The sequence below is a fragment of the Kitasatospora sp. NPDC001095 genome (assembly GCF_053598615.1).
Genome location: NZ_JBSFKQ010000046.1, coordinates 1 through 55,556 on the forward strand (window position 1 = coordinate 1; position 55,556 = coordinate 55,556).

The 55,556-nt window shown below is 73.4% G+C and carries 53 protein-coding genes and 2 tRNA genes (1 of these 55 running past the window's edge); 34 read left to right on the forward strand and 21 right to left on the reverse strand.

Annotated elements, in window-relative coordinates:
- Window positions 1–277 precede the first annotated feature (277 nt).
- Window positions 278–547, forward strand: coding sequence for a hypothetical protein (locus ACWDBB_RS28345; protein ID WP_449792292.1), 270 nt, complete (start codon window positions 278–280; stop codon window positions 545–547).
- Window positions 548–827: 280 nt separating this feature from the next.
- A complete protein-coding gene (locus ACWDBB_RS28350; RefSeq protein ID WP_449792293.1) occupies window positions 828–1,007 on the forward strand; it encodes a hypothetical protein in 180 nt (59 codons plus the stop codon).
- 177 nt (window positions 1,008–1,184) lie between these two features.
- Here ACWDBB_RS28350 and ACWDBB_RS28355 read toward each other — a convergent pair.
- The 3 genes from ACWDBB_RS28355 to ACWDBB_RS28365 all read right to left on the reverse strand — a co-directional run bounded on the left by ACWDBB_RS28355 (window position 1,185) and on the right by ACWDBB_RS28365 (window position 3,449).
- Window positions 1,185–1,268 (reverse strand) — tRNA-Leu (locus tag ACWDBB_RS28355).
- 108 nt (window positions 1,269–1,376) lie between these two features.
- Window positions 1,377–2,375 carry an alpha/beta hydrolase gene (locus ACWDBB_RS28360; protein WP_449792294.1) on the reverse strand — a complete coding sequence of 333 codons (999 nt, stop codon included), beginning with the start codon at window positions 2,373–2,375 and terminating at the stop codon, window positions 1,377–1,379.
- Window positions 2,376–2,381: 6 nt separating this feature from the next.
- Entirely contained in the window at window positions 2,382–3,449 is a 1,068-nt protein-coding gene (locus ACWDBB_RS28365) for an alcohol dehydrogenase catalytic domain-containing protein (protein WP_449792295.1), read from the reverse strand.
- Between the two features lie 97 nt (window positions 3,450–3,546).
- Between ACWDBB_RS28365 and ACWDBB_RS28370 the strand changes: the two genes are divergently transcribed.
- Window positions 3,547–4,176, forward strand: a complete 630-nt coding sequence (locus tag ACWDBB_RS28370; RefSeq protein WP_449792296.1) for a CGNR zinc finger domain-containing protein — start codon at window positions 3,547–3,549, stop codon at window positions 4,174–4,176.
- Between the two features lie 113 nt (window positions 4,177–4,289).
- Window positions 4,290–4,652: a peptidoglycan-binding domain-containing protein gene (locus tag ACWDBB_RS28375; RefSeq protein WP_449792297.1), complete on the forward strand. Its 363-nt coding sequence runs from the start codon at window positions 4,290–4,292 to the stop codon at window positions 4,650–4,652.
- 69 nt (window positions 4,653–4,721) lie between these two features.
- Here ACWDBB_RS28375 and ACWDBB_RS28380 read toward each other — a convergent pair whose 3' ends face one another.
- Complete coding sequence (locus ACWDBB_RS28380; RefSeq protein ID WP_449792298.1) at window positions 4,722–4,859, reverse strand: DUF397 domain-containing protein; 138 nt, start codon at window positions 4,857–4,859, stop codon at window positions 4,722–4,724.
- The gene (locus ACWDBB_RS28385; RefSeq protein ID WP_449792299.1) at window positions 4,822–5,721 is read right to left on the reverse strand and encodes a helix-turn-helix domain-containing protein; all 900 of its coding nucleotides are present in this window, start codon (window positions 5,719–5,721) and stop codon (window positions 4,822–4,824) included. Before ACWDBB_RS28385 ends, ACWDBB_RS28380 begins: the two co-directional genes overlap by 38 nt.
- A gap of 202 nt (window positions 5,722–5,923) precedes the next feature.
- Between ACWDBB_RS28385 and ACWDBB_RS28390 the strand changes: the two genes are divergently transcribed.
- The 3 genes from ACWDBB_RS28390 to ACWDBB_RS28400 all read left to right on the forward strand — a co-directional run bounded on the left by ACWDBB_RS28390 (window position 5,924) and on the right by ACWDBB_RS28400 (window position 7,626).
- On the forward strand, window positions 5,924–6,358 hold the full coding sequence (locus tag ACWDBB_RS28390; protein ID WP_449792300.1) for an ATP-binding protein: 435 nt from the start codon (window positions 5,924–5,926) through the stop codon (window positions 6,356–6,358).
- A 14-nt stretch (window positions 6,359–6,372) separates the two neighbouring features.
- The gene (locus ACWDBB_RS28395; RefSeq protein ID WP_449792301.1) at window positions 6,373–6,927 is read left to right on the forward strand and encodes a hypothetical protein; all 555 of its coding nucleotides are present in this window, start codon (window positions 6,373–6,375) and stop codon (window positions 6,925–6,927) included.
- Window positions 6,928–7,119: 192 nt separating this feature from the next.
- Window positions 7,120–7,626, forward strand: a complete 507-nt coding sequence (locus ACWDBB_RS28400; protein ID WP_449792302.1) for a hypothetical protein — start codon at window positions 7,120–7,122, stop codon at window positions 7,624–7,626.
- 215 nt (window positions 7,627–7,841) lie between these two features.
- Here ACWDBB_RS28400 and ACWDBB_RS28405 read toward each other — a convergent pair whose 3' ends face one another.
- The gene (locus ACWDBB_RS28405; RefSeq protein ID WP_449792343.1) at window positions 7,842–8,708 is read right to left on the reverse strand and encodes a ribosome-inactivating family protein; all 867 of its coding nucleotides are present in this window, start codon (window positions 8,706–8,708) and stop codon (window positions 7,842–7,844) included.
- 647 nt (window positions 8,709–9,355) lie between these two features.
- Here ACWDBB_RS28405 and ACWDBB_RS28410 point away from each other — a divergent pair.
- Window positions 9,356–10,546: a pentapeptide repeat-containing protein gene (locus ACWDBB_RS28410; RefSeq protein WP_449792303.1), complete on the forward strand. Its 1,191-nt coding sequence runs from the start codon at window positions 9,356–9,358 to the stop codon at window positions 10,544–10,546.
- Between the two features lie 27 nt (window positions 10,547–10,573).
- Here the strand turns inward: ACWDBB_RS28410 and ACWDBB_RS28415 are convergent, their stop codons facing one another.
- On the reverse strand, window positions 10,574–11,050 hold the full coding sequence (locus tag ACWDBB_RS28415; protein WP_449792344.1) for an alkylmercury lyase family protein: 477 nt from the start codon (window positions 11,048–11,050) through the stop codon (window positions 10,574–10,576).
- 25 nt (window positions 11,051–11,075) lie between these two features.
- Complete coding sequence (locus tag ACWDBB_RS28420) at window positions 11,076–11,768, reverse strand: alpha/beta fold hydrolase (RefSeq protein ID WP_449792304.1); 693 nt, start codon at window positions 11,766–11,768, stop codon at window positions 11,076–11,078.
- A 134-nt stretch (window positions 11,769–11,902) separates the two neighbouring features.
- On the opposite strand from ACWDBB_RS28420, the gene ACWDBB_RS28425 reads away from it, so the two are divergent.
- The 3 genes from ACWDBB_RS28425 (at window position 11,903) to ACWDBB_RS28435 (ending at window position 14,906) form a co-directional block, all read left to right on the forward strand.
- On the forward strand, window positions 11,903–12,418 hold the full coding sequence (locus ACWDBB_RS28425; RefSeq protein ID WP_449792305.1) for a hypothetical protein: 516 nt from the start codon (window positions 11,903–11,905) through the stop codon (window positions 12,416–12,418).
- A 174-nt stretch (window positions 12,419–12,592) separates the two neighbouring features.
- A complete protein-coding gene (locus tag ACWDBB_RS28430; RefSeq protein WP_449792306.1) occupies window positions 12,593–14,170 on the forward strand; it encodes an AMP-binding protein in 1,578 nt (525 codons plus the stop codon).
- A 220-nt stretch (window positions 14,171–14,390) separates the two neighbouring features.
- The gene (locus ACWDBB_RS28435) at window positions 14,391–14,906 is read left to right on the forward strand and encodes a GNAT family N-acetyltransferase (RefSeq protein WP_449792307.1); all 516 of its coding nucleotides are present in this window, start codon (window positions 14,391–14,393) and stop codon (window positions 14,904–14,906) included.
- An 11-nt stretch (window positions 14,907–14,917) separates the two neighbouring features.
- On the opposite strand, the gene ACWDBB_RS28440 is transcribed toward ACWDBB_RS28435, so the two are convergent.
- Window positions 14,918–15,880 (reverse strand): GlxA family transcriptional regulator, encoded by a 963-nt coding sequence (locus tag ACWDBB_RS28440; protein ID WP_449792308.1) that lies wholly within the window; start codon window positions 15,878–15,880, stop codon window positions 14,918–14,920.
- Between the two features lie 99 nt (window positions 15,881–15,979).
- Here ACWDBB_RS28440 and ACWDBB_RS28445 point away from each other — a divergent pair, with 99 nt between their 5' ends.
- Entirely contained in the window at window positions 15,980–16,576 is a 597-nt protein-coding gene (locus ACWDBB_RS28445; RefSeq protein ID WP_449792309.1) for a cysteine hydrolase family protein, read from the forward strand.
- Between the two features lie 212 nt (window positions 16,577–16,788).
- The gene (locus ACWDBB_RS28450) at window positions 16,789–16,926 is read left to right on the forward strand and encodes a hypothetical protein (RefSeq protein WP_449792310.1); all 138 of its coding nucleotides are present in this window, start codon (window positions 16,789–16,791) and stop codon (window positions 16,924–16,926) included.
- A 79-nt stretch (window positions 16,927–17,005) separates the two neighbouring features.
- Here the strand turns inward: ACWDBB_RS28450 and ACWDBB_RS28455 are convergent, their stop codons facing one another.
- Window positions 17,006–17,581, reverse strand: a complete 576-nt coding sequence (locus ACWDBB_RS28455; RefSeq protein WP_449792311.1) for a nucleosidase — start codon at window positions 17,579–17,581, stop codon at window positions 17,006–17,008.
- 537 nt (window positions 17,582–18,118) lie between these two features.
- Here ACWDBB_RS28455 and ACWDBB_RS28460 point away from each other — a divergent pair.
- The 10 genes from ACWDBB_RS28460 (at window position 18,119) to ACWDBB_RS28505 (ending at window position 31,740) form a co-directional block, all read left to right on the forward strand.
- Window positions 18,119–19,459, forward strand: coding sequence for a hypothetical protein (locus tag ACWDBB_RS28460; RefSeq protein ID WP_449792312.1), 1,341 nt, complete (start codon window positions 18,119–18,121; stop codon window positions 19,457–19,459).
- A 22-nt stretch (window positions 19,460–19,481) separates the two neighbouring features.
- Window positions 19,482–20,432, forward strand: a complete 951-nt coding sequence (locus ACWDBB_RS28465; RefSeq protein WP_449792313.1) for a glutamate ABC transporter substrate-binding protein — start codon at window positions 19,482–19,484, stop codon at window positions 20,430–20,432.
- Between the two features lie 257 nt (window positions 20,433–20,689).
- The gene (locus tag ACWDBB_RS28470; protein WP_449792314.1) at window positions 20,690–22,087 is read left to right on the forward strand and encodes a hypothetical protein; all 1,398 of its coding nucleotides are present in this window, start codon (window positions 20,690–20,692) and stop codon (window positions 22,085–22,087) included.
- A gap of 5 nt (window positions 22,088–22,092) precedes the next feature.
- The gene (locus ACWDBB_RS28475) at window positions 22,093–24,747 is read left to right on the forward strand and encodes a tetratricopeptide repeat protein (RefSeq protein ID WP_449792315.1); all 2,655 of its coding nucleotides are present in this window, start codon (window positions 22,093–22,095) and stop codon (window positions 24,745–24,747) included.
- Between the two features lie 3 nt (window positions 24,748–24,750).
- Entirely contained in the window at window positions 24,751–26,082 is a 1,332-nt protein-coding gene (locus ACWDBB_RS28480; protein ID WP_449792316.1) for a protein phosphatase 2C domain-containing protein, read from the forward strand.
- Between the two features lie 108 nt (window positions 26,083–26,190).
- The gene (locus tag ACWDBB_RS28485; RefSeq protein ID WP_449792317.1) at window positions 26,191–27,546 is read left to right on the forward strand and encodes a vWA domain-containing protein; all 1,356 of its coding nucleotides are present in this window, start codon (window positions 26,191–26,193) and stop codon (window positions 27,544–27,546) included.
- 328 nt (window positions 27,547–27,874) lie between these two features.
- Complete coding sequence (locus ACWDBB_RS28490) at window positions 27,875–28,939, forward strand: FHA domain-containing protein (RefSeq protein ID WP_449792318.1); 1,065 nt, start codon at window positions 27,875–27,877, stop codon at window positions 28,937–28,939.
- 193 nt (window positions 28,940–29,132) lie between these two features.
- Complete coding sequence (locus tag ACWDBB_RS28495) at window positions 29,133–30,050, forward strand: ABC transporter ATP-binding protein (protein WP_449792319.1); 918 nt, start codon at window positions 29,133–29,135, stop codon at window positions 30,048–30,050.
- Window positions 30,047–31,183 (forward strand): ABC transporter permease, encoded by a 1,137-nt coding sequence (locus tag ACWDBB_RS28500; protein ID WP_449792320.1) that lies wholly within the window; start codon window positions 30,047–30,049, stop codon window positions 31,181–31,183. The genes ACWDBB_RS28495 and ACWDBB_RS28500 overlap by 4 nt, the downstream gene beginning before the upstream one ends.
- Before the next feature lie 152 nt (window positions 31,184–31,335).
- Complete coding sequence (locus tag ACWDBB_RS28505) at window positions 31,336–31,740, forward strand: globin (protein WP_392878766.1); 405 nt, start codon at window positions 31,336–31,338, stop codon at window positions 31,738–31,740.
- A gap of 70 nt (window positions 31,741–31,810) precedes the next feature.
- Here the strand turns inward: ACWDBB_RS28505 and ACWDBB_RS28510 are convergent, their stop codons facing one another.
- The 5 genes from ACWDBB_RS28510 to ACWDBB_RS28530 form a co-directional block, all read right to left on the reverse strand.
- On the reverse strand, window positions 31,811–32,503 hold the full coding sequence (locus ACWDBB_RS28510; RefSeq protein WP_449792321.1) for a hypothetical protein: 693 nt from the start codon (window positions 32,501–32,503) through the stop codon (window positions 31,811–31,813).
- Between the two features lie 29 nt (window positions 32,504–32,532).
- Window positions 32,533–32,976: an acyl-CoA thioesterase gene (locus tag ACWDBB_RS28515; protein WP_392878771.1), complete on the reverse strand. Its 444-nt coding sequence runs from the start codon at window positions 32,974–32,976 to the stop codon at window positions 32,533–32,535.
- 154 nt (window positions 32,977–33,130) lie between these two features.
- Window positions 33,131–34,795 (reverse strand): energy-dependent translational throttle protein EttA, encoded by a 1,665-nt coding sequence (ettA, locus tag ACWDBB_RS28520; protein ID WP_449792322.1) that lies wholly within the window; start codon window positions 34,793–34,795, stop codon window positions 33,131–33,133.
- A 347-nt stretch (window positions 34,796–35,142) separates the two neighbouring features.
- Window positions 35,143–36,576 (reverse strand): Cys-Gln thioester bond-forming surface protein, encoded by a 1,434-nt coding sequence (locus tag ACWDBB_RS28525; protein WP_449792323.1) that lies wholly within the window; start codon window positions 36,574–36,576, stop codon window positions 35,143–35,145.
- A 358-nt stretch (window positions 36,577–36,934) separates the two neighbouring features.
- Window positions 36,935–37,549 carry a single-stranded DNA-binding protein gene (locus ACWDBB_RS28530; protein WP_449792324.1) on the reverse strand — a complete coding sequence of 205 codons (615 nt, stop codon included), beginning with the start codon at window positions 37,547–37,549 and terminating at the stop codon, window positions 36,935–36,937.
- A gap of 652 nt (window positions 37,550–38,201) precedes the next feature.
- On the opposite strand from ACWDBB_RS28530, the gene ACWDBB_RS28535 reads away from it, so the two are divergent.
- Window positions 38,202–38,277, forward strand: a tRNA-Arg gene (locus ACWDBB_RS28535).
- A 249-nt stretch (window positions 38,278–38,526) separates the two neighbouring features.
- Here ACWDBB_RS28535 and ACWDBB_RS28540 read toward each other — a convergent pair.
- Window positions 38,527–39,135 (reverse strand): TetR/AcrR family transcriptional regulator, encoded by a 609-nt coding sequence (locus ACWDBB_RS28540; protein WP_449792325.1) that lies wholly within the window; start codon window positions 39,133–39,135, stop codon window positions 38,527–38,529.
- Between the two features lie 74 nt (window positions 39,136–39,209).
- On the opposite strand from ACWDBB_RS28540, the gene ACWDBB_RS28545 reads away from it, so the two are divergent.
- The gene (locus ACWDBB_RS28545; protein WP_449792326.1) at window positions 39,210–39,758 is read left to right on the forward strand and encodes a GNAT family N-acetyltransferase; all 549 of its coding nucleotides are present in this window, start codon (window positions 39,210–39,212) and stop codon (window positions 39,756–39,758) included.
- A gap of 183 nt (window positions 39,759–39,941) precedes the next feature.
- Here ACWDBB_RS28545 and ACWDBB_RS28550 read toward each other — a convergent pair whose 3' ends face one another.
- Complete coding sequence (locus ACWDBB_RS28550) at window positions 39,942–40,799, reverse strand: MFS transporter (protein WP_449792327.1); 858 nt, start codon at window positions 40,797–40,799, stop codon at window positions 39,942–39,944.
- Between the two features lie 68 nt (window positions 40,800–40,867).
- Here ACWDBB_RS28550 and ACWDBB_RS28555 point away from each other — a divergent pair, with 68 nt between their 5' ends.
- Window positions 40,868–41,677 carry an enoyl-CoA hydratase/isomerase family protein gene (locus tag ACWDBB_RS28555; protein WP_449792328.1) on the forward strand — a complete coding sequence of 270 codons (810 nt, stop codon included), beginning with the start codon at window positions 40,868–40,870 and terminating at the stop codon, window positions 41,675–41,677.
- 133 nt (window positions 41,678–41,810) lie between these two features.
- The gene (locus ACWDBB_RS28560) at window positions 41,811–42,419 is read left to right on the forward strand and encodes a hypothetical protein (protein ID WP_449792329.1); all 609 of its coding nucleotides are present in this window, start codon (window positions 41,811–41,813) and stop codon (window positions 42,417–42,419) included.
- Between the two features lies 1 nt (window position 42,420).
- On the opposite strand, the gene ACWDBB_RS28565 is transcribed toward ACWDBB_RS28560, so the two are convergent.
- Window positions 42,421–43,647: an acyl-CoA dehydrogenase family protein gene (locus ACWDBB_RS28565; RefSeq protein ID WP_449792330.1), complete on the reverse strand. Its 1,227-nt coding sequence runs from the start codon at window positions 43,645–43,647 to the stop codon at window positions 42,421–42,423.
- A 134-nt stretch (window positions 43,648–43,781) separates the two neighbouring features.
- On the opposite strand from ACWDBB_RS28565, the gene ACWDBB_RS28570 reads away from it, so the two are divergent.
- Together ACWDBB_RS28570 and ACWDBB_RS28575 are read left to right on the forward strand one after the other, a co-directional pair.
- Complete coding sequence (locus ACWDBB_RS28570) at window positions 43,782–44,405, forward strand: TetR family transcriptional regulator (RefSeq protein WP_449792331.1); 624 nt, start codon at window positions 43,782–43,784, stop codon at window positions 44,403–44,405.
- Window positions 44,406–44,570: 165 nt separating this feature from the next.
- Complete coding sequence (locus ACWDBB_RS28575; RefSeq protein WP_449792332.1) at window positions 44,571–46,010, forward strand: glycoside hydrolase family 5 protein; 1,440 nt, start codon at window positions 44,571–44,573, stop codon at window positions 46,008–46,010.
- Between the two features lie 42 nt (window positions 46,011–46,052).
- Here the strand turns inward: ACWDBB_RS28575 and ACWDBB_RS28580 are convergent, their stop codons facing one another.
- Window positions 46,053–48,077, reverse strand: coding sequence for a M3 family metallopeptidase (locus ACWDBB_RS28580; protein WP_449792333.1), 2,025 nt, complete (start codon window positions 48,075–48,077; stop codon window positions 46,053–46,055).
- 256 nt (window positions 48,078–48,333) lie between these two features.
- Between ACWDBB_RS28580 and ACWDBB_RS28585 the strand changes: the two genes are divergently transcribed.
- Window positions 48,334–50,046 carry a bifunctional 3'-5' exonuclease/DNA polymerase gene (locus ACWDBB_RS28585; protein WP_449792334.1) on the forward strand — a complete coding sequence of 571 codons (1,713 nt, stop codon included), beginning with the start codon at window positions 48,334–48,336 and terminating at the stop codon, window positions 50,044–50,046.
- 57 nt (window positions 50,047–50,103) lie between these two features.
- On the opposite strand, the gene dhaM is transcribed toward ACWDBB_RS28585, so the two are convergent.
- Window positions 50,104–50,496 carry a dihydroxyacetone kinase phosphoryl donor subunit DhaM gene (gene dhaM, locus ACWDBB_RS28590; protein ID WP_449792335.1) on the reverse strand — a complete coding sequence of 131 codons (393 nt, stop codon included), beginning with the start codon at window positions 50,494–50,496 and terminating at the stop codon, window positions 50,104–50,106.
- 166 nt (window positions 50,497–50,662) lie between these two features.
- On the opposite strand from dhaM, the gene dhaK reads away from it, so the two are divergent.
- Both dhaK and dhaL read left to right on the forward strand, forming a co-directional pair.
- Window positions 50,663–51,658, forward strand: a complete 996-nt coding sequence (gene dhaK, locus ACWDBB_RS28595) for a dihydroxyacetone kinase subunit DhaK (protein WP_449792336.1) — start codon at window positions 50,663–50,665, stop codon at window positions 51,656–51,658.
- A 51-nt stretch (window positions 51,659–51,709) separates the two neighbouring features.
- Window positions 51,710–52,330: a dihydroxyacetone kinase subunit DhaL gene (gene dhaL / locus ACWDBB_RS28600; protein WP_449792337.1), complete on the forward strand. Its 621-nt coding sequence runs from the start codon at window positions 51,710–51,712 to the stop codon at window positions 52,328–52,330.
- A gap of 205 nt (window positions 52,331–52,535) precedes the next feature.
- Here dhaL and ACWDBB_RS28605 read toward each other — a convergent pair whose 3' ends face one another.
- The gene (locus ACWDBB_RS28605; RefSeq protein WP_449792338.1) at window positions 52,536–53,708 is read right to left on the reverse strand and encodes a PP2C family protein-serine/threonine phosphatase; all 1,173 of its coding nucleotides are present in this window, start codon (window positions 53,706–53,708) and stop codon (window positions 52,536–52,538) included.
- 180 nt (window positions 53,709–53,888) lie between these two features.
- Here ACWDBB_RS28605 and ACWDBB_RS28610 point away from each other — a divergent pair, with 180 nt between their 5' ends.
- Entirely contained in the window at window positions 53,889–54,107 is a 219-nt protein-coding gene (locus ACWDBB_RS28610; protein ID WP_387757800.1) for a heavy-metal-associated domain-containing protein, read from the forward strand.
- 64 nt (window positions 54,108–54,171) lie between these two features.
- A protein-coding gene (locus ACWDBB_RS28615) for a heavy metal translocating P-type ATPase (protein WP_449792339.1) crosses the window boundary here: on the forward strand, window positions 54,172–55,556 show its 5' portion. 874 nt of this gene lie beyond the right edge of the window; only the first 1,385 of its 2,259 coding nucleotides appear in the window; it begins with the start codon at window positions 54,172–54,174; the stop codon falls past the right edge of the window.

The window sequence follows — 55,556 nt, forward strand, 5'->3', positions numbered from 1 at the left end:
GCTGTCGGTGCTGACCCGCCAGGGCGTCACCGCGCCGTTCCCGATCCAGGCCGCCTCCGTGGTGTCCGGCGAGCGGCGTGCTCCGCCCGAACGACCTTGCCCACAGATCGCCCGATCGGCCGTTTTCGCAGGTCAGCACGGTGTGTCTGACAGGCCGTGAGGTCTGTTCGGATGGCGGCGTCGCTTGCGGGCAGTCGCGGCCCATGGCTGGCTGGTTCCGGCGGGGCCGACCGGTCGCCGCCGCTTCTGAATCTCGAACTCCACGGAGAGAACCATCATGCGTGCTGTCAAGCGTGTCCTTGCCGTCGCCGCCCTCACCACCCCGCTCGTGATCGGCTGCGCCGGCCTCGCCTCGGCCACCGAAGGCCTGGACGCGTCCTTCGGTCAGGGCTTCTTCACCGCCAACCAGAACGGCGCCGGCTTCGGCGCCAACCAGTCCACCGTCAGCCCGGACGGCCTCTCCCACGCCACCGCCTGGACCTACGCCGACAACGAGGGCATCAGCGGCTCGTACACCGGCGCGGGCGCCGTGTGGAACAACGAGTGACGAACCCCGCATCGCCGGAGTCGTGAGGCCCTCACAGCTCCGGAGCGGTTGGACGGCCGGTCGACCAGGAGGTCGGCCGGCCGTTCCCGTGAAGGAACCGCGGGTCGCGGGGGAAAGGCACCACATGGCGCAGGTCGGCAAGGCCGCGGAACCGGCGCGGCGGGCGTGGACGACGCACCGGCCACCAGCCGACACGGCCGTCCTGATGGCCTCATGCTCGCCATCGCCCCGGTGGGCCCGATCACGGCCCCGCGGTCGATCACGGGCAGCCCGCCCGGGCATGGCGGTGAGCGCCCTGGGCATGGCCGTCGCGTTCCTGATGACGATGCTGACGACCGTGGCCGCACTGCTCGCGCTCGCGGCCGCCACCGGTACGGCCGTCCTCGTCGCCCTCCGCCGGACCCGCTGGGCCGGTCGGGCCGCGCGCCCGTCGTCCGGAGAGCCGCTGAAGGTCCGCTGAGGGCGGCTCACTCCTCTCCGGCCGGTCGCGCGGACTGGACGGGGTACGGGAAACCGGCCGCGCCACGGCCCGGTTCGACGGCGACGCGGAGCCTCCGTGAAAGACCCGCGAGGACCCCTCGGCGACCGCGGAAAACAGAACAGCCGGTCGACCCGAAGATCGACCGGCTGCTCACTGTGCGCGAGGGGGGAGTTGAACCCCCACGCCCTTTCGGGCACTGGAACCTGAATCCAGCGCGTCTGCCTATTCCGCCACCCGCGCATCTGGGTGATGAGGAAAACTATAGACCATCCGGAAGGGTGCCTCTGACCACCCCCCGGCGAACGGACGGGGCCGCCCCAGGGTGGGGGCGACCGCCGCCCGGTCGCGCTACGGGGCCGGGGCCCGGAGATGGCGGATGAGGTAGCCGAGCCAGGCCTGTTCGAAGGCCTGCGCGAGCTGCGACTCGGGGGCGAACAGGTCGAAGGCGTGGTAGGCGCCGGGGTACAGGTGGAGTTCGACCGGGACGCCGTGGGCCCGCAGGCGCGTGGCGTAGTCCAGGTCCTCGTCGCGGAAGCAGTCGAGTTCGCCGACCGCGATGAAGGCCGGCGGCAGCCCGCCGAGGTCTTCCGCGCGGGCGGGGGCGGCGTACGGGCAGACGTCGCCGGTTCCGGCTCGCTCGCCCAGGACCGCCCGCCAGGCCAGGAGATTGGCGGAGCGGTCCCAGATGCCGATGTCGGTGATCTCATGGCTCGACGCGGTCCGGTTCCGGTCGTCGAGCATGGGGTACATCAGCGCCTGGAAGAGCGGCGCCCGGCCGCCGCGGTCGCGGACCAGCAGGGCGGTGGCCGCCGCGATCCCTCCGCCGCCACTCTGGCCGGCGATCCCGATCCGGGCGCCGTCCAGGCCCAGGGCCCCCGCCTCACGGACGAGCCACCGGTGGCCGGCGTACCCGTCCTCGGCGGCGCCGGGTGCGGGGGTCTCGGGAGCCAGTCGGTAGTCGACGGCGGCGACGGCGCATCCGACCCGCGCGCACAGCCGCTTGAGCCAGGGGTCGTCCTGGGCGGCGAAGCCGAGCACCTGCCCGCCGCCGTGGAACCAGAGCAGCACCGGCAGCGGCCCGCTCGCGGTCGTGGGCCTCAGCAGACGGATCGGCACGTCGGGGCCACCGTCCGGCCGCGCCGCGCGGTGTTCCTCCACGGTGACCGACGGGTCGTCGGGGGCGTCGGCGGCGCTCGCCTCGGCGAAGGCGCGGAGCGTCTCGCGCGTGGCGGCGATGTCGGTCAGGTCGAACACGCCGTTGGGGGTCATCGGAACGTCAGCGAGGGCCCGGCCGAGTTCCGGGTCGATCCGCAGGCGGGGAACGGACCTCGTCGTGTCCGCTGCCACGGCCGCTCAGGCCCCGAACTCGTCGATGACGACCACGCCGGTAGGCCCGTACGTCTCCAGGGCCTCCAGTACCGAGCCCGCCTCGTGGAGGCCGACGGTACGGGTGACGATCCGGCCGGGGTGGAGGCGTCCGGCTTCGATCATGTTGAGCATCGTGCCGAACCGCTGGCCCTGCATGCCGAAGGCGCCCAGGAACTCCAGTTCCTTGACCATCATCACGTCGACCGGCAGCGCGACGTCCCCCCGCTCCGCGCCGGTGGTGTGCCCGAGTTGGAGGTGGCGGCCGCGCGTGCGCAGCGAGAGCACGGAGTTCCGACAGGCCTCGGCGATCCCGACGGCGTCCACGGACACGTGGGCACCACCGCCGGTGAGGGCCTTCACCGCCTCCGCCGGCTCGTCCGTCGCCGCGTTGACGGTGTGGACGGCCCCCAGGGCGCGCGCGGCCGAGAGCTTCTCGCCGTCGATGTCGACCGCGATGACGTTGGCGCCGGTCGCCGCGGCGATCTCCACCGCGGACAGGCCCATGCCGCCGCCGGCCCCGTACACCGCGACCCACTCCCCGCCGCGGACCCCGGCCTGGTCGACGATGCCGTGGAAGGCGGTCATGTAGCGGCAGGCGAGGGCGGCGACGTCGACGAAGCCGACGGACTCCGGCACCCGGACGAGGTTCACGTCGGCGAAGCGGACCATGACGTACTCCGCGAAGGCACCCCAGTAGGAGACTCCGGGCACGAGCGAGTCCACGTGCTCGCACACGTGCTGGTTGCCACTGCGGCACATCTCGCAGGAGCCCTCACCGGGGTTCATCGGGAAGATGACGCGGTCGCCCTCCCGCCAGCCCCGGACGTCCCGGCCGACCTCCACGACGGTGCCTGCGAACTCGTGGCCGAGGACGAACGGCGGCTCGACCCGCGGCCCTCCCGTCCAGAACTCCCCCGCCCACAGCGCCCAGTCGGTGCGGCAGATGCCGTTGGCCCCGACGCGCACGATCGCGCCGTCCGGCGGGCAATCGGGGTCGGGCACCTCGCGGATGGCGAGGGGCTTGTGGAGCTCTTCGATGACTGCGGCGCGCATGGACGCCACCTCCTCAGGGATTGTCCACCGATTCAAGCGGTGGACTTTGACGCTATGTGCTCGCCGCGCACTGCGTCAACCACCTAAAGTGGTGGACATGAGCGATGGGGACGGCCGACGAGAAGGGCGCCAGCGCGCCAAGACCGACTTCCGGTTCGACGGCGCGCGGCTGTGCTTCGCCTTCGCCGGCACGCTGGCCGACCGCGGCAAGGAGGTGCGGGTCGAACGGCTGGCCCGACCGGAGGACCTGAGCCGCTGGTGCGTGGAGAGCGGCTGCACGACGGCCGCGCCGGCCTGCAGCGAGGCCGACCTGGACGGCGCCAGGCGACTCCGCGAGGCGGTCCAGCGGATCGGCCTCACCCTGGCGGAGGGAACGACGCCCGCACCCGGGGACGTCGACCTCGTCAACCGCGCTGCCGCCGCGCCGACTTCGGCGCCCGTGCTCTCACCCGACGCGGCCACCGTCCGCTGGCACGGGGACGACATCGCGGCCGTACTCTCCATGGTCGCGCGGGACCTGATCGAACTCTGCGGATCCGACCAACGGACGCGTGTCCGCATCTGCGGGAACCCGGCGTGCGGAACACCGTTCGTCGACACCTCCCGTGCGGGGGCACGGCGTTGGTGCTCGATGAAGACCTGCGGCGCCCTGGTGAAGAAGCGGGCCTACCGGGCGAGGAGCCAGGCGACCACTGAGGGCGAAGAGGAGGCTGCGTCTATCCGATAAGCGCACCCGGATGAGGTGTTTTCTGGACAGCCCTCACGGGACCTCTCGGGCCACCCTTGGTACACACACTCTGCGCCGCCGGTACGGCGCACGCCAACGGGAGGGAATCCTCAATGCGCAAGCTCGTCACCGGCCTGGCCGTCGCCGGCCTGCTGTTCGCCGGCTCCGTCGCCACCGCCGGCACCGCCAACGCCGCCCAGCCCGGAGCGACCTGCAGCGGATACTCCACCTCCGAGCCGCTGCTCCGGCCGAACAGCACCGGCGCCGCCGTGCAGGCCCTCCAATGCGAACTGAACCTCTCGATCAACCCCAACCAGGGCTACCAGCTCAACAAGGACGGCGTCTTCGGCCAGGCCACCCTGAGCGCCGTCTACAAGTTCCAGAGCTGCGTCGGCCTCGCGGTGGACGGCGAGGTCGGCCCGCAGACCTGGGCGAAGCTGGACTACTGGAGCAACGCGAGCGGCTGGGCCTGCTGACAGGACTGGTCAACGCATCGGGGCGGGGCACCGGCGGGTGCTCCGCCCCGAGGGCATTGAGGGGCTGGATCAGCCTTCGAGCGGCAGGCTGCCGGTGCGGACGGCCTCGACGAAGGCTTCCCAGGCGGCGGCCGGGAAGACGAGTGCCGGGCCCTGCGGGTCCTTGGAGTCACGCACCGGAACGAGGCCGGGGAATCCGGACGCCACCTCGATGCAGTCCCCGCCGTCGTCCCCGCTGTAGCTGCTCTTCCACCAAGCGGCTGCGGCGAGCTCGTTGCTCATCATCTCTGTAACCCTCCAGCGCATCGGCGATCAGCTGTAGCGAGTCAGCCTCTGACAGGCATTCGGCCCGGAGCTGATCATAGCGACGCTGGTGCTTGGCCACGGTGTCGGAAGCATCACTCAGATGACCTCGGTCAAGGCTCTCCGAGTAGACCCAGCGCTCTCCGTCCGGCAGCTCCAGCAACACCATGGCTGTCTTGACGAAGGTCCGCCGGTTCGAGAACGGCGCCAGCTGAATGATGACGTTCGGGAGCTGCGCCACCCGCAGGAGATGCTCCATCTGACACCTCATCACGCTCGGCCCACCCACGGCCGTGCGGATGGCACTTTCATCGAGAATGACGAGCAACAGCGGCCCGTCGGGCGCGAGAAAACGACGCCGCCGACCGAGTCGGGCGCGGATCCGCTCCTCGATCTCCCCCGCGCTCAGGACCACAGCGCCGTTGGCGAAGAGCGCATGCGCATACTGCCTGCACTGCAACAGGCCGTGAATCATGCTGTCCTGGTACACCCGCAACGCAACCGAGACCGCTTCAAGATCCGCGCGCTCCTGGAACCAGTCCGGGTGATCGATCGCCACGTTCCAGTCGACCCGCCCGTACAGCCGCATCAGCAGGTCACCGGCGTCCAGCAGCTGCCCGATCTCCACGACCTCGTCGAGAGGCGGCTTGCGTCGCCCACCCTCGGTCCGTGAGACCACCGTCCGGTCGAGGTGGAGCAGCTTGCCCAACTCCTCCTGGGTGTAGCCCGCTTGCTCGCGCGCGTAGCGGATCTCCTCGCCGAACATGATCGCGGAGCTCGCCGTCGGTCCTCGCTGCTTTCGCCGTGTCATCACCACTCCCACCTGTGCGTCACGTGCCCAACACGTGGATTTGGACGCAACCGTACCCCCGCAGGCCGATCATTGACACCGGAAAGCGATCATCTGCGTGCGCAGCGTGAACTTCGCGCCCCACTCGCACGCCCCTCCGCCCCCTTCGAGGTGCCCCATGCTCACTGCCCGTCGCCCCCGCATGTTCGTCGCGCGCCTCGACTCGCGGACCGAGTCCACGCCCCTCGCGCGCTACCTGCTCCGGGCGTACCTCTCCGGGCTCCCCTCGGGCGAACGGTACGGCGACACGGCCGAGTTGCTTCTCGGTGAACTGTTCGCCAACGCCGTCCAGCACTCGGATGCCCCCGACGAGAGGCACATCGAAGTCCGCTTCTCGCTCGTTAACTCCCGCCTGAGGATTGAAGTCCACGACGCCGGCACCACCCACCCCGCCCTCCACGCCCCCACCCCCGACGACGAACACGGCCGCGGACTCTTCCTCGTCAACGAGCTTGCCGAACGCTGGGGCAGCGCCTCCCGCCCGGACGGCGTCGGCAAGTTCGTCTGGGTCCTCGTCGCTCCCGTCCCCACCCCCGTCCTCGTCACCGTCTGAAAGCCCGAACCCCCATGAATCTCGCCACCCTCGCCCGCCACACCCTCTCCCGTGGCGCCACCCCGGCCGCCACGTACGCGCTCATCGCCCGGCTCGGCCACCAACCCCTGATCTGTGCCCGCGCGGTCTGCCTGGCTCTCGACATCCCCCACGCCGAAGCCACCCGCCGCCTCGACGACTGCTACGACGCCCTCCTCGCCGACCCCCGCCCCAACTCCGAGGACGACACGGGCGAACTCCTCGAAGCCCTCGGCGTCTTCGACGTCCCCAAGAGTCTCGACACCACCGAACTCGCGGTCGTCGACCTCTTCCTGGCCGCCATCGAGGCCCTGGGAGGGATTCGCCCGGGTCACCAGCACGGCCTCCAGCGCTGGTTCACCACCGGCAACCTCACGGCGGCCTACCTCTCCCTCACCGCCACCCACCCCCTCCCCCGCACCGGCGACCCGGTCCAGTACTGGAGCACCCTCACCAGCGCGGGCGAGCTCCTCACCGCCACCCCCAACCCGGACCCCCGCCTCAAGCTCGCCCTCACCCACTGCCGCACCCAGGCCTCCACCCACCCCTGAACCCCGCCGCCTCCCCCAGCACCCAGCGGACACCGAATGCGCCGGCCCCCACGCGCCCCGCGCAGGAAGTCGACCCCGCCGACTTCCTGCGCACCCCGGCGAGCAGCAGTCGCCGGCTCCGCCGCACGAACGGGCGCTCAGCCAGCACAATGAGGCCGAACCGCACGTACGGACGAGAGGCCCCGGGCATCCATGCTGAACCCGCTCGCTGCGCCGGACGCGGTGGAAGCCGCAGCGGAACCCCTTCTGGACCTGCTCCAGGACTGCGACCACGAGCCGTTCATCGAACTGCTTCATGTGGTCCCCGTAGCGGGGGTGACACCCGGTCATGACCGGATGCAGGGTCTCGCCCAGGCCGTCTACGACGCCGGCGGCTGGGGCAGCGGATACCAGGTGACATCACCCGTACCCCCGTTCACATCACCCCGGGCCTGGCGGGGCATTCTCCGTCGACAGGTGACCGACGGGTTCATGCAGCCCGCCAACAGGTGGCCGGCAGCCAACCTGCGCACGCCCGACGAGATCCGGCGGGCCGGCGAACTCGCCGATGGCGTCGCGGACCTCATCGAGGCACACCTCGGTCCCGTCCGAAGCTCCGGCGATGTCGGAGGCCCGCACTCGTCCTACACCTGGTGGCGCAACCTGCTCTTGGTCAGCGACAGTTGGGCCACGATCCTGCATCTCGCGATCAGCGACTGACCAACCACCTCTCCTCCGGCACCGGCCACCCTCCGGTTTCCTGGGGTCGCGTCCTGCGGAGTGGCGCAGCGGATCACCCTGGGGCGGTGTTCACGGTCACCGCCAGGCCCCGGGAAGCACTGCGCCCCGCACCGGAAGTCAGCCCCGCCGACTTCCTGCGCGTTACCTCCGACCGGAAGCCGAGCAGCTGCCCTGCCCGCTTCCCGGGCGTGTGACTACCTGGGGCGGGACCCGCTGTACAGGTCCATGTAGAACACGTACTGCATCAGTTGCTGCAAGGTGTAGAACGTGCGCTCAAAGCCCGCCTGGCCCTGGCCGACCGTGACGGGAGGGACGCCCGCGTTGTTCATGACGCGGTACACCCAGTTCGACAGTGCGGCCCAGTTCGTCTCCAGGTTGACGTTCTCCACACCGATCTGGGCGTCGCTGTGGTTGCGGATGTTGCCGCGGATGTTGTCGAAGATCCGACCGAAGCGCGCCGCCTCCGAGGTGGCCTGGATCATCATGATGATGGAATCACCCAGCGTGGCCCAGTTGCTGCCGGTGCTCTGGAGGAGGTGGATGTTGCGCACCTGCTGCAGGGCGTTCTGGAGCGCGGGTCCGGTGATCCGCTGATTCTGCCTGCTGCCGCCACCGGGGAGGTTGTTGTAGTTGCCGGTGAAGGGAAGGGTGTTCGCATTGACGCCCAGGGTCCGGTTGAACCGGGCCCTCTCCGGCGCCGCCGGATTGTCCTCCCTGAAGACCCAGTGCGTGCCGCCGACCTGGTAGAAGCCGGCCACGTACAGGTTGTGCGGCCAGATGTAGATCGCGCCCTGGTACATGCCGTTCCGGTTGATGCTGATCTGGATGAGCTGGTCGTTGTCCGCCACGACGGTCTCGTCCAGGTCGGTCCTGAACCAGTCGTGACTGCTGAGCTCGTGGAGCCGGCGGATCACCTCGTAGTACCGAGCGTGTGCCGAATCGCCGCCGCCTCCCAGGTCACTGATGTCCCAGTCGATGTTGGTGAGACGGTTGTTCGTGTCGGCGTGCGCCGCGGGCGACGTCATGCCCGTGAGCCCGACCGCCAGAGCGAGGGCGATCATCACACCGACCAGTCGGCGGAGCACCCTTGCCGGTGCACTGAGTTCGTTTGTCGTTAGCATGCGGGAATTCCTCGATGGTGATGAGACGGGTCGTCAGCGCGCCTCACCTGCCAGCGGTTTCCACACGCGACCGGCATCCACGACGCACTGCCAGCAGGCTAGGCAGCCGTGCGATCTCCGGATGACCCGTCAGAGACCAGGCACTTGACCGCCAGTGCACCACTCACCGACCTGCCGCCCCCCCCGGTGCGCGCGCAGCCCTAACCGTGCCGGGTGAACACCCAAGCGAGCAGGCTGGTCACGGTGGCACCGCCCGCCGCCGCGGCCGCGCCCCGGACGAAGTGCAGGACGACGGTGCGCCGCACGACCCGCCACCGGCGGCACCGCCGCCCTGCCCTACCGGTCCGACCCTGCGCACTACACCTGGCGAACATCGCGCCTCTCCTCCCCATGGACGGCCGCACCTCACGGCCCGTCTCATCAACCCTGGAGGCGGACAGCGACGGCGCCGCGCCGCATCGATGAGACCGGATGAAGCCGTAAGTCGGCTGCCGGGAACCAGTGTTCGCCTGACAGCGACGCACCTTCGGTCCATGATGAACTGACAGCAGCAGACAGAATCTGACAGCCCATCGAGGTGCAGCCCTGTGGCGGGAATCGTCATTCCGACCAACGAGAAACTTCCGCCCGGGCCACGAAGGGACCTGGTCGAGGCCCTGCACGGGCTGTACCGGGGCGCCGGCAAGCCCAGCCTCCGCGACATCTCCGACGGCATCAAGCGCCGCGACGCCCTGCCGACGACGGTGAGCCACGACACCGCGAGCCAGCTGCTGAACGGAGTGACCGTCCCCTCCTGGGCGAGGGTGGAGTCCATGGTGCGCTACCTGGCCGAGACCGCCGTCGGGCGGCAGAAGCCGGACCCCGAGGGCGAGGTCGAGCGCTTCCACCGACTCTGGCTCGCGGCCGACGACGCGGAACCGGCCGGGCCGGCAGAACCGTCCACGGCGGACGAGGCGCTGAGGGCGGATCTTCGGTCCGCCGATCCTGAGCGGCGAATCGCGGCCCTCTACCGCCTGGAACGACTGGCCTGGCGGGCCTCACCGGAGGAGCAGACAATCTCCGGCGAGTCATGGCGGTCGGTACTGACCGACTTCCTCCAGGAGGCCTGTCCGCGCGCGGTGCCGCCGGGTCCGCCACGCACCCCGCGCGAGGACGTCCAGTTGGCGCTCCTGGTTCTGGGGCGCCTGCCCGGCAGGTATGTCGTCAGCAGTTTCGCCCTGGCGGGGCTTGACCTCCGGACCTTGGTCTGGGACGGGGCATGGCTCTGGGACGCCGACCTGAGCGGAAGCCTGCTGTCGAACGGTTCCCTGCAGTCCACACAGCTCGTGTCCGCCCGACTCGTGGAGGCGACACTCGTCAACGTCGATCTGTGCTTCGCCGATCTCACCATGGCCGACCTCACCCGGTGCGATCTTTCCGGCGCGACCATGGCAGAGGTCAACATCTCGGAAGCGGACTTGTCCTACGCCGTCCTCTCGGGAACGCACCTGGCGGACGCCTCGGCCCGAAGCACGAGGTTGGACGGGTGCACAGCCGAACGCGCCGTATTCTCCGACGCGGACCTGCGCAGAGCCGGCTTCAAGGGAGCCGTCCTGACAGACTGCCAGTTCGACCGCGCCACGCTCACCGGAGCAGACCTCACCGGCGCGAAACTGAGCGGTGTCTCCTTCTCCGGCGCCGACCTCTCCCGCGCGCGATTCACCGAGAGCAGCCTGGATCAGGTACAGCTGACACGCACCCAGCGCGCCTCCATCAAGGTCGTACCCGACTCGGACTGAACCCCCGAGACGAGGCCGCCACCGCGCTCATGGCGCCAGCAGCTGCCCGAAGGTCTCCCGGTCGATGCTCTCCGCCTCCGACCGCCCGACCACCCGCCCGCGCACCTCCGGGTGGCTGCCCGTCCAGGTGCCGGCGCTCGCCTCGTCGGTGAAGAAGTTCAGCGCGTCACAGCAGGCCACGGCCGCCGGGCCGCCTCCGGGGCGCTGGCCGACGAAGACCACCGCGCCGGCCGGTTCCCAGCGCAGGGTGCCGTCGACCGAGGTGACGGTGACGGGCTCGCCGCTCACCGGGTCGGTGGAGGTGATCACCGCGTCCCGGTCGAGCATGGCCGGGATGCCCAGGGCGTCGACGGCGCACATCGACCACACCTCCACCCCGCCGGCGAGGCGGACCCGGTGCCGGGTGGGGACGGCGGAGAAGGGGTAGGCGGCGCGGATGTTCCCCGCCTCGTCCAGCGTGGCGAAGTCCTCGGCGGCCAGCTCGGCGAGCGCCTCCGGCGGCAGCGGCCCGCCTGGTGCCGCGTCCCGGCTACAGCGCGGCCCGGTACGCCTCCAGCCGGTCGGCCAGTTCCTCCGGGTGGCCGAGCATCGGGAGGTGGTCGCCCGGCATCTCGTCGGGCCGGAAGCCGAGGCGCTCCTCGACGTGGCGCCGCAGGAACGCGGGCGGGAAGAAGCGGTCGCCGGTGGCCAGCAGGAACCTGGTCGGCACGTCCGGCCAGGCCGCCAGCGGCCACGGTGTCCCGAACGGCTTCGGCGACTGCCGTCGCTGGTGCTCCGTGAGGAGTTCCTCGGCCAGGGCGGCCGGGGTGTCGTGCAGGAACAGGGCGCGCTCGTCCTCCTCCGCGCCCTCCGGCACGCCCCTACCGCGGTCGGATTCGCGGCGGGCCGGCCCGTAGCCGGTGTTCTCCCACCAGGCGCCCGGCGTCTCCCCGGGTGCCGGCACCTGGGCCTGGAGCATGACCAGCAGGTCCACCGGCACCCGCGCGCACACCAGCGGTCCGGTGAACCCGCCGAACGAGTGGGCGACGACCACGAGTCCGCCCGTCCGGTCGCCGATCGCCGCGACCACCGCGTCCGCGTACTCGGCGAGCCCGGCCGCGTCGTCGTCGCATGGCAGGACCGGCGCGAGCACCTCGTGTCCGCGCCCGCGCAACTCGGCGGCCAGCGGCTCCCAGCACCAGGAATCGGCGGCCGCGCCATGGATCAGAACGTACGTCGTCACGGATCACTCCCGCCCGGAACGGATCACTTCCGCATCGCACCCGAGCCTACCGTCCGATCCGCCCCCGAACGGCCGGTCGGCACCTGCATACTCATCCCAACGACCATTCACCGAGCGCCCGTTGGGGGAATCCCTTGTTCCGCGACACCCGCCCGCGCGGCATCCGCATACCGACCCACCGCGAGACCGCCGAGGCGTGGGGCGAGCAGGTCGCCGCGCTCCGCGGCGCTCCGCCCGGGTGGTCCTTCCTGCTGGGGCGGCTCTCCTCCGACGGCTACCTCTGCCACCTGGACCTCAACTACCACCTGGACGGCGAGCTCGTCGCCGTCGTCCAGACCTCGCGCCCCGTCCCGGTCGGCCACCGGGTGGGCTCCCTCACCACCCCGCAGTCCCAACTCTCCACCTTCCTGGCCAACTCGGACCGCCTCGACCCGCGCACCCACCTCGCCCCGCTCGACGGCCCGCCCACCCCGGGAGAGATCCTGCTCCACGGCGTCCCCGTCCCGGTCGAGGTCCACCACAGCCACGGCTGCCGCAGTGCCCTGCTCCCCCGGCTCCCTTCCCAGCAGGGCTACGTGATCGTCACCGCCACCACCGAGCACTGGGCCGCCGCCACCGACCTCGCCCTGCGGCCCCCGGCGGCGTTCTGAACGGGGCAGCGGGGCGACGCGCCGAACTCCCGGGCGTTTCACTCGAACAGAGGAAGAAGCGGCGCCGATTCAGACCTGACCGATCGTCACGAATGCTCCGACGGCACTACGTTCACGCCAAATGACCGCAGGGCGCCCCCGACCCGGCGGCACGGATGGGGTTAGCCTGTGGCCATGGTTGCAAACTACAAGGAAGAAGTAGCCATGCCCGACGCGGAGTTCGTCAGCGGCCCCGCGCTGATCCTCCAGTCCCTCGCCTCCGACCCCGATCGGCGGGCCGTCGTCGCCGCCGACGGCACCGAGATCACCGCCGTCGACTTCGCCGCCGCCACCTACCGCCTCGCCCACGAGCTGATCGCCCGGGGCGCCGCCCTCGGCACCACCGTGACCCTGCTGACGGGCAACACCCCCGAGGCCCTCAGCGCCCGGTACGCGGCGGGCCTCGCGGGCGCCCGGGTGGTGAACCTGTACGACGGCATGAGCATCCCCGTCCTGGCCGAGATCACCGCGAGCGTCGACACCGCCGTGCTGCTCGTGGACGCCGAACGGTACGCCGAGGCCCCCGAGTTGCTCCCGCTGATCGACGTGCCGACCGTCCTCACCCTGGGCCCGGGGCCGCTCGACGGCCGCACCCCGGTCATCGGCGAAGACGTGGTCGCCGCCTCCGCCCACCGCCCGGCCGAGCCCCCGGACGTCCGGATCGGACCGGGGGACGACCTCGGCATCCGCCACACCGGCGGCACCACCGGCATCCCGAAGGGCATCCTCAGCCTGCACGGGCCCTACCGTCGCATCTTCGACGACCCGGTCGTCAGCACCGACGGCCCGCCCCGCCTCCTCGCCGCCACCCCGCTGGCCCACCTCGGCGGGGTCCTCGCCGACCTGGCCCTCCGGCACGGCGGCACGGTGGTCCTCCAGCGCTCCTTCGACCCCGGCGCGGTCCTGGCCGCCATCGAGCGCGAACGCATCACCGACTTCTGGGTGCTGCCGCCGCTGCTCCACCAGCTCCTCGACCACCCGGCGATCGGCCGCACCGACCTGTCCAGCCTGCGGCAGATCCTGTACGGGGGCAGCGCCGCCTCACCGACCCGGATCCGCGAGGCGCTCAAGGTCTTCGGGCCGGTCCTGGTGGGCATGTACGGGATGTCGGAGGCGCAGCTGATCTCCGTGCTCATGCCGCAGGAGCACGAGCGGATCGGCCAGGGCGGCCGGGTCCCGGTCGGCCGGCCCGTCCCGGGCGTCGAGGTGGCGATCCGCTCGCTCGACGGCACCGACCTGCCGGCCGGCGAGCACGGCGAGATCCACATTCGCTCCGACGTCGTCATGGCCGGGTACTGGAAGCGGCCGGACCTCACCGCCGCGGTGCTGCGGGACGGCTGGCTGGACACCGGCGACATCGGCTACTTCGACCAGGACGGCTACCTCTACCTCTCCGACCGGGTCAAGGACCTGATCATCGTGGTCGGCGGGCACGTCTACCCCTCCGAGGTGGAGGAGCTCCTGCTCACCCACCCGACGGTCGCCCGCTGCGCGGTCTTCGGGGTCCGCGACGCCCAGGAGGCGGAGCACGTCCACGTCGCCGTCGTCCCCGCGCCGGGGCAGCGGCCGCGGCTGGACGAGCTCCGCGCCTTCGTCACGGAGCGCAAGGGGCGGATCTTCGCCCCCGAGGTGCTGCACGTCGTCGACGAGATCCCGCTGACGCCCATCGGCAAGCCGGACAAGAAGCGCCTGCGTGCGGCCGCCACGGGCTGACGGCGCCCACCGGGCCCACGGCCCACGGCTTCACCCCATGGTGGGGTTTGGCTCAACGGACCACGGCCCCCGTGCCGAGAAGCCAACGGGGTGGCGGCGCTGAGGGCCGCCACCCCGCCCCGCCCCTCCCCTCCCTGCCCCTCCCCCGCCCTACCCGGCCTCGCCGGGCCCCGCGAAAATGACTCCCCGACCACCTGTTCGCATGCCTATGATCACCCCCATGACCAGCAGAGATGTGGGGAAGCGCATGGCACAGCAGACCATCGACCGCCAGGGCCGGACCGTGGTGCTCGAGGAGATCACGGAGGAGAACTGGCGCGACGTCGCCGACGTGGCGCCAGCCGACGACCAGCGCCGGTACGTGGCCGCACTCGCCGCGCGCTACCTCCTGCTCTCCCAGCGCGGCGGGGTCTGGACGTCCCTCGGCGTCCGCGCCGGCGAGGACATCGTGGGCCACGTCATGTGGGCGTACGACGACGAGGACGGCACCCACTGGATCGGCGGCATGGTGGTGTCCGAGGCCGAACAGGGCCGGGGCGTGGGCCGCGCCACCATGCACGCCGTGATCGAGCGCCTGTCGGCGCTGCCGGAGTGCCGGGAGATCCGCCTCTCCTACCACCCGGACAACACCTCCGCCGGGCACCTCTACACCTCGCTCGGCTTCCGGCCGACCGGGGACCACGAGGACGAGGAGATCGTCGTGGCGCTCCCCGTCGGCGCGGCGGTCACGGCCTGACCCCGTAGACCTCAGCCCTCCTCCCGTCCCCGGAAGGCCCGCCGGTACTCCCTCGGCGCCACACCCACCCTGGCCGTGAAGACCGGCCGCAGCGAGACCGCCGAGGCGAAGCCGCAGTGGGTGGCGACGGCGTCGACGGGCAGGTCGGTCTCCTCCAACAGGCGCTGGGCGGCCAGGACGCGCTGGTCGAGGAGCCAGCGCATCGGGGCGGCTCCGGTGGCGGCGGTGAAGCGGCGCGCGAAGGTGCGTTCGGACATCAGGGCGGCGCCGGCCATCCGGCGCACCGTCCAGGGGGCGTCGAGGGAGGTCAGCACCTCCGCCCGGAGCCGGGCCAGCGGGTCGTCGCCGGCAGCGGCGTCCGGGACCGGGGAGGGGATGAACTGGGCCTGGCCGCCCGCCCGGAACGGCGCGGTGACCATGGCGCGGGCGATCGCGGCGGCGGCCTGCTGGCCGTGGGCGGTGCGGACGAGGTGCAGGCAGAGGTCGATGCCCGCCGCGACGCCCGCCGAGGTCCACAGGCCGTCGCCGCCGGTGAAGAGCACCTCCGGCCGGACCGTCACCGCCGGGAAGCGGCGGGCGAGTTCGGGGGCGAGCGCCCAGTGGGTGGTGGCCTCGCGGCCGTCCAGCAGGCCGGCCTCGGCGAGGACGAAGGCGCCCGCGCAGAGCGAGGCGATCGGGACGCCGGCGGCGCGGACAGCCCGCAGGGCGTCCAGGATCTCCGGGCTCCGCCGGACGGCCGGGTCCTCGACGCCCGGCACCACCACCAGGTCGCAGTCGGCCAGCGCCGCGGGCCCGCGGTCGGGGACCCGCTCCAGCCCGCCGTCCAGCCGCACCCGGGCGCCCTCCGGCCCGCAGACCAGCAGGTCGAAGGCGGGCAGGCCGGGCCGGGAGGTCCCGTTCGCCCACACCTCGCCGACCACCGCGTAGTCGAAGGCCCGGACACCGTCGAAGATCAGACACCCCACCGTTCGCATGGCAGGAACCTATGGCACGGGACCCGTGGCAGGAATCCATCGATGGGTGGCTTCTCCGCCCATCACGGGTCCCCGGCGGCCCCGACCACCATGGTCGGCATGACCAACACCGACGCCTTCGACGCCCCGCTCACCCTCGACCCGGACGCCGTCCTGCTGCTCGTCGACGTCCAGAAGGGCTTCGAGGACGCCTCCTTCTGGGGCCCGCGCGACAACCCGCGGGCCGAGCAGCGGATGGCCGAACTGATCGCCGCCTGGCAGGCCACCGGCCGGCCGATCGTCACCGTCCAGCACGCCTCGAAGGCGGGCCCGCTCGCCGAGGGCACCCCGGGGTACGGACTGAAGGACTTCGTCGCCGGCGTCACCCCCGCCCTGCACGTCACCAAGACCGTCAACAGCGCCTTCTACGGCACCCCGGACCTGCACGCCTGGCTCCAGGAGCGCGGCGCCCGGCAGGTGGTCGTCGCCGGGATCATCACCAACGTCTGCTGCGAGACCACCACCCGGATGGCCGGCAACCTCGGCTACGACGCGATCTTCCCCACCGACGCCATGCACTCCTTCGACATGACCGGCCCCGACGGCACCACCGTCCCCGCCGCCGAGCTCGCCCGCGCCACCGCGACGACCCTGCACGCCAACCGCTTCGCCAAGGTGGTCACGACCAGGGACGTCACCGAAGCCGCCACGGCCTGAACAGCGGCTCGTACGCGGCACCCTCCTCCTCCGCGTCGAGCGGCACGTACGAGGCCCCGAGGCCCGGCGCGCGCTCCCGCAGCCGCGCCAGGGGCCTCGGCCGGGGAGGGGACGTCCAGCCCGAGCGCGGCGGCCGCCGCGTCCCGCCCGGCGCACAGGGCACGCTGTCGCCGTTCGCCCGCCCGGCGCTGGTCAACGGCACCGCGGGCGCGGTGGTCATCGGCGACAACGGCCGGGCGCTGTCGATCATGGCGTTCACGGTGGTGGACGGCGCGATCGTCGCGATCGACGTGCTCACCGACCCGGAGCGGCTGGCGGTGCTGGACCTCTCGGACTTCCGGGACGCCTGACCGGGCGGCGGGGGTGGAAGGGTGGCCGCCCCCGCTCAGCGCCCGAGCGGCCGCGCGGCACGCACCCCCTGAGGAGGCGTCACCAGCCCTGCGCGACCACCCAGTCGGCCAGTTTCCGGGCGCAGTCGTCCACCGACTCCTTCCAGCTGTGCCCCGCGCCGTCCCCGGCCTCGTCGCTGACGTGCTTGACCAGCCGCACGGGAACGCCGGCCCGGTGCGCGACGGTGGCGACGGCGTAGCCCTCCATGTCCACGAGGTCGGCGTGCTCGGCGAGCCGGTTGCGGGCGTCCGGGTCGGAGACGAAGAGGTCGCCGGTGGCCAGCACCGGGCCGTCGCCCTTGCCGATCACCAGCGGTGCTCCGTACTCACGCCCGGTGAGCGCGTGCAGGGTGGCGGTGTCCAGGTCGTGCTGGATCACCTGGACCACGTGGTGGATGCCCTCCCAACCGGGACGCAGTGCACCGGCCGTGCCCAGGTTGATCACCTCGGAGGGCTTCTCGCCCTGCGTGAGGACGGTGGCCAGCGCGACGGCGGCGTTGACCTTCCCGATCCCGGTGAGCAGCACGGGCAGGCGGTCGTCCAGGTGGGCGGCCTCCTCGCGCACGGCGACGACGAGCAGCGGGCGGTCGGGCGAGATCGTTCCAAGCAGTCGCATACTTCCATCGTACGGAGCAGGGGGATGCCGCACCCGGGAGCGCACTCCCCCACCCGGCCCCCGCACCCGGCCCCGCGCTCCGCCCGCCGGGGAACCGCGGAGGGCGCGGCCGGCGTCGAACGGTTCGCCACCTCCCGGGGCGACCGGTACTGGCGGTACGGGGTACTGGCGGTACGAGCGGCACCGGCGATACGAACCGCCCCGGGGAACGTGCACGACCCGCTCAAGATCGGCGTAAGTCGGGTGTGGTCGCGGGGAGTCACGGCCATACTGCTGCCATCGGTCGGGCCCCGGGGACGGGCCCGGCCCCAGGGGAGGATGAGGCGGGTGGCAACACCAGTAGGCAGCGGCGCGTCCGGCGCCGCGTTCCCGGCACGGCCGAACCAGCCGCCGGGTACGGCGGTGGCGACGGCCGGGTCGGGGGCGACGGCCGGGTCGGGGGCGACGGCCGGGTCGGGGGCCCCTGCCGTCCCCGGAGCGGCCCCGCCCGCGCGGCCCGGCGGCGCTCCCCCGGCGCCCCGACCCGGCGGTGCGCCGGTGAAACGCCCCGCGACGGCCGTCGCCACCGGTGTGCGCGCCCGGCTCGCCCAGGCCACCCTCACGCCCCCCGGCCGGCTGCGGCTGGCCGGTGTGGTGCTCGCGGTGCTCACCGTGGCCTTCGGGGGGCTCACCGCCTGGCAGTTGGAGACCAGGGCGCAGGCCGCCGACCGGGTGGTCTCGTACAGCCAGCCGCTCAGCCGGGACGCCGCCGAGATCCACCGCAGCCTGGCCCACGCCGCCACCACCGCGGCGAGCGGCTTCCTGCTGGCCGGCGCCGAACCCGACGAGGTCCGCAGCCGCTACGAGCAGGACGTCGCCACCGCCGCCAAGCTGATCGCCGAGGCCGCCGCCCGGACCACGGCGACCTCCCCCGCCCAGGGCTCGCTCGCCCGACTGAACCAGCAACTCCCCGTGTACACCGGCCTGGTGGAGACGGCGCGGGCCGACAACCGGCAGGGCATCCCGCTCGGCGGCGGCTACCTGCGGTACGCCTCCGAGCAGATGCAGACGGTGCTGCTGCCGACCGCCGCCGAACTGGCCGCCGCCGAGAACCAGGAGCTGGCCGACGACTACGCCGCCGCCGAGGCGGTGCCGTGGGCGGCGTACGGCCTGGCGCTGGTCACCCTGGCGGCGCTGGCCTGGGTGCAGTCGACGCTGTTCCGCCGCACCAACCGGGTGTTCAACATCGGACTGCTGGGCGCCACCGCCGCCGTGCTGGCCGGCGCCCTGTGGCTGACCGTCACCGGGCTGGCCACCGACTCGGCCCTCCACCGCAGCAGCCGCGAGGGCGCGAACCCGCTGCAGGCGCTCAACTCCGCCCGGGCGGACGTCCTGACGGCCCGGCTGGCGGAGAACCTGCACTTCGTCGCCCGCGGCTCGACCACCAGGTACGCCGACCAGTGGGCGAAGGCCGCCGAGAACCTGGCCGGCGCCGAGAAGACTCCACCGGGCCGGTACAGCGGCTCCCTCGCGGATGCCTTCCACAAGGCGCCGGAGGCCGCCCAGCCGAGCATCCAGGAGGCAAGGAAGCAGTTCGACGAGTGGCGCCGACGGCATGACGGGGCCCGGACGCTGGAGGTCGGCAACGCCGACTACCAGGGCGCACTGGAGGCCACCGTGACGGCCAAGGGCGACGCGGCCACCGCCGACGCCGCCTTCAACGCCACCGACAGGGCACTCGCCCAGGCCGCCGACATCGAGCAGGACCGCTTCACGAAGGCCGCCGAGGGCACCGGCGGGGACCTGCGTGCCGCCGGCGTCGCCGCCGCGCTGCTCGGCCTGCTGGCCGCGGCCGCCGCGCTGCGGGGCCTGGGCCGACGACTGGCCGAGTACCGGTAACGGGCAAGGGGGAGACCGACCGATGCGCAACAGGACCTTCCGGAGAACCACCAGGCCCGCCGCCGCGCTGGCCCTGCTGGCGGCCGGCGCGGCCGTGCTCGCCGGGGGCGGCCCGGTCGGCGCCGCACCCGCGGCCGCGACCGCCGCGCCCCTGGCCGTACAGCAGGAGCAGACACCGGACGACGGCTGCGACGTCTACCGGAGCGTGCCGCCGAGCACCGAGGATGGCCCCGCCGTCAAGGCCATCAAGGCCAAGCGCAGCCTGGTGATCGGCGTGGACCAGAACAGCTACCGCTGGGGCGCCCGCAACCCGAACACCGGGCAGATCGAGGGCTTCGACATCGACCTCGCCCGGGCGATCGGCGCGGCCGTCATGGGCGACCCGGAGAAGGTGGTGCTCAAGCCGGTGGCCACGGCCGACCGGATAGACGCCATCAAGAAGGGCCGGGTCGACCTGATCGTCCGCACCATGACGATCAACTGCAAGCGGATGGAAGACGTCGCCTTCTCCAAGCCGTACTTCAACATCAGCCAGCGGGTCCTGGTGCCGAAGTCGTCGCCGGCGAAGAACATCGACGACGCGGTCAAGGACAGGGCGGTCTGCGCCGCCGACGGCTCCACCGCGCTGAACATCGTCAAGGAGAAGAAGACCGCCCGGCAGATCGTCACGGTGGAGAACCAGCTGGACTGCCTGGTCCTGATGCAGCTCGGCAAGGTCGACGCCACCATGACCGACAACGGCCTGGCGGCCGGCCAGGCCGCGCAGGACCAGACCGTGCGGATCGTGGACGGCGAGGCGCAGCCGGAGGTGATCGGCGTCGCCATGCTGAAGGACAGCACCGACCTGACCGCCCGGGTCAACCAGGTCCTGGCCGACTACTACGCGCGCGGCGACTGGGCCCGTTCGTACGAGCACTGGCTCAAGCCGTACATGCTCAACGAGGCCGATCACTACTGGCCCGGCTCGCACTGAGGCGGCGTCCGGCCGGCCCGGCGGCGACGCGCGGGGCCGGCCCGCGGCGACGCGGAGGACGGCGCGGGGGAGGTAGCGCGCGCGCCGTCAGGGGGGCGTTGAGGGTGCCTTGACGCCCCGCGCCCGCTCCGCCGCAACGGCCACCGGTTAGGGTTCGGGGCGATCACCACGGGGAGACCGGTGGTGGACACGGGGGTTGTCGTGGGACCGCACGTCAGGCACGTCGGGATCGCACGCGAGGAAGGAAGGACACCGCGGTGGCGGCATCGGCTGGCCCGGCACTGAGCCGGGAGGAGGTCGACCGCGCGCTCGCCCGCCTCGGCGCGGAGCGGGACGCGGTCGAGTCGGCGCTGCTCGCCCTCCAGGACCACCCGGGCCTGCGGCTGCTGGACGGCGCCGAGCTGTCCGGGCGCACCCTGGAGCGCTGGTCCGTCGCCGGCAAGGGCCTGCCGCTGCTCTGGGCGCTGTTCGACCGCTACTCCGAGGCGCTGGCCTCGGCCCGTGCCGTCCGGGCCCGCAAGGCCAAGCCCGGCGCACCCGAACTGGCCGAGCTGAGCGAGCTACTGACCGGCGACGCGGTGACCGTCCCCGGCGGGGTGGTGCCGGACGGCCCGCAGGTGCTCGGTGCGCCCGCCAAGCTGGTCGAGCGGATCAGCCTGGACGCGCTGATGGTCCGGATGAACTCCTGGTACGCCACCGTGCTGGAGGTGGTCAGCGCCGCCGACGCGGTCTGGTCGGCGCTGCCGGCCCGGATCGACCTGCTGCTGGCCGAGCTCCAGCGGGTGCGCACCCTGGCCGCCTCGCTCGGCGTGCGCACCGGCGGCCACCCGCTGGGCGACGACCTGGCCGGGATCGAGCAGGACCTCACCGCGTTGCGCACCGAGGTGCACGGGGACCCGCTGGCGCTGTGGCGCCCCGCCCGGGTGCCCGCCCAGCGCGGCACCGTCCCGGAGGGCTCGGCCTTCGCCGGCCCGGTCGGGGTGGTGGACACCGAGCGGTTCGACCGGGCCGGGCGGGCGCTGGACGGCGTCCGGCTGGAGCTGGAGGACCTGCTGCGGCTGCGCGACGAGGCCGAGGAGCGGCTCCAGGGCGTCGGCGACCTGCTCCAGCGGGCCGACGCCACCCTGGCCGAGGCCCGCCGGGCGCGCGGCGAGGTGCTGGCGAAGATAGCGTCCAGCGACGTCCCGGCGGTGCCGGGCCCCGCCTCGGCGCTGCGCGAGCGGATCGTCGCCGCGCTGGACCTGCGCCAGGCCGGGCAGTGGGGCCGGCTGGCGCCGCTGCTGGACGCGCTGGAGGACGCCGCCGCCAAGGAGCTGGGCCGGGCCCGGCAGTCGCTCACCGAGGTGACCCAGCCGCTGGCCGTCCGGGCCGAGCTGCGCGGCCGGCTGGACGCCTACAAGGCGATGGCGGCCCGGCTGCGGGTCGCCGAGGACCCGGAAGTGGTCGAACGGTACGAGAAGGCGCGCTGGCTGCTCTGGAGCGCGCCCTGCGACCTGCGGGCGGCGGCCGCCGCGGTGGCCCGGTTCCAGCAGTCGCTGCGCCCGGCCCACGCCGAGGCCGAGCCCGGAAGGGCTCAGGAGGCGACCGGCCCGGCGCCGGGCGCCTCGCAGGTGCAGGACGGACAGGCTCAGGACGGACAGGCTCAGGGGGGCTGAGGTTGATGGGCGGGACGTGCGAACGGCCGGAGTGCTCCGGCAGCGGCAGGATCGACGCCGACGGCTACTGCGACGAGTGCGGGCTCGCCCCGGCGGGCAGGACCACCGCGGCGCCCACGGCCGGGACCACCTCGGCGCCCACGACCGGAACGACCGGGGCGGTCGCGCCCGCCGGGCCCGGCTCGCCCTGCCCGCGCGACTGCTCCGGCACCATCGACCCGGACGGCTACTGCGACGAGTGCGGCCTGACCCCGCCCGCCGACGACACCGGCGTCACCCAGCCCTACGTCCCATCCGCCCGGGTCTCCGGCGGCTCCGGGCACACCGGCTCGGGGCACACCGGCTCCGCCCGTTCGCCGTCGGCCCGCACCGGCTCGGCGCGCTCGATGTCCGGCCGCTCCTGCTCGCACCGCTCGACCCGTACCGGCAGCGGCCGCTCCCTCTCGGTCCGCTCCACCCGGGGCAGCGCCTCCGCGGGCACCCGCAACCGGCTGGGCGCCGGCCTGGTCACCGTACCGACCGTCGAGGCGGCCGATCCGTCCCAGGCCGTCCTGGCCGACGCCGAGGTGCCCGAGCGCAAGCGGTTCTGCTCCAGGTGCGACGCCCCGGTGGGCCGGGAGAAGAACGGCCGCCCGGGCCGCCCCGACGGCTTCTGCACCAAGTGCGGCACGCCGTACTCGTTCACGCCCAAGCTGCGCCGCGGCGACCTGGTCGGCGGGCAGTACGAGGTGGTGGGCTGCCTGGCGCACGGCGGGCTCGGCTGGATCTACCTGGCGGTGGACCGGCGGGTCAACGACAAGTGGGTGGTGCTCAAGGGCCTGCTGGACACCGGGGACGAGGACGCGCTCGCGGTGGCCGTCGCCGAGCGGCGCTTCCTGGCCGAGGTGGACCACCCGAACATCGTCCGGATCATCAACTTCGCCGAGCACCCGGACCTGCGCACCGGCGCCACCGACGGCTACATCGTGATGGAGTACGTCGGCGGGAAGTCGCTCAAGGACATCGCCAACGAGCGCCGCACCCCGGACGGCCGGCGCGAGCCGCTGCCGGTCGAGCAGGCGATCGCGTACGCGCTGGAGGCGCTGCCGGCCCTGGGCTACCTGCACGGGCGGGGTCTGGTCTACTGCGACTTCAAGATCGACAACGTGATCCAGAGCGGCGACGCGCTCAAGATCATAGACATGGGCGCGGTCCGCCGGCTCGACGACGACGGCCCGATCTACGGCACCATCGGCTACCAGGCCCCGGAGATCGCCACCGACGGCCCCTCGGCCGCCTCCGACCTGTACACCGTGGCCCGCACCCTCGCGGTGCTCACCTTCGACTTCCAGGGCTACAGCAGCGCCTACCGCTACTCGCTGCCCGGCCCCGAGCAGGTCGAGATCTTCGCCCGGTACGAGTCGTACTACCGCTTCCTGGTCCGCGCCACCGACCCGGACCCGGCCCGCCGCTTCGCCTCCGCCGAGGAGATGGCCGACCAACTCACCGGCGTGCTGCGGGAGGTGCTGGCCCTCCAGGACGACCGGCCCAGGCCCGCGCCCTCCACTCTGTTCGGCCCCGAACTGCGCGTTGTGGACACCGAGTTGGTGCTTCCCACCCAGCAGGCCGGGAAGCTCGCGGTGGCCCCGCTGGACCCGGCCGCCGCCGCCCTCGCGCTGCCCGTCCCGCGGGTCGACCCGGGCGACCCCAACGCCGGCTTCCTGGCCGTCCTGGTCACCCCCGACCCCGAGGAGACGCTCGCCGCGCTGGCCGCCGCACCCACCGTCTCGGTCGAGAGCCGGCTGCGCGAGCTGCGCGCCCTGCTCGAACTCGGCCGCCACGAGGACGCCGTGAGCCGGCTCGCCGAGCTGGAGCGGGACCAGCCGGACGACTGGCGGGTGGTCTGGTACCGCGGCCTGACCGCGCTGGTCGGCGGCGGGGACTCCCGCGCCCGGGCCGAAGGGCGCGCCGGTGCCGAGAGCGAGGCGCGAGGGAGCGAGGAGCGGGGGAGCGAGGCAGGAGCGTCGGCGCCGGGCCAGGAGCGCCCGGAGACGAGCGGGCGGGTCGCAGCCGCCGCGGAGGCCTTCGACGCGGTCTACGACGCCTTCCCCGGCGAGGCCGCGCCCAAGCTGGCCCTCGCCATCTGCGCCGAACTGCTCGGCGACGGCGGCGACGCGGCCGAGTTCTACCGGCTGGTGTGGGCCACCGACCACGCCTACCTGAGCGCCGCCTTCGGGCTGGCCCGGGTCCGGCTGGCCGAGGGGGACCGGACCGGCGCGGTCCGCGTCCTGGAGACCGTCCCGGCCACCTCCAGCCAGTACACCGCCGCCCGGATCGCCGCCGTCCGGGCCCGGCTGCGCGAGCGCCGGCCCACCGACGACCTGGCCGCCGACCTCGACGCGAGCTCCGCGCAGCTGGCCGCGCTGCGGCTGGACGACCGCCGCCGCGAGGAGCTCGCCGTCGAGGTGCTCGACGCGGCCCTCGGCTGGGTCGGCGCCGAGGCGGCCGCAGGCCGGCGGGCCACCGGACTGGTGGTCCTGGGACGTCCCGCACAGGAGCGGGAACTGCGCTTCGCCCTGGAGCAGTCCTACCGAGTACTCGCCCGGTTGGCCGACCGGGCCGAGAACAGGATCGAGATGGTGGAGCGGGCCAACCGTGCCCGCCCCAGGACGTGGGTGTAGCAGATGCCGCAGCAGACCGAGTGCCCGAGCTGTTCGGAGCCGATGGAGCCGGAGGACGCCTACTGCGGCTCCTGCGGGACGGGCCGGGACGGCCGGGCGGCCCCCGGCTCGATGCCGGCGAGCTGGGCCGCCGCACGCGGCGAGGCCGTACCGTCGCCGCGTGGGCCGGTCTGCGTGCACTGCGGGCAGCCGCAGGTCGCCCCGGACGGCTACTGCGAGGGCTGCGGCAGCGCCCAGCCGCGCCCGCGCGACCACATGGAGAAGGCCCTCGGGGGCGTCGCCGGGGTCAGCGACCGCGGCGTGCGCCACCACCGCAACGAGGACTCCTTCACCGTCGCCGCGACCTCGCTGCCCGGCGGCGAGCCGGTCGTGGTCGCCGTGGTGTGCGACGGCGTCTCCTCCTCCGACCGCCCCGACGAGGCCTCGGAGACCGCCGTCGACGCCGCCTCCGAGTCGCTGCTGACCGCCCTGGAGGCCGGCCGGGACCCGAACCAGGCGATGCGCCAGGCCATCGCCGACGCCGCGCAGGCCGTCGCCGACCTCGCCACCGACGGCGCCGGCCCCACCCGGCCCGACCTCAACGCGCCCGCCTGCACCTACGTCAGCGCGATAGCCGCCGGCGGCCGGGTCACCATCGGTTGGGTCGGCGACACCCGGGCGTACTGGATCCCGGACGACCGCGCCGCCGCGGAGCCGTTCCGGCTCACCCAGGACGACTCCTGGGCGGCCCGGATGGTCGAGGCCGGGCTGATGAGCGAGGCCGAGGCCTACTCCGACCCCCGCGCCCACGCGATCACCGGCTGGCTCGGCGCCGACGCCGAGGAGGTCGTGCCGCACACCCTCGACTTCACCCCGCACGTCCCCGGCGTGGTGCTGATCTGCACCGACGGCCTGTGGAACTACGCCGAGGCGGCCACCGACCTGGCGTACTACGTGCGCCCGGACGCCCGCACCGAGCCGCTCGCCACGGCTCAGACCCTGGTGAAGTTCGCGGTCGCGGCCGGTGGCCACGACAACATCACCGTCGCCGTGCTGCCGATCGACCCGCCGGCCGCCGCCGACGCCGACCAGACCCCGACCGCGCTGGACCTGCCGGTGATCGCTCCGCGACCGGCCCCGGCCCCGGCGGCGGACGGCGGGGACGACGAGGACCACGACCCCACCCTGCCGGACCTCCCGGTGATCGGTTCCGCCGCGGCCCCGCTGCCCCCGGTGCCGCCCGCGCCCCCGGAGGTCCCCCCGGCGCCGCCCGTCCCGCCGACCGCCCCCGCCGCTCCCGCCCCGCCCGTCGCACCGACCGTCCCGCCGCAGCCGCCGCACCCGCCGACGGCCTGACCGACCACCCGCCGGACGCCCCGGCGCCACGGCCCGCCGGCCCGCCCGGCGGGCCGCCCCACCGTCCTGAGCACGTCCACCCCTCACCCGACGGGAGCCGACCGCCCCATGGCAACACTGGCGAAGCCGAACCTGCCCAGGTTCCACGTGGAGATCTTCCAGAACGAGTACCTGGCCGACGGCGCCCGCGAGGTCAACGCCATCGTCACCGTCACCGCGACCGGCGGCGGCACCTCCGGCGGCCGGCCGCTCGGCTTCGCCGACGCCACCCCGGCGGGCACCGGGACGGCGGCGGCCGTGGTCATCCTGGTGGACTGCTCGGGCTCGATGGACTACCCCAAGACCAAGATCAACGGCGCTCGCGAGGCCACCGCCGCCGCCGTCGACGCGCTGCGCGACGGCACCGCCTTCGCCGTGGTCGCCGGCACCCACGAGGCCCGCGACATCTACCCCGGCGACGGCACCCTCGCGATCGCCTCCGCCACCACCCGCGAGCAGGCCAAGGACTCGCTGCGCCGGCTCACCGCGGCCGGCGGCACCGCGATGGGCACCTGGCTGGCCAAGGCCGACAAGCTCTTCCTGACCCGCCGCGACATCGCCATCCGACACGCCGTCCTGCTCACCGACGGCAACAACGAGCACGAGTCGGCCGAGGACCTGGCCCGCAACATCGAGCGGGTGACCGGCCACTTCACCGCCGACTGCCGCGGCGTGGGCACCGACTGGCGGATCGACGAGCTGCGCCGGATCTCCTCGGCGCTGCTCGGCACCACCGACATCGTCGCCGAGCCCTCCGGCCTGGCCGAGGACTTCCGCTCGATGATGGCCGGCGCGATGGGCAAGCAGGTCGCCGACGTCGCGCTGCGGATCTGGACCCCGGCCAACGCCACGGTCCGGTTCGTCAAGCAGGTCGCCCCCTCGGTCGAGGACCTGACCTCCCGCCGCACCGAGGCCGGCCCCCGGGCCGGCGACTACCCGACCGGCTCCTGGGGCGACGAGAGCCGCGACTACCACGTCTGCGTCGAGGTGCCGGCCGCCGCGGTCGGCAACGAGATGCTGGCCGCCCGGGTCAGCCTGGTGCTGCCCGAGCAGGTCGCCGGCGGCACCCCCGAGGTGCTCACCCAGGGCCTGGTCAAGGCGGTCTGGACGGACGACCTGGCCTCCTCCACCAGGATCAGCCCGCAGGTCGCCCACTACACCGGGCAGGCCGAGCTCGCCTCCTCCATCCAGGAGGGCCTGGAGGCCCACCGGGCCGGGGACGTCGACCGCGCGACCTCCAAGCTGGGCGCCGCCGTCCGGATCGCACACGCGACCGGGAACGAGGGCACCTACAAGCTGCTCCAGAAGGTGGTGGACGTGGTGGACCCGAAGGAGGGTACGGTTCGGTTCCGTAAGAACGTGAGCGAGGCCGACTCGATGACCCTTGAGACCCGGTCGACCAAGACGGTACGTGTGAAGAAGTGACCGCTGAAGACGTGACCGGGCCGGCACCCCGGCGCGACGCCGCACCGCGCCGGCCCGAAACGAGGGGGACCTGATGCCGATCTGCCCGAGGGGCCACGAGTCGCAGGCCGAGGACTGGTGCGACTTCTGCGGCTTCCCAATGACTCCGCCGGCCCCCACCCCGGGGGCGCACGGAGGCTACCCGGGGGCACCCGGGAGCGACCCCGCGCCCGGTGCGCACGCCGGGCACCCGGGGTACGGTGGCGCCTCCTTCGGCGCACCGCCGCCTCCGCCGCCGATGCCGCCGGGGGCCGTCCCGCCGCCCGGGGCTCCGCTGCCGCCGCCCGGCATGGTGCCCCCGCCGCAGCACGGGGCCGTTCCCCCGCAGGGCGCCGTCCCGCCGCACGGGGCCGCCCCGCCGCAGGCCGGACCGCAGGGCCTCACCGCGGGCCTGGCCGTCTGCCCGATCTGCCGCAGCCCCCAGACCGGACGGTTCTGCGAGGAGTGCGGCTACGACTACGAGCTCTCCACGCCGTCGCGCCGCCAGGTGCCCGGCGCCGGCCACACCCCGCCCGGCCCTGCCCAGCAGCCGCCGCTGAACATCCCGCCGGCCTACGGCGGCACCCCGCCGCAGGCCCCGGCCGGCCACTCCCAGGCCGGTCAGCCACCCCTCGGCCAGCCGCCGTTCGGGCAGCCGCCGCTCGGCCAGGCCCCGTTCGGGCAGCCGCCGGCGGCCCAGCAGGCCGTCGCCCCGCCCGTCCCGCAGCAGCCGCAGGCCCCGGCGCACCCGCACACCTACGGCTACCCGCCCTCCTCGCCCGGCATCGGGCAGGAGGAGCCCGTGCCCGAGGGCGCGTTCCCCGACCCGGCGGTGCGCGAGGACTCCGGCCCGGTGTACGCCCAGCCAGCCGGCCCCGGCCCGAACAACCGCGGCGGCGACTTCGGCACCTCCTTCAACCTCGCCCCGCCGCAGCCCCAGGAGCCCGCCCCGGCCGAGCCGGTGCGCACCAACTGGATCGCCGTGGTCTCGGCCGACCGGGACTACTTCACCGAGATGATGGCCCGCAGCGGGCCCGAGGCGGCCGGCCTGTTCTTCCCGCCGTACTGCCCCGAGCGCCGGATCCCGCTGACCGGCCGCGGCCAGCTGCGGATCGGGCGGCGCAGCCAGCACCGCGGCACCGTCCCGGAGATCGACCTGTCCGTCCCGCCGGAGGACCCGGGCGCCTCGCACCAGCACGCTCTGCTCGCCGAACAGGCGGACGGCAGCTGGGTCCTGGTGGACCAGGACTCGACCAACGGCACCACCATGAACGGCGGCGCGGAGCCGATCGCCCCGCACGTCGCCGTGCCGCTGAACGACGGCGACCGGATCCACATCGGCGCCTGGACCACCATCACCGTGCACCGCGGCTGAAAGGCCGTGAGCTGAAAGTCCGTCCGGTCATTTCCCGACGGTCGATCAGCGCCGGTCATCGCCAACTCCGGCCGGGCCGGGCGGAATTCGACATCCGCCCGGCCCGGCTTTGTTCGCACCGCCTTTAAAATGTCCGCAAATTCGCTCGCACAGATGTGCACAGGAGCCTTCACAACCCCTAGGCTCAGGGCACATGACTGCTGCTATATCCGCTGACGGCATCCGCCAGCGGTACGGGGATGTGCAGGCCGTCGACGGGGTGTCCCTCACCGTCGAGGCCGGCGAGTTCTACGGGATCCTGGGCCCCAACGGCGCCGGGAAGACCACCACGATGGAGATCCTGGAGGGCGTCCGGAAACCGGACGAGGGCCGGATCGAGCTGCTGGGCATGGAGCCCTGGCCGCGCAATCCGAAACTGCTGCCGCGAATCGGCGTGCAGTTCCAGGCATCCGCTTTCTTCCGCAAGTTGACGGCCCGGGAAACCATCCGCACCTTCGCGTCGTTCTACGGGGTCGGCCCCAAGCGGGCCGACGCGATGCTGGAGCGGGTCGGCCTCTCGGACAAGGCCGAGACCCTGACCGACCAGATGTCCGGCGGCCAGGCCCAGCGCCTGTCGATCGCCTGCGCACTGGCCCACGATCCGGAACTCGTCTTCCTGGACGAGCCCACCACCGGCCTGGACCCGCAGTCCCGGCGCAACCTCTGGGACCTCCTGCGGGACATCAACGCCGAGGGCCGCACCGTCGTGCTGACCACTCACTACCTGGACGAGGCCGAGGTGCTCTGCGACCGGGTCTCGATCATGGACCACGGCAGGGTCCTGCACACCGGCGCCCCGGCGGCGCTGATCCGCGAGATCGACGACACCGTCCGGATCAGCGTGGCCTCCGGCCAGCTCCCGCTCGACCGGGCTCGGGAGCTGATGACCGCGGCCGGCGCGGACATCGCCAACCTCGAGGACGACACCGTCTCGCTCTCCGTCTCCACCCGCCTTCCGGCCCCGGTGCTCAGCGTCCTCGCCGAGCAGAACGCGCTGCGCGGCCTGGAAGTGCGCGGCGCCACCCTGGAGGACGTCTTCCTCCAGCTGACCGGACGGGAGTTCCGCGCATGACCGCCACCACCCCCACCGAGCCTCAGGCCCCCGCCCGGCGCGGCGGCCCGGCCGCCGGCGAGCGGGAGCGGGTCAGCGCGTTCTGGAGCCTGTCCCGCGCCATGCTGCTCGGGATGAAGCGCGACCGCACCGCGACCTTCTTCATCCTGCTCTTCCCGCTGGTGTTCCTGGTCTTCTTCGGCACCGTGACCAAGGGCTCCGGCAGCCCCCACGCCAAGGTGGCGCAGGTCGGCGCGGTGAAGCTGTTCGACTCCATCCAGGGCGACGAGCGGGCCGGGCTGGACAAGGTCCTCACCATCACGAAGACCGACGACGAGGCCGCCACGCTGGAGAAGGTCCGCAAGGGCGACTACGACGCGCTGATCAAGCAGGGCCCGGACGGCAAGGTCGAGCTGCGCTACACCGCCGCCGACCAGGTCCGCGCCGGCGCGCTGCAGGGCATCCTCAACTCGGTGGTCCAGAACGCCAACCAGGCGGCCACCGGCCAGAAGCCGGCCTTCGTGCTGGACTCCCAGCAGGTCGAGGACAAGTCGCTCAAGCCGATCCAGTTCCTCACCCCCGGCCTGCTCGGCTGGGCCGTCGCCACCGGCGCGGTGTTCGGTGCCGCGCTGACGCTGGTCAACTGGCGCAAGTCCAAGGTGCTGCGCCGGCTGCGACTGGCCCCGATCAACGCCGGAACCGTGGTCAGCTCCCGGATCCTGGTGTCGCTGCTGACCGCCTTCCTGCAGACCGCCGTCTTCCTGGTGGTCGCGACGAGCTTCTTCGGACTGAAGCTCACCGGAAACTGGTGGCTGGTCATCCCGCTGGTGGCCTGCGCGACGCTCGCCTTCATGTCGATCGGCCTGCTGGCCGGCTCGGTCGCCAAGACCGAGGAGGCGGCCAACGGCATCTCGCAGATCATCGTGCTGCCGATGTCCTTCCTGTCCGGCTCGTTCTTCCCGCTGGACGGGGCCCCGGGCTGGCTGAAGGGCGTCTCCCAGGTCATGCCGCTGCACTACCTGGTCGACTCCGCCCAGTCGGTGCTCACCCGCGGCGGCGGCGTCATGGACGCCCTGCCGACCATGGGCGGCCTGCTGCTCTTCGCGGCGGTGCTGACCGGCATCTCCTGGAAGCTGTTCCGCTGGGAGGACTGACCCTCCCCGGCTGATGTCCGCAGACCTGTCCGCGGACCTGCCCGCGGACACCAGCCGACCGGCGTCCGCTGGTCGACGTCCACCGATCCCGACGGGGTCGTACGCCTTTGGTCCCGGTGTACGACCCCGTCGGCGTCTGCGACCATGGTCGGGTGACAGAGATCCGGCGAGGCACGCTGAGCGAGGAGACCTTCTACGACCAGGTCGGCGGTGAGCCGACCTTCCGACGGCTGGTCCACCGGTTCTACGAGGGCATCGCCCAGGACGAGCTGCTGCGGCCGATGTACCCCGAGGAGGACCTCGGACCGGCCGAGGAGCGGATGACGCTCTTCCTGATGCAGTACTGGGGCGGCCCGCGCACCTACAGCGAGCAGCGCGGCCACCCGCGGCTGCGGATGCGGCACGTGCCGTTCAAGGTCGACAAGGCCGCGCACGACGCCTGGCTCACCCACATGCGGGCGGCCGTGGCGAGCCTGGAGCTGTCGGCCGAGCACGAGCGGCAGCTGCTCGAGTACCTGACGTACGCCGCCGCCTCGATGATCAACACCCCGGGCTGAACCGGCCCGTCCCCGTGATCCGGCCGGGGGCACCCTGCTCCGGCGGGCGGTCACCGGCTCCGGCCGGGGGTCACCGGACCGGGCTCAGCCCCAGCCCCGCGCCCGGCGCGGCCACGGTGCGCACCACCACCGAGCCCGCCGGGGCGCTCAGCCGCAGCCAGCCGCCCGCCCGGTGCACGGTCAGCGGGGCGTCGGGCCGCAGGAAGCCGATCACGTACGCGGCGTGCGGCACCCGCAGCGGCAGCTCGGGCAGCGCGGTGACCGGCCGGGACCAGATCTCGTCGGCCAGCGCGTCCAGCACCGCGCGGGTGCGGTGGTGCGCCGGTACGGCCTCGCTGCGCTCGCGGAACTCCCGCACCCCGGCCATCAGTTCCGGGTACACCTCGGCCACCGGCGGGGCGCCGACCGGCCGCCAGCCGGTGCGCGGCGGCAGCATCCCGGCCCAGGCCGGGCCGGTCACCGGCGCCGGCAGCGCGACGGCGCCCGCGTCGGCGTCCACGCCGTCCAGCAACTGGCCCGCCGAGACGGTCACGTCCACCGCCTCGTCCAGGCCGCTCAGCCGCACGGTGCGGATCGCCAGCGCACCGCTGCCGCCCAGCGGCAGCCGTCCGAAGACAGCCAGCACGCCGTCCCCCTCACCCGGGCCCACCGCCTGGATCCGGACGGCCGCCGCCCGGTCGAAGCGCAGCAGGCGCAGCAGGAAGGCGGAGAGGTCGGCGGCCTCCCCGGTGTCGGTCAGGGCGAGACGGGCGGTGATGGTCACAGTCGTTCAGCTCGAATCGTCAGATGGGGTCAGACGGTGGCGACTGCCGGCTCTTCGTCCATGAAGCGGCCGAGGAACTCCCGCTCCACCGGCGAGATCCGGCGCGGCCGGCCCTCGGCCAGGTCGTAGGGGACGACCACGGTGGACGCCCGGACGTACACGATGTCGCCGCCGTCCTCGGCGACGTCCTTGATCTCGTACGAGACGGTCAGCGAGGCGCCGCCGATCCTGGTCACCCAGGTCTCGATGGTGACCGGCTCGGGCCGGTGCACCAGCGGACGCTTGTAGTCGATCTCGTGGCGGGCCACCACCGAGCCGCCCGCGAACTCCCCGGCGCCGGCCGCGGCGGCCTGGGTGAACATGAAGTCGATCCGGGCCTCCTCCAGGTAGCGCAGGAAGACCACGTTGTTGACGTGCCCGAAGGCGTCCATGTCGGACCAGCGCAGCGGGCAGGCGTAGATGTGGCGAGCCACGGGAGTTCTCCTCGGTGTCCGGTCGCCCGCCGGCGCCGTTTCTCGGCGTCGGCCGGCGGTGGCGCAGAGCGTCACGCGACGGGCGGTGGCGACGGGCTGCGGCCCGGCAGGCCGCCCGGAGGGCAGTCTGCCGGGCCGTTGTGACGGCTGGGTGTCAGCCTCGGGTCAGCTTCTTGTAGGTGGCCCGGTGCGGGCGGGCGGCGTCGGCGCCGAGCCGCTCGATCTTGTTCTTCTCGTACGACTCGAAGTTGCCCTCGAACCAGAACCACTTGCTGTCGCCCTCGTAGGCGAGGATGTGGGTGGCCACTCGGTCCAGGAACCAGCGGTCGTGGGAGATGACCACGGCGCAGCCGGGGAACTCCAGCAGGGCGTTCTCCAGCGAGGAGAGCGTCTCGACGTCGAGGTCGTTGGTGGGCTCGTCGAGGAGCAGCAGGTTGCCGCCCTGCTTGAGGGTGAGCGCCAGGTTCAGGCGGTTGCGCTCACCGCCGGAGAGCACGCCGGCCGGCTTCTGCTGGTCCGGGCCCTTGAAGCCGAAGGCCGACACGTAGGCACGGGACGGCATCTCGACCTGGCCGACGTTGATCCAGTCCAGACCGTCGGAGACGACCTCCCAGAGGGTCTTCTTCGGGTCGATGTTGGAGCGGGTCTGGTCGACGTAGCTGATCTTGACCGTCTCGCCGACCTTGACCGTGCCGCTGTCCGGGGTCTCCAGGTCCTGGAGCATCTTGAACAGGGTGGTCTTGCCGGCGCCGTTCGGGCCGATGATGCCGACGATGCCGTTGCGCGGCAGGGTGAAGCTCAGGTCGTCGATCAGGACCTTCTCACCGAAGGCCTTGTTGAGGTTCTCGACCTCGATGACGACGTTGCCCAGGCGCGGGCCCGGCGGGATCTGGATCTCCTCGAAGTCCAGCTTCCGCATCTTGTCGGCCTCGGCCGCCATCTCCTCGTAGCGGGCCAGACGGGCCTTGGACTTCGCCTGGCGGCCCTTGGCGTTGGAGCGGACCCACTCCAGCTCCTCCTTGAGGCGCTTGGCGCGCTTGGCGTCCTTCTGCCCCTCGACCTTGAGACGCGACTGCTTGGTCTCCAGGTAGGTGGAGTAGTTGCCCTCGTACGGGTAGGCGCGGCCGCGGTCGAGCTCCAGGATCCACTCGGCGACGTTGTCCAGGAAGTACCGGTCGTGGGTGACGGCCACGACGGTGCCCTTGTACTTCTCCAGGTGCTGCTCCAGCCAGTTCACCGACTCGGCGTCCAGGTGGTTGGTGGGCTCGTCGAGCAGCAGCAGGTCGGGGGCCTCCAGCAGCAGCTTGCAGAGCGCGACGCGGCGCTTCTCACCACCGGAGAGCTTGGTGACCGGCCAGTCGCCGGGCGGGCAGCCCAGGGCGTCCATGGCCTGCTCCAGCTGGGCGTCCAGGTCCCAGGCCTCGGCGTGGTCCAGCTCCTCCTGGAGCTTGCCCATCTCGTCCAGCAGGGCGTCCGAGTAGTCGGTCGCCATCAGCTCGGCGATCTCGTTGAAGCGGTCGAGCTTCCCCTTGATCTCCTTGACGCCGTCCTGGACGTTCTCCAGGACGGTCTTGGACTCGTCGAGCGGCGGCTCCTGCAGCAGCATGCCGACGGTGAAGCCGGGCGAGAGGAAGGCGTCGCCGTTGGAGGGCTGGTCCAGGCCTGCCATCATCTTGAGCACGGTGGACTTACCGGCACCGTTGGGGCCCACGACGCCGATCTTCGCTCCGGGGAGGAAGCTGAGCGTCACGTCGTCAAGGATGACCTTGTCTCCGTGAGCCTTGCGCACCTTGCGCATCGTGTAGATGTATTCCGCCACGTGAGATCGCTCCGGCGTCGTCGGGAGTATTCGGCTTGCAGCCTTCCATTGTGCCGCACCCGGCCCGGAGGCCCGAATCGCCCGGGTGACCCCTTGGGGGTATCCGGAGCCCTCTCCCCGCCCGCTCCGGCCCCGCCGCTCCCGCCCCACCGGCAACACCCCGGCCGGCCGGGCCCTCAAGGCACGCCGGCCGGGCCCCGAACGCGGGACGGCCCGGCTCCCCGCAGCGGGTGCGGGGAGCCGGGCCGGTCGCCGCTCTCAGGGCGTCGGGAGGTCAGTGCCCCCCGGCCCACTCGGGCGGTTCGGTCGGTTCGGTCGGTTCAGTCGGTTCGACCGGTCCGACCGGTTCAGGCGGTGGTGCGACCGTGGCGGCCGCGGCGGCGCAGGACGAAGACGGCGGCGCCACCGGCCACGACCAGGCCACCGGCGACGGCGGCGAGGATCGGGGTGGAGTCATTGGCGCCGGTCTGGGCCAGGCCACCGGTGCCCGGGGCGGCGCTGGTGGTCGCCGGGGCCGGCTGGCCGGCGCCGTTGCTCGGGGTGCCCGACGGGGTCGCGGCGGGGGTGCCCGACGGGGTCGCGGCCGGGGTGGTCGGGGCCGGGGTCGGGGTCACGCCGACCTTGCAGTCCAGGACGCCCGTGAACTGCTTGGTGTAGCCGTTCGGGCCGGTCACGGTGAAGTCGTAGTTCGCCTTCTCCTCGACCTTGACGAGAACGGTCTCGGTCTTGCCCGGCTGGACGGCGACCTGCTGCTTGCCGACCGTGACGGTGGCGGCCTCGTCACCGCTGTTGGTGACGGACACCCGCACGCCGCCGGCGGCGCACTCCTCCTTGGCGGAGCTGTCGATCAGCGCGCCCTTGCCCTGCTTCCAGGTGGCCTTGGCGCCGGCCGCGACGTTCACCTTGGTGGAGCTGGCCAGGATCATGGTCTGGCTGTGGCGGCCCTGCTTGTCCACCTTGCTCATGAAGACCCGGCCGCTGAGCACGTTGGCCTCGGCGGTGGCGCTGATGGCGGCCTTGCCGTCCGGGGTGCCGGCCGGCACGTCCAGGAACAGCGGGGTGTCCTTGCCGATCGGGCCGGCCAGGCTGCCGTTGACCGGCTTGTTGTCCTTGTCCAGCAGCTTGACCTTGTCCGCGGCGTCGCCGGTGACGCTCAGCTTGACCTCGTTCGCGCTGGAGTTCAGCAGGAACGGGCCGAGCTTGCCGCCCGACTTCCCGGAGGCCGAGTCCGGGGAGATCGTCAGCGAGGGCTTCGGCTCGGCTGCGACGCCCTTGTTGGCGTCGCCGACCAGGTAGTCGCGCAGCTTCTTGGCCTTCTCGTTGCGCGGGACGGCGTTCTTGTTGTCCGAGAACTTCCAGATCGCGGCCTGGGTGCCGGCGGCGGCGTCCGCTTCGCTCAGGCTGTCGACCTGGATGGCCGTGGCCAGGGACGCCAGGCCCGCCTGCGGGTACGAGTTGTCCAGGATCCAGCGGATCTTGGGCGCGTTGGCGTTGCCGTTGAGGGAGCTCGACGCCCAGTCCGCCTCGTGGTACCTGGCGCCGCTGTCCAGGTAGACCGGGTTGTCGAAGTCGATGCAGTACGTCCGGAGCTTCTCGCCGGCGTCCGTCTTGAGGGTGAACAGACCACCGTCGACGGTCCTGTTCCCGACATCGATCTTCTCGCCGAGCATCTCGTTCAGGACTTCGGCGGTCACGCCCGAGGTCGGAGCACCGGCGCCGGCAGCGGCCGCCGCACCGGCCGCGAACAGGCCTCCGCCCAACGCCAAGCTGGTCGTGAGCATGACAGTGGTTATCCGGGACAGACTCCGCCCCTGCCTCTGGAACATCTGGGATCCCTCCGGGCCGGGCCGCACCGAGTGGGCGGCCCGCCGACTTGCCGTCCCGCGCGTGCCCCCTGTGGCACCGCTGCGGGTATGAACCAGACGAATCCTATTGAGCCCCGGAGGCCCCGAAACCCCCATGCGAAATCAGGACGATTCCGTATCTGGATCGTTATCAATCCCCTCAGGTCCCACACAAGCTGACGGCCACCCAGAAACTCGCGTGCGGTTTTCTGTTATCCCGTCGGATTGCGCCCGCGGGTACAACGACCGTCTCGATCAACATATTTGTCGACAGGAAGGTCACCGACCCGTCGGATCAGAGCACCCCTCCGGCGTCACCTCCCCGCTCCCTCCCGGGCGCCTCGCCCGGCTCCCCCGCGGCCGGCCGCCCGCCCGCCGGCAGCGCCCGTACGGCGGCTGCCGCCACCGGCACCGGGGCCGGGGCTGGCGCCGCCCGGTACGGCGCCCCGGAACCCCTGCGCGCCTCCACCGCGCTGACGATCCACTCCGGCACCACCTCGCCACCGGCCTCCGCGCCGCCCGGCCCGGGACCGGCCGGCTGCCCGCGCACCCCCGCCGCCCACCGGAACGCCGTGGTACCACGGGTGAGATCGTGCCCGACCGATCGCGCGTCGATCTCGACCCGGCTCCGCTTCACCTCCCCCTCCGTCCACTCGCGCACCCGCAGCCGACCGCTCACCAGCACCGGATCACCCTTGGCCAGCGAGCCGATCAGATTGACCGCCAGCGCCCGCCAGGCCGTCACCGTCACCCACTGCGTCTCGCCGTCCACCCAGCACTCGCGCTGCCGGTCGTACCTCCGCTCGGTGCAGGCGAGCCGGAAGTTGGCCATCGGCACCCCGCCGCTGGTTTCGCCGTAGCTCACCTCCGTCGCCACATTGCCGATCACCGTCACCTGCGTCTCGCTCACGGCACACCCTCCGCTCTCGCCGATGCACCGTACGGAATCGACCGGTGCGCCTTGAGCTTGCACTTCCGGGGAAATCCCGGCCACCGACTTCCGAAATCCTGTGGATAACTCGCCACTACGGAACTGCCGTCACTCGCAGGGGTGAATTTCAGCCCTCCGCGGCCGCTTCACCGCCGCTTCTTCGCGGCCATGACAACAAACCCGCTGCTCTCCGCCTCGCCGACGCGCCGCCGAACCCGCCCGGGAACACGCGGCGGAACGCGCCCCGCCGGCCGTCCGCGCACGTCATCCGACCGGGGCGAGCGGATTAAGGCCCCCCACCCGCACCGTCGGCGGCACATTCTCCGTGCCGAATCCATAACGGGTGAGGAGGCAGCCCCGTAACGACTGCACAACGTCCGGCGCGGAACACTCCCAGACCGCTGCACTCACGGCCTTCACCTGCGATTATCGGACCGCTCCACCGAACCGACACACCAACGGCGGTGTCGTCACGCCCGGCCGGGGAACCGGTCACCCTTATCCTGTCCCCGACAGGGCGAGGGCCCACCACCCCACCCCTCCCTCAGGTACGGGGCCGGACAGCGCGCGCCCCGGCGCTCGCCAGCCCGATCCCGGCCACGGTCGCGCCCGCCAGGGCACCGCCCGTCCCGCCCCCATAGCTCAGCGGATAGAGCACCCGCCTTCTAAGCGGTAGGTCGCAGGTTCGAATCCTGCTGGGGGCACCACTCGGCAATTCTGCAGGCCAACGAGTCGGCGAACACTTTCCGTATCCGTTCCGGGCCACCGCGTAATCCCCCGCGGCGAACAAGCCGCCCACGCATCGCGCAGAACTCGTGACCATGCGTGTGCATGTCGGCGAGCGCCGCGAATACGGGGCCGAAAACGGGGCCAACCGGAACTACCGGAATTCCCGGCGAATCCCCCGCACGGAACGGAACGGAACAGCCCACCCCGCTCCGCCCACCGGGTCCGGCCTACTCCGCCAGCCCGGCCAGATAGGCGTCCAGCAGCTCCGTCTGCCGCTGCGCCGGGAACTCCTCCGGGGCGAACAGCGCCTGCACCACCAGGCCCAGCACGAAGGCCTGCGCCCCCGCCGCGAGCGCCGCCGGATCGGCCTGCGCCGGAAGCTCCCCCAGCCGCTGGGCGTCCGCGACGTGCGCCGTGAGCGCGGTGCGCGAGCGCGCGTAGCGGCCCGCGTGGGCGGCCGCCAGTTCCGGATCGGCCAGGGCGTGGTCCCAGGAGCCGACCCAGATCCGGTTGTCGGCCGCGGCCTCGTCGTCCAGCGGCAGGACGTCCAGCAGCGACGCCCGCACCCGGGCCAGCCCGGACGGCGGCGGGCCGCCGTCCGCCGGCTCGGTGCGCCGCGGCCGGGCCAGCGAGCGTCGGTCCAGCTCCTCCAGCGCGTGGCTCAGCAGCGCCCGCTTGTTCGGGAAGTAGTGCGTCAACATCCCGGTGGAGGCGCCCAGTTCGGCGGCCACCGCGCGCAGCGTCAGCCCCTCGAAGCCCCGACTGGAGAGCACGCGCCACACCCCCTCGGACACTTCGGAACGTCGGGCGTCGTGGTCTCCGCGGGCCGGTGTCATGGGGGCTATCGTACATACCAAACGTTTGTTATGAATGATTCAGCCAACCTCGGCACCACTCTGAAAGGCCGCCCGTGTTTGCCGTACCGCTCACCGAGAACGCCGAACTGCGCCCGCTGGAGCCCTGGCAGGCCCCCGAGTTCCTGACCCACCTGGACCGCGCCCGCGCCCACACCGACCCGTGGATCCCCTGGGCCACCTTCTCGGTCGACCTGGACTCCGCCCGCGCCACCCTCCAGCGCTACGCCGACGGCCTGAACGCCGACCAGAAGCGGATCTACGGCATCTGGCTGGACGGCACGCTGGTCGGCGGCGTGATGTTCGTGAACTTCGACGCCCGGTCCGGCGTCTGCGAGATCGGCGCCTGGACCGAGCCGGCCGGCGAGGGCCACGGGCTGGTCACCGCGGCCGTCAGGCAGCTGCTCGACTACGCCTTCGTCACCCGCGGCATGCACCGCGCCGAGTGGTGGTGCTCCTCCGTCAACGCCCGCAGCCGGGCGGTCGCCGAGCGGGTCGGCATGACCCGCGACGGCGTCCTGCGCGAGTGGTTCCCGTACAACGGGGTCCGCTACGACAAGGAGATCTGGTCCATCCTGGCCTCGGAGTGGACCGGCCGGGCTTGAGGAGCCGCCCGGGCCCGGAGGGCCTACCGGGCCCGGGAAACGGCTGGGTCTGAGAAACGGCCGGGCCCGAGGAACCGGCCGGGCCCGAGGGCCCGAAGACCCGGCCGGCCCGCAACCGCGACAGCGCGGGGCCCGGTGGACTCCCGCGTCCACCGGGCCCCGCCGCCTCGGCCGCCGCCCCCGTCAGGCGGCCGGGGCCTCCTCCGTCGACCGCAGCCGCAGCGCGCACACCAGCGCCAGCACCCCGCCCGCCGACAGGAACACCTCGTCCACCGCGTCCGTGAAGCTGCGCACCGCTTGCTCCCGCGCCGCACCGGCCAGCGCGCCGACCGCACCGAGCGAGCGCCCCGGCTCCCCCGCCGCGAAGACCCGGGACAGCACGGTGCCGAACAGCGCCGCGCCGAGCGCGCTGCCGAGGCTCTGGAAGAACCGGATGCCGGTGGTCGCCACCCCCAGCCGGTTCCGGGGCGCGGGCGCGGCCTCCTGCACCACCGTGATCAGCTGGCCGATCAGCTGCCCCAGCCCGCAGCCCAGCAGGGCGAGTTCGGCCAGCACCGCCCACAGCCCGGTGTCCGGTCCGCTGAGGCCGAGCAGGGCGAGGGCGAGCGCCGAGCAGCCCGCGCCGACCACCGGGAACGTCCGGGTCGAGTGGCCGCGCCCGCTCAGCCGGCCGGCCACGATCCCGGACGCCGTCATCCCGGCCGCCATCGGGATCAGGTAGAGGCTGGCCGAGGTCGGGGCGACGCCCCGGGCGACCTGCAGGTAGAGCATCACGTAGACGATCGAGCCGATCATGCCCATCCCGACCAGGCCCTGGATCGCGAAGCCCAGCCGCACCGCGCGGATCCGGAACAGCGACAGCGGCAGCACCGGCTCGGCGGCGGTGGCCTGGCGCCACAGGAAGAGGCCGAACGCGCCCAGGGTCGCGGCCGCCAGCCCGAGGATCACCGGGGACGTCCAGGCGTACTCCGTGCCGCCCCACTCGGTGACCAGCAGCAGGCCGACCGAGAAGGCCGCCGCGCCTTCGCCCTGATCGAACACGGCCTCGGCGACTACGGCTCCGGCGCCGCCTGAGAGAGTTGGCGCACCACGACCGACCGGAGGTGCGCATGGACCAGCCGCTGCTCACGCGGGACCGCTCCGCCCTGCCCGCGCAGGCCGAGGGCGTCAACGCGTACGTCGGCGAGGACGGCGTCGCGGTGCTGGAGTTCGCCCGCCCGCACCGCCGCAACGCGGTGACCCTGGCGATCTGGCAGGCGCTGCCCAAGGTGCTCGAGCAGCTGGCCGGCCACGAGGGCGTGCGCGTCCTGCTGCTCACCGGCGCCGGCAACACCTTCAGCGCGGGCGCGGACATCGCCGAACTCTCCGAGGTGTACGGCGATCCGGACCGCGCGGAGGCCTACCACGCGACCAACGTCGCCGCCGAGGAGGCGCTGGCGGCCTTCCCGCACCCGACCCTCGCCGTGGTGCACGGCGCCTGCGTCGGCGGCGGCTGCCAACTGGCCGTCGCCTGCGACCTGCGCTTCGTCGCCGAGGACGCCCGCCTCGGGATCACCCCGGCCAAGCTCGGTGTGGTCTACTCGGCGGTGCCGACCGTACGGCTGTCCCGGCTGATCGGCCCGGCCCGAGCCAAATACCTGCTGTTCTCGGGCGAGTTGGTGACCGGCCGGGACGCCCTGCCGCTGGGCCTGGCCGAACGCGTCCTGCCGGACGCCGAACTGGATGCCGCCGCCCTGGACTTCGCCCGGCTGCTGACCCACCGCTCGACCCACACCATCGGCGCGGCCAAGGCCGTCCTGGACGCCCCGCCCGAGCGGGCCGACGAGGTCCTGGCCCCCTGGTTGCTCCGCTCCCGGGAGGGCTCGGACGTCCGCGAGGGCCTGGCCGCCTTCCTGGAGGGCCGCCCCGCCCGCTTCTGAGTCCCGCCGTCCCTGATCCCCGCCCGCTCCTGAGTCCCGCCCGCTCCTGAGGGCTCGGGCCGCACCCCGCAACCCATACGATCATCCGACCGAGACCCGCCCGCCCCCCACACGCCCCCGGAGCACCACCCCGATGACGACCGAGGCCGAGACCGCGCCCGCCCCCACCAGCCGGACGGTCTGGGCCCGCCGGATCACCGACGGCCTGGAGCCGAAGAACGTGATCCTCGTGCTGCTCCCGCTGCTGGGCGGCCTGCGCTACGGCTGGCCGGGCATCGGCTGGGCGCTGTTCGCCGTCCTGTTCGCCGCCGTCGTCCCGACCCTGATCATCCGGTACGGCATGCGCAGGGGCACCGTGACGGACCGCCACGTCGGCCGGCGGCAGCGCCGGCTGACCGTCTTCCCGCTCATCATGGCCTCGGTGCTGCTCAGCTTCGCGGTGATGATCGCACTGGACGCCCCGACCGACCTGACCGCGCTGGTGCTGGCGATGTTCGCCTCGCTGGTCCCGATCCTGGTGATCACCGCCTGGTGGAAGGTCTCCGTGCACACCGCCGTGGCCACCGGCGCGGTGGTCTGCCTCGCCGTCGCGCTCGGCCCGCTCTGGCTGCTGCTCGGCCCGCTGGTCCCGGTGATCGGCTGGTCCCGGGTGGTGCTGCGGGACCACACCACCGCGCAGACCGTCGTCGGCGCGGTGGTGGGCGCGGTCACCGCCGGGCTCACCTTCTGGCTGGCCCGCTGAGTCAGCGGATCGGCATCCCCGAGATCGCCCGGGCGATCACCAGCCGCTGGATCTCGCTGGTCCCCTCGAAGATCGAGTAGATCGCGCTGTCCCGGTGCATCCGTTCCACCGGGTACTCGCGGGTGAAGCCGTTGCCGCCGAGGATCTGCATCGCCTGCGCGGTCACGTACTTGGCGGTCTCGCCCGCGTACAGCTTGGACATCGAGCCCTCGGCCGCGGTGAACGGCTGGTTGTTGACGGCCATCCAGGAGGCCCGCCAGACCAGCAGCCGGGCCGCGTCGATCCGGGTCCGCATGTCGGCGAGCTGGAAGGCCACGCCCTGGTTGTCGATGATCGGCCGGCCGAACTGCTCCCGGGTCTTCGCGTAGTCCAGCGCCACCTCGTACGCGGCCCGGGCGATGCCGATCGCCTGCGCTCCGACGGCCGGGCGGGAGGCCTCGAAGGTGGCCATCGCCGCGTTGCCCCTGCCGCCCGGGCGCTTGACGCCCTCGCGGGCCCGGGCGAGGCGCTCGTCCAGCTTCTCCTTGCCGCCGAGCAGGCAGCTGCCGGGCACCCGGACGCCGTCCAGCACCACCTCGGCGGTGTGCGAGGCGCGGATGCCGTGCTTCTTGAACTTCTGGCCCTGGCTCAGCCCCGGGGTGCCCGGCGGGACGACGAAGGAGGCCTGGCCCTTCGCGCCGAGCTCCGGGTCGACGGTGGCGACCACCACGTGGACGGCGGCGATCCCGCCGTTGGTGGCCCAGGTCTTGGCGCCGTCGAGCACCCACTCGTCCTTGGCCTCGTCGTACACCGCCCGGGTGCGCAGCGCCGAGACGTCGGAGCCGGCGTCCGGCTCGGAGGAGCAGAAGGCGGCGACCTTGACGTCCTCGGGGGTGCCGAACATCTGCGGGGTCCAGGTGCCGATCTGCTCGTCGGTGCCGTTGGCCAGGACCGCGACGGCGGCGAGGGTGGTGCCGACGATGGACAGCCCGATGCCCGCGTCGCCCCAGAACAGCTCCTCCATGGCGATCGGGATGCCGACGCCGGAGGGGTCGAAGTACTGCTGGGCGTAGAAGTCCAGCGAGTAGATGCCCAGCTTGGCGGCCTCCTGGATGACCGGCCAGGGGGTCTCCTCGCGCTCGTCCCACTCGGCCGCGGCCGGGCGCATCACGTCGGCGGCGAAGCCGTGCAGCCAGTCGCGTACGGCGAGCTGGTCCGCGCCCGGATCCAGCGAGAACGTGCTGCTCATGGTGCTTGCCTCCGAAGACGTGTGCGGCCGGCCGGGGTGTTACCTCGGGTAACATCGTCGGAGTCTGCTACTGATTGGTAACCGGTGTCAACGCCCAGGCAGACCCCGCCGAAACCCGACCCGAGGAGCAGCGCATGTCCCGAGAGCCCCGCCGCGAGCAGCTGCTCAACGCCGCCGACCGGGTCATCCAGCGCGAGGGGCCGGGCGCCAGCATGAACGCCATCGCCGCCGAGGCCGGCATCACCAAACCGATCCTCTACCGCCACTTCGGCGACCGGAACGGCCTGATCAGAGCCCTGACCGAACGCCACACCGGCGGCCTGCTGGCCGCCGTCCGGGCCGCCCTCGCCGAACCGCTGGAGCGCCGCGACCGGGTCGAGCACGTCCTGGACACCTACCTCGCCGGGATCGAGGCCCGCCCCCAGGTCTACCGGCTGCTCACCCACCCCGAGCCGGGCGACCCGAGCGGCGCCGGCAACGCGCTCGCCCCCGCGCTCCGGCAGATCGCCGAGGAGATCACCCGGGCCGTGCAGAGCCAGGTCGACCTCGGCGCCGACCGCGACCTGCTCGCCGAGGCCTGGGGCCGGGGCATCACCGGCATGGTGCTGGCCGCCGGGGACTGGTGGCTGGAGAGCAAGCCCTGCTCGCGCACCCGGATGGTACAGGCGCTGGCCGACCTGCTCTGGGGCCGGCTGGCCGCCGCCGCGGACCTGCCGACCGCCGTCCTGCCGCCCGCGCCGGAACCGTCCGCCGACTGAACCGTCCGCCGGCTGAACCGCCGGCCGGCCGACACGTCCGCCGACCGTTACGCCCGCCGGCCGGAGCACCTGCGAAGCACCGTCCGCCGACTGAACTCTTGTGCGGCACACGACAGTCCGGGCATCATCGGGCCCCACCCCCACCCCCGCCGTGCGAGGTCCCCGATGCGCCTGCGCCGCACCGCCGTCGCCCTGCTGCTCGCCGCCACCGCCGCCCTCACCGCCGTCCCGGCCTCGGCCCACGACGGGCCGCCGGACCGATTCCCCACCGGCACCGTCACCGCCGCCGACGGCCGCACCTCCCTCACCGACGCCCAGGGCCGCCGCCTGCGGCTGCGCGGCTTCAACCTCGACAAGTACGCCGAGGCCACCGCGGCCGACCTCGATTCCGTCGCCGCCCAGGGCTTCACCCTGGTCCGGCTGCCGGTCTCCTGGACCAGGCTGGAACCCCGGCGCGGCCACCTCGACGCCACCGAGCTGCGCCGCCTCCAGCGGCTCCTCGACCGGGCCGACCGACTCGGCCTGCTGGTCCTGATCGACTTCCACCAGGACGTCTACGGGCCGAAGTTCGTCGGCGGCAACAACGGCGTCCCCGCCTGGGCCACCCGGGACGACGGCCTGCCCTTCACCCCGGACCCGGACGACTGGTTCGCCGGCTACTTCCAGCCCGCCGTCCAGGCCGCCTTCCGGCACCTCTACGACGACCCCGACCTGCGCGCCTGGCAGTCCGACTTCTACACCCGACTCGCCCGCGAACTGCGCGGCCACCGCTCGCTGTTGGGCTACGACCTGTTCAACGAGCCGTTCGGCCCGGTGGACGGCGACCCGAGCGACCCGGCCGTGCTGGCCGCCTCCGCCGCCGCCCTGGAGCGGGGCCGGCTCGCCGACATGTACCGCCGCCTGATCGCCGCCGTGCGCCGGTCCGACTCCCGCGCCTGGCTGTTCGTGGAACCCACCGTGCTGGTCGGCCAGGGCGTGCCCACCCGGCTGCCCGGCTTCGCCGACCCGCGCTCCGGCGCACCCCGGCTCGGCTACGCGCCGCACTTCTACGACACCGCGGTCGAGGGCGGCGCCGACTGGGATCCGGCCGGCGGCTTCGTCGAGCGGTACACCGCCGCGATCACCGACTACCCGGCCGCCCACCGCCTGCCCGTCCTGGTCGGCGAGTGGGGCCCGCCGAACTCCCGCACCCCGGGCAACGCCGAGCTGGTCCGCCGTCAGGTCACCGCGATGGACGGCTTCGCCGAGGGCTGGACGATGTGGTACTGGTGCCGGGGCGCCGGCGGCTACTGCGCACTCGACCCGGCCGGGCGCCCCGCCCCCGGCGACGAGCCCGCCTTCGGCCCGTACCCGGTGGCCGTCGCGGGCACGGACGTCCGGACGGCCGCCACCGGCGTGAGCTGGCGCGCCGACGGCACCGGGCGCGGCAGCGAACTCCTGATCCCCCCGGCCGCGTTCCCGCACGGGGCCGCGGTCGCCGTCGCCCCGGCCGGCGCCCGGGTCGAGGTCGAGCAGCCGACGGGCGGGCACGCGGGAACCGTACGCATCCGGCTCCCGCACGCCCGCCCGGGCACGACCGTGACGGTCACGCTCACCGCGCGGTGAGCCGCCCGGCGAGCAACCCGGCGAGCGTCGTGGCCGGGCCGCTCACGCCAGCCCCCGGCGGGCCAGCAGCGGCCCGGTCTCCGGCGCCCGCCCGACCACCGCGCGGAAGGACTCCAGCGGGTCCCGGCTGAACCCGCGCGACAGCAGCTCGCGGCGGAACAGCTCGCCGCTCTCCCGCACCGGGCGGCCGTTGGTCTCGAACCACTGCACGGTGTCCGCGTCCAGCACCTCCGACCAGATGTACGCGTAGTACGCCGCGCTGTAGCCGCTGGCGAAGATGTGCTGGAAGTACGCCGTCCGGTAGCGCGGCGGGATCGCGTCCACCGCGATCCCGGCCGCGGCGAGCGCCCGCGCCTCGAACTCCTCGGCGTCCTCGATCTCCGTGCCCCGCGGCACGGTGTGCCACGCCCAGTCCAGCAGCGTGGCCGCCAGGTACTCCACCGTCCGGAAGCCCTGACCGAAGCCCTCGGCCGCCTTCATCCGCTCGACCAGCTCGGCCGGCAGCGCCTCCCCGGTCGCGTGGTGGCGGGCGTAGTTCGCCAGCACCTCCGGTCGGACCATCCACATCTCGTTGACCTGCGAGGGGAACTCGACGAAGTCCCGGGGCACCGAGGTGCCCCAGAACAGCGGGTAGCGCACGTCCGAGAACAGCCCGTGCAGCGCGTGCCCGAACTCGTGGAACAGCGTGCGCACCTCGTCCCAGTCCATCAGCGCCGGCTCGCCGGGCGCCGGGCGCGGGATGTTCAGGTTGTTCAGCACCACCGGCCGCCGCCCGGTCAGCCCGGACTGGGCGACCAGCTCGGACATCCACGCGCCGCCGCGCTTGGACGCCCGGGCGTGGAAGTCGCCGATGAACAGGCCCAGCGGGCTTCCGTCCTCCTCGAACACCTCGAAGACCCTGGCGTCCGGGTGGTGCGCCACCAGGTCCGGCCGCTCGGTGAAGCTCACCCCGTACGCCAGGTTCGCGGCGAAGAACACGCCGTCCCGCAGCACCCGCTCCAGCTCGAAGTACGGGCGCAGCACCGCCGCGTCCACCTGGTAGGAGCTCTGCCGGACCTTCTCCGAGTAGTACGCCCAGTCGTGCGCGGCGATCTCCCCGATCCCGTCCGCGGCGGCCTCCCTGGCCAGCTCCCCGGCCTCCCGGCGGGCCATCGCCACGGCCGGGCCGACCAGTCGGGACAGCAGCCCGGAGACCGCCTCGACGGTGCCGGCCGTCTCGTCCGCCACCACGTACGAGGCGTGGCTCGGGTGCCCCAGCAGCGCGGCCCGTTCGGCGCGCAACGCGGCCATCCGGATCGCCAGCGGGCCGTTGACGTCGAGGCCCCGGCCGAGCGAGGCGGCCAGCAGCCGCTCGCGCACCGAGCGGTCGGTGAGCTGGGCCAACTCGGCCTGGCCGGAGGTGTTCCGCACGCTCAGCACGTACTTCCCGGGGTGGCCGAGCACCCGGGCGTTCTCCGCGGCGCCGGCGATCGCGCCCTCCGACAGCCCGGCCAGCTCCTCGGCGGAGTCCAGCACCAGCGCGGCGGAGCGGGTGACGGCGTTCACGTTCTGCTGGAACGTGGTGCCGAGCGCGGCGAGTTCGGCGTTCAGCTCGCGCAGCCGGGCCTGCTCGGCCGCGCCCAGGCGGGCACCGGACCGCACGAAGGCGGTGTACCGGCGCTCCAGCAGGCGCAGCGACTCCGGGTCGAGGCCGAGCCCGGCGCGCTCCTCGTACAGCGCCTCGATCCGGGCGAACAGCGCGAGGTCCAGGTGGATCGCGTCGTGGTGGGCGGCGAGCAGCGGGCTCACCTTCGCCTCCACCTCGTCCAGCACGTCGGTGGTGTCCGAGGAGGACTGGTTGAGGAACACCGCGTCGACCCGGCGCAGCAGCTCCCCGGAGCGTTCCAGGGCCACCAGGGTGTTCTCGAAGGTCGGCAGGCTCCGGTCGGCGGTGATCGCCGCGATCTCGGCCAGCTGCTCGGCCATGCCCCGCTCGTACGCGGGCAGGTAGTGCTCCTCGCGGATCTCGGCGAACGGCGGGAGTTCGTAGACCAGCGGGCTGGCCTGGAAGAACGGGTTCTCGGTCATTTCGCGACCATACGCCGTGTCACCCGCCCCGCTCATACGCTTTAGCGCCCGCCGCGGACCGCCGCCCGTGGGCCCTGCCGCACCCGCCCGCCGACCCCGGCCGCACCCGCCTGCCGCCCGTTGTCGGACCCACCCGTTAACGTCGACGGCGCGGACCCGTCGGTCGCGGGCCGCGGCGCGCCCCGCCCGCGGGCTCGCACCCCGTCCCGTCCCCGTCCCCGCACGCCCGACCGCGCGCCGGAGAGGAGCAGCCCCCGTGGCACCCAGGACCGCCCTCGCGCCCGACCCGCACGGCCCCGGCGGCCGGCTCCAGCCGCTGGACGACGCGGGCGCCCCGCTCGGCCCGCCGGAGGCCGTGCGCGACCTCGCCGCCGCCGTCGCCGCCCGGGAGGCCGCCGAGCGTCCGCGCTGGGTCTGGGCCGCGGCCGACTCGGCGTACACCCCGCTGCTGCCGCACCTGCCCGACCGGCTCGCCCGCTGCCACGACCTCCGACTGGTCGAGGCGCTGCTGCTGGCGCACGAGGGCCGCTTCGGCGCGCCCCGCTCGCTCGGCGCGGCCTGGGCCCGGCTGCGCGGCCTGCCCGTCCCCGACGACCTGCCCGAGCCCGGCCTGGCCGACGCGGACGACGGCCAGGACACCCTGTTCGCCCCCGACCGGCTGCAACTGCCGCCCGGCGCCGACCCACTGGCGGCCGTGGTCGCCGTCCACGCCGAACAGCAGCGCCGGATCACCGCCCTCACCGACCCGGCCGCCCGGCAGCGGTTCCGGCTGCTGGTCGCCGCCGAGTCGGCCGGCGCCCTGGTGGCCGCCGAGATGGCCCACGACGGACTGCCCTGGCGGGCCGACGTCCACGACCGGCTGCTGACCGAGCTGCTCGGCCCCCGTCCGACCGTCTCCGGCACCCAGCCCAGGCTCCTCGCCGAACTCGCCGTCGAGCTCCACCGGGCCCTCGGCGTCAAGCCGTTCAACCCCGACTCGCACGCCCAGGTGCTGCGCGCCTTCGCCGAGGCGGGCCTCCAGCTCGGCTCCACCCGCTCCTGGGAGCTCAAGGGCATCGACCACCCGGCCGCGCGGCTGATGGTCCGCTACAAGGAGCTGTCCCGGATCCACGTCGCCCACGGCTGGGCCTGGCAGGACGCCTGGGCCCGCGGCGGCAGGTTCCGGCCCGAGTACGTGGTCGGCGGCGTGGTCTCCGGCCGCTGGGCCAGCCGCGGCGGCGGCGCCCTGCAGATCCCGCGCATCCTGCGCGGCGCCGTGGTCGCCGACCCGGGCTGGCACCTGGTCGTCGCCGACGCCGCCCAGCTGGAGCCACGGGTGCTGGCCGCGCTCTCCCAGGACGCCGGGCTGGCCCGCACCGCCGCCGGCGGCGACCTGTACGAGGCACTCGCCGCCCACGCCTTCCAGGGCGACCGCGAGAAGGCCAAGCTCGGCCTGCTCGGCGCCATGTACGGGCAGACCAGCGGCGACATCGGCCCGCTGCTGAACACCCTGCACCGCCGCTACCCGGCCGCGATGGGCTACGTCGAGGCCGCCGCCCGCACCGGAGAGGACGGCGGCGTGGTCGCCTCCCGGCTCGGCCGGGTCTGCCCGCCGGCCTCCGCGGACTTCCTCGACCTCACCGAGGGCGAGACGGCGGGCGAGGCCGGCGGGCGCACCGCCCGCGCCCGTGGGCGCTTCACCCGCAACTTCGTCATCCAGGCCAGTGCCGCCGACTGGGCGCTCGCCCTGCTCGCGGCGCTGCGCCGCCGACTGAACGGACTGCCGGTGCCCAGCCCGGCGGACCGCCCGCACCTGGTGTTCTTCCAGCACGACGAGGTGATCGTGCACACCCCGGCCAACCTCGCCGACGAGGTGGCCTCCACCATCGCCGAGGCGGCCGAGGAGGCCCGCCGGCTGGTGTTCGGCGACACCCCGGTGCGTTTCCCGCTCAGCACGGCGGTGGTGGACTGCTACGCCGACGCCAAGTGACCAGGGCTTCCCCCCGGGGGGCGTCCCGCGGGGGCTCCCTTCGGCGCCGCCCGGAGCTCAGAGCTTCCGGAACCCGCGCGCGTCCTCGGCCGCCGCGACCACCTCGGCCAGCCCGGCCCCGGTCGAGGCGGTGACGGCGGCGGCCACCGCGCCCTCCACGAACGGCGCGTCGGCCAGCTTCACGCCCGGGCGCGGCTCGTCCTCCAGCACCGTCACGGCGGTGAGCACCGAGCTGCCGAGGTCCGGCAGCACGACCACGCCCGCCCCGGCGTCGGCCCGCGCGATCGCCGCCGCGATCAGGTCGTAGCTGGTGCCGAGCCCGCCGTCCTCGGTGCCGCCCGCGACGACCACCCGCACGCCGTCCGAGGCGAGTTCGCCGAGCAGCTCGCGCAGCCCCTCCGCGAGCCGGGCGCTGTGCGAGACCAGAACAATGCCCACGTTCTCACTCATGCGGCCGACCCTACGGCCGGAACCCGCTGCTCCGGGAGAGTGATCGGAATCCCGCGTGTCGCACCCCGTGCCCACCACCCCCGTCTGGCGTAGCGTCGGGGCGACGGCGTCGACGGCCGTGGCGTCCCCGCCCAGGTCACCCAGGTCACCAAGGGAGCGAAGAACGTTGAAGAAGCTGATCAACACCCCGGAGGGCGTCCTGGAGGACGCGCTGGCCGGAATCGCCGCCGCCCATCCGGAGCTGGCGGTGGACATCCCCAACCGGGTGATCACCAGGGCCGCCCGCCCGGCCGCCGCCAAGGTCGCGCTGATCTCCGGCGGCGGCTCCGGCCACGAGCCGCTGCACGGCGGCTTCGTCGGCCCCGGCATGCTCGACGCCGCCTGCCCCGGCGAGGTGTTCACCTCGCCCGTGCCGGACCAGATGCTGGCCGCCGCCAAGGCCGTGGAGACCGGCGCCGGCGTGGTCTTCATCGTGAAGAACTACACCGGCGACGTGATGAACTTCGAGCTCGCCGCCGAACTCGCCGCCGAGGAGGGGCTGGAGGTCCGCACCGTCCTGGTCAACGACGACGTCGCGGTCGAGGACTCCACCTGGACGGCCGGGCGCCGGGGCACCGGCGCGACCCTCCTGGTCGAGAAGACCGCCGGCGCGCTGGCCGAGCGCGGCGCCCCGCTGGACGAGGTGGCCGCCCTGGGCGAGCGGGTCAACGCCGCCTCCCGCTCCTTCGCGATCGCGCTCACCGCGGCCACCGTGCCGGCGGCCGGCAAGCCCGGCTTCGACCTGCCCGAGGACGAGATCGAGGTCGGCGTCGGCATCCACGGCGAGCCCGGCCGCCGGCGCGAGAAGCTCCGCCCGGCCCGCGAACTCGCCGCCGAGGTGGTCGAGACCATCCTGACCGACCACCACCTGACCCCTGGCGACGAGGTGATCGCCCTGCTCAACGGCCTCGGCGGGACCCCGCTGCTGGAGCTGTACGTGGTCTACGGCGAGGTCGCCGCCAGGCTCGCCGAGCGCGGCATCACGGTGGCCCGCAGCCTGGTCGGCAACTACGTCACCAGCCTGGACATGGCCGGCTTCTCGCTCACCCTCACCAAGGCCGACGCCCAGCTGCTCGAACTCTGGGACGCCCCGGTCGACACCCCCGCCCTCAAGCGGGCGTAGGGCGTGTCCGATCGATTCGCCCCAGCCCCGAGCCACACCGAAGGAGACCCCATGGACTTCGACACCGCCCTGGCCGAGGCCTGGATCCGCGCGATCGCCGCGGCCGTCGAGAAGGAGCGCTCCCGGCTCACCGAGCTGGACTCGGCGATCGGCGACGGCGACCACGGCAGCAACCTCCAGCGCGGCTTCGCCGCCACCCTGACCGCCCTGGACGGCCTCCGGCCGGCCGGCCCGGGCGCCGTCCTCACCAAGACCGGCACCACGCTCATCTCCAAGGTCGGCGGCGCCTCCGGACCGCTCTACGGCAAGGCCTTCCGCGCGATGGGCGCCGCCCTGCCCGAGCCGGCCGGCCCGGCCGCGGTCGCCGAGGCCCTGTCGGCCGGCCTGGACGCCGTCCGCCTCCTCGGCAAGGCCGAACCGGGCGACAAGACCATCGTGGACGCCTGGACCCCGGCCGTCGCCGCCTTCCGCGCCGCGGCTGGCGCCGGCCTCCCCGCGGCGGCGTCGGCGGCCGCCGACGCCGCCGAACAGGGCGCCCTCGACACCGTCCCGCTCCGGGCCCGCAAGGGCCGCGCCTCCTACCTCGGCGACCGCAGCATCGGCCACCAGGATCCGGGCGCCACCTCCACCGCCCTCGTCTTCCGCACCCTCGCCGACGTCACCGCCACCTGAGCCCCCGCAGGGCCCCTCGCCCGGTTCCCCGGGCGATTCCCTCCCGGCCCTCGCTCTCAGGCAGATCCCAGGACCCTTCCCTTCCTGTTCCCCGCGCAGTTCCCCGAGCCCCGGCAGGGGCGCGGGGAACTGCGCGGGGCGGAGGCCCCCACCCGCACCACGCCCCGAACCCCCGGCCCCGGCCCCGGCCCCCGCAGAGCGCCCCTCACCCGTCCGTCCGCGCGATCAGCAGCAGCAGGGCGTCGTCCCGCAGCTCCCCGCCCGTGTGCGCCAGCAGGTCCGCGTACACCCGCCCCACCGCCGCCTCCAGCTCCCCCGCCGAGCGCGCGGCTCCCCGCACCAGCGGCCCGACCCGCTCCGCCAGCGGGTAGAACTCCCCGTTCGTCCGGTGCCGCGCCTCGATCACCCCGTCCGTGCAGAGCACCAGCACGTCCTCCGCGCCGAACGGCTGCTCCCAGGTCGTCGGTTCCCCCGCCGCCAGCCGGCCGAGCCCCAGCGGCACCCAGGGGTCGGGCGCGTGCAGCACGTGCGCCCGCCCGTCGCCGTCCACCCGGATCGGCGGCACGTGCCCGTACTGCAGCAGCTCCATCGCCCCCGGCGTCCGGAACTCCGCGAACAGCGCCGTGGTGAACTCCCCGTCCGGCACGTGCCGTTCGACGCTGGCCTCGATCCGCGCGGCGACGCCCCGCAGCCCGGCCTCGTCGTACGCCGCCTCGCGGAACGCGCCCAGCACCACGGCCGCGGTCTGCACCGCCGCCAGCCCCTTGCCACGGACGTCCCCGACCGCGACCCGGGTGCCGTGCGGGGTCTCCAGCACCGAGTACAGGTCCCCGCCGATCTGTGAGGCGTCCGCCGCCGACACGTACCGCACCGCGAGCCGCAGCGGTCCGACGGCCGGCCCCGGCAGCTGCAGCAGCGCCCGCTGGGCGGCCTCGGCGACGGAGCTGACGGCCGCGAAGGCCGCCGCCCGCCGCATCCGGATCTTGGCGACCCAGGCCGAGAACAGCGTCAGCACGACGTAGCTGACCATCGCCCCGTAGAGGAAGCGGGCGTCGTTGATGTTGTCGACCTCGTCGTGGTGGCTGAGCCCGAACACCGTGACCAGCCCGAGGAAGCAGACCAGGAGCAGTTCGCGGGGTTTCAGGGTCAGCGCCGCGACGGTCGGCACCACGGTCATCAGCGGGGCGAGGTAGCGGTCCTTGCCGGAGAGGAAGTCCGCGAGCCCGACCAGCAGGACGGCGATCAGTGCCGGGGCGGCACGCCGCCAGAACGGCACGTCCTGGAGGTCGGCGGCGAGCAGGGCGCCGCGCTGCCGGTCCGGCGGCAGTCCGGCTGCCGTGGGAGCCGAGGGAGACTGGGCGCGGCGGAGCGGAAACACATACCGAACATAAGGGACGATCACGGGCGAGGCCCTACCGGCCCGTCCCCCCGCACCGCGGGGCATCCCACCCCGCCCCGCCCGGAAATACCCTGGAGGGGTATGCTGGCGGTAGCAGAGTCGTTGTCGGCGCCGCATCCCGGGCAGCACCCGGGCCGCCCTGACCTCCCGGAGGCCTCCATGTCCAGCACCATCACCTACACCGTGTCCGGCATGAGCTGCGGCCACTGCGAGAAGGCGATCAGCGAGGAGGTCTCCGCCCTGGCCGGGGTCACCGAGGTCGCCGCCGACGCCACGGCCGGAACCGTGACGATCTCCTCCGCCGCCCCGTTGGACGACGAGCAGGTGCGCGCCGCGATCGACGAGGCCGGCTACGAGCTGGTCGGCCGCAGCGCCTGACCCCCCGGCACGGCGGGGGCCTCGAACCGCTCCCGCCGTCCGCCCGACCAAGGAGCTGATCCGCATGAGCACGTCCGCCCCGGACCTCGGGGCGCGGGACCGGGTCGAGCTGTCGATCGGCGGGATGACCTGCGCCTCCTGCGCGGCCCGGATCGAGAAGAAGCTCAACCGGATGGACGGCGTCGAGGCCACCGTCAACTTCGCCACCGAGAAGGCCCGGGTCGACTTCGGCCCCGGCACCACGGTCGAGGAGCTGATCGCCACCGTCGAGCGCACCGGCTACACCGCCGAACTCCCACCGCCCCCGGCCCCGGCCGCCCCCGAGCCCGGATCCGAGCCCGAGCCCGAGCCCGCCGACCCCCTGCGTGACCGGTTGCTGATCAGCGCCGTCCTCAGCCTCCCGGTCGTCCTGCTGTCGATGGTCCCGGCCCTCCAGTTCACCGACTGGCAGTGGCTGGCCTTCGCCCTCACCGGCCCGGTCGTGGTCTACGGCGGCCTGCCCTTCCACCGCGCCGCCTGGACCAACCTGCGGCACGGCGCCGCCACCATGGACACCCTGGTCTCGCTCGGCACCCTGGCCGCCTTCGGCTGGTCCTGCTGGGCGCTGTTCTGGGGCCACGCCGGCCGGCCCGGGATGCGCCACGAGTTCTCGCCGTCCGTCGGCGACACCGACCCCTCCTCCTCGCTCTACCTGGAGACCGCCGCCGCCGTCACCGTGCTGATCCTGCTCGGCCGCTGGCTGGAGGCCCGTTCCAAGCGCCGGGCCGGCGCCGCCCTGCGCACCCTGCTCGACCTCGGCGCCAAGGACGTCGCGGTGCTCCGGGCCGGGCGGGAGGTACGGCTGCCGGTGGACCGGCTGACGGTCGGCACCCGCTTCGTGGTCCGCCCCGGCGAGAAGATCGCCACCGACGGCACGGTGGTCGAGGGCGCCTCGGCGGTGGACGCCTCGATGCTGACCGGCGAGTCCGTCCCGGTCGAGGTCACCGTCGGCGACGCCGTCACCGGCGCCACCGTCAACGCGGGCGGCCGGCTGGTGGTCGAGGCCACCCGGGTCGGCGCGGACACCCGGCTGGCCCGGATGGCCAAGCTGGTCGAGGAGGCCCAGAACGGCAAGGCCGCCGCCCAGCGGCTGGCCGACCGGATCTCCGCCGTCTTCGTCCCGGTCGTCGTCCTGATCGCCCTGGCCACCCTGGTGGTCTGGTTGCTGACCACCGACAGCCCCACCGAGGCCTTCACCGCGGCCGTCGCCGTACTGATCATCGCCTGCCCGTGCGCCCTGGGTCTGGCCACCCCGACCGCGCTGATGGTCGGCACCGGCCGCGGCGCCCAGCTCGGCATCCTGATCAAGGGCCCCGAGGTGCTGGAGACCACCCGCACGGTGGACACCGTCGTCCTGGACAAGACCGGCACCGTCACCACCGGCCGGATGGCCCTGGTCGCGGTGCACAC

Excerpts from the sequence above, each read along its gene's own strand:
- ACWDBB_RS28345 (WP_449792292.1), top strand. The coding sequence starts at position 278 with ATGCGTGCTGTCAAGCGTGTCCTTGCCGTCGCCGCCCTCACCACCCCG.
- ACWDBB_RS28350 (WP_449792293.1), top strand. The coding sequence starts at position 828 with ATGGCGGTGAGCGCCCTGGGCATGGCCGTCGCGTTCCTGATGACGATG.
- ACWDBB_RS28365 (WP_449792295.1), bottom strand. The coding sequence starts at position 3,449 with ATGCGCGCCGCAGTCATCGAAGAGCTCCACAAGCCCCTCGCCATCCGC.
- ACWDBB_RS28370 (WP_449792296.1), top strand. The coding sequence starts at position 3,547 with ATGAGCGATGGGGACGGCCGACGAGAAGGGCGCCAGCGCGCCAAGACC.
- ACWDBB_RS28375 (WP_449792297.1), top strand. The coding sequence starts at position 4,290 with ATGCGCAAGCTCGTCACCGGCCTGGCCGTCGCCGGCCTGCTGTTCGCC.
- ACWDBB_RS28385 (WP_449792299.1), bottom strand. The coding sequence starts at position 5,721 with ATGTTCGGCGAGGAGATCCGCTACGCGCGCGAGCAAGCGGGCTACACC.
- ACWDBB_RS28390 (WP_449792300.1), top strand. The coding sequence starts at position 5,924 with ATGCTCACTGCCCGTCGCCCCCGCATGTTCGTCGCGCGCCTCGACTCG.
- ACWDBB_RS28395 (WP_449792301.1), top strand. The coding sequence starts at position 6,373 with ATGAATCTCGCCACCCTCGCCCGCCACACCCTCTCCCGTGGCGCCACC.
- ACWDBB_RS28400 (WP_449792302.1), top strand. The coding sequence starts at position 7,120 with ATGCTGAACCCGCTCGCTGCGCCGGACGCGGTGGAAGCCGCAGCGGAA.
- ACWDBB_RS28405 (WP_449792343.1), bottom strand. The coding sequence starts at position 8,708 with ATGATCGCCCTCGCTCTGGCGGTCGGGCTCACGGGCATGACGTCGCCC.
- ACWDBB_RS28430 (WP_449792306.1), top strand. The coding sequence starts at position 12,593 with ATGGTTGCAAACTACAAGGAAGAAGTAGCCATGCCCGACGCGGAGTTC.
- ACWDBB_RS28435 (WP_449792307.1), top strand. The coding sequence starts at position 14,391 with ATGACCAGCAGAGATGTGGGGAAGCGCATGGCACAGCAGACCATCGAC.
- ACWDBB_RS28440 (WP_449792308.1), bottom strand. The coding sequence starts at position 15,880 with ATGCGAACGGTGGGGTGTCTGATCTTCGACGGTGTCCGGGCCTTCGAC.
- ACWDBB_RS28445 (WP_449792309.1), top strand. The coding sequence starts at position 15,980 with ATGACCAACACCGACGCCTTCGACGCCCCGCTCACCCTCGACCCGGAC.
- ACWDBB_RS28455 (WP_449792311.1), bottom strand. The coding sequence starts at position 17,581 with ATGCGACTGCTTGGAACGATCTCGCCCGACCGCCCGCTGCTCGTCGTC.
- ACWDBB_RS28465 (WP_449792313.1), top strand. The coding sequence starts at position 19,482 with ATGCGCAACAGGACCTTCCGGAGAACCACCAGGCCCGCCGCCGCGCTG.
- ACWDBB_RS28475 (WP_449792315.1), top strand. The coding sequence starts at position 22,093 with ATGGGCGGGACGTGCGAACGGCCGGAGTGCTCCGGCAGCGGCAGGATC.
- ACWDBB_RS28480 (WP_449792316.1), top strand. The coding sequence starts at position 24,751 with ATGCCGCAGCAGACCGAGTGCCCGAGCTGTTCGGAGCCGATGGAGCCG.
- ACWDBB_RS28485 (WP_449792317.1), top strand. The coding sequence starts at position 26,191 with ATGGCAACACTGGCGAAGCCGAACCTGCCCAGGTTCCACGTGGAGATC.
- ACWDBB_RS28490 (WP_449792318.1), top strand. The coding sequence starts at position 27,875 with ATGGTGCCCCCGCCGCAGCACGGGGCCGTTCCCCCGCAGGGCGCCGTC.
- ACWDBB_RS28495 (WP_449792319.1), top strand. The coding sequence starts at position 29,133 with ATGACTGCTGCTATATCCGCTGACGGCATCCGCCAGCGGTACGGGGAT.
- ACWDBB_RS28500 (WP_449792320.1), top strand. The coding sequence starts at position 30,047 with ATGACCGCCACCACCCCCACCGAGCCTCAGGCCCCCGCCCGGCGCGGC.
- ACWDBB_RS28525 (WP_449792323.1), bottom strand. The coding sequence starts at position 36,576 with ATGCTCACGACCAGCTTGGCGTTGGGCGGAGGCCTGTTCGCGGCCGGT.
- ACWDBB_RS28540 (WP_449792325.1), bottom strand. The coding sequence starts at position 39,135 with ATGACACCGGCCCGCGGAGACCACGACGCCCGACGTTCCGAAGTGTCC.
- ACWDBB_RS28555 (WP_449792328.1), top strand. The coding sequence starts at position 40,868 with ATGGACCAGCCGCTGCTCACGCGGGACCGCTCCGCCCTGCCCGCGCAG.
- ACWDBB_RS28560 (WP_449792329.1), top strand. The coding sequence starts at position 41,811 with ATGACGACCGAGGCCGAGACCGCGCCCGCCCCCACCAGCCGGACGGTC.
- ACWDBB_RS28565 (WP_449792330.1), bottom strand. The coding sequence starts at position 43,647 with ATGAGCAGCACGTTCTCGCTGGATCCGGGCGCGGACCAGCTCGCCGTA.
- ACWDBB_RS28570 (WP_449792331.1), top strand. The coding sequence starts at position 43,782 with ATGTCCCGAGAGCCCCGCCGCGAGCAGCTGCTCAACGCCGCCGACCGG.
- ACWDBB_RS28575 (WP_449792332.1), top strand. The coding sequence starts at position 44,571 with ATGCGCCTGCGCCGCACCGCCGTCGCCCTGCTGCTCGCCGCCACCGCC.
- ACWDBB_RS28580 (WP_449792333.1), bottom strand. The coding sequence starts at position 48,077 with ATGACCGAGAACCCGTTCTTCCAGGCCAGCCCGCTGGTCTACGAACTC.
- dhaM (WP_449792335.1), bottom strand. The coding sequence starts at position 50,496 with ATGAGTGAGAACGTGGGCATTGTTCTGGTCTCGCACAGCGCCCGGCTC.
- dhaL (WP_449792337.1), top strand. The coding sequence starts at position 51,710 with ATGGACTTCGACACCGCCCTGGCCGAGGCCTGGATCCGCGCGATCGCC.
- ACWDBB_RS28610 (WP_387757800.1), top strand. The coding sequence starts at position 53,889 with ATGTCCAGCACCATCACCTACACCGTGTCCGGCATGAGCTGCGGCCAC.